The sequence below is a fragment of the Ruegeria sp. BA2 genome (assembly GCF_056539605.1).
This window is the reverse complement of the sequence record NZ_JBQFVE010000012.1, coordinates 57672-115342: the sequence shown is the minus strand read 5'-3', so window position 1 is coordinate 115342 and position 57671 is coordinate 57672. Positions and strand designations below refer to the sequence as shown.

The 57671-nt window shown below is 56.6% G+C and carries 42 protein-coding genes (2 of these 42 cut by a window edge); 18 read left to right on the top strand and 24 right to left on the bottom strand.

The features are described from left to right. From ACR0NN_RS20260 to ACR0NN_RS20235, 6 genes are all read right to left on the bottom strand, one after another. A protein-coding gene (locus tag ACR0NN_RS20260) for a GMC oxidoreductase (RefSeq protein WP_170725405.1) crosses the window boundary here: on the bottom strand, positions 1–721 show its beginning. It extends 863 nt beyond the left edge of the window; the window shows 721 of its 1584 coding nt (coding positions 1–721); the start codon lies at positions 719–721; its stop codon lies off the left edge, out of view. Beyond that, on the bottom strand, positions 718–1890 hold the full coding sequence (locus tag ACR0NN_RS20255) for a glycosyltransferase family protein (RefSeq protein ID WP_170725406.1): 1173 nt from the start codon (positions 1888–1890) through the stop codon (positions 718–720). Before ACR0NN_RS20255 ends, ACR0NN_RS20260 begins: the two co-directional genes overlap by 4 nt. Then, entirely contained in the window at positions 1887–2828 is a 942-nt protein-coding gene (locus tag ACR0NN_RS20250) for a sulfotransferase family protein (RefSeq protein WP_170725407.1), read from the bottom strand. The genes ACR0NN_RS20255 and ACR0NN_RS20250 overlap by 4 nt, the downstream gene beginning before the upstream one ends. Before the next feature lie 198 nt (positions 2829–3026). After that, positions 3027–4166: a glycosyltransferase family protein gene (locus tag ACR0NN_RS20245; protein ID WP_170725408.1), complete on the bottom strand. Its 1140-nt coding sequence runs from the start codon at positions 4164–4166 to the stop codon at positions 3027–3029. 6 nt (positions 4167–4172) lie between these two features. Further along, positions 4173–5210, bottom strand: coding sequence for a glycosyltransferase family 2 protein (locus ACR0NN_RS20240; protein WP_170725409.1), 1038 nt, complete (start codon positions 5208–5210; stop codon positions 4173–4175). Continuing rightward, the gene (locus tag ACR0NN_RS20235) at positions 5207–6421 is read right to left on the bottom strand and encodes a glycosyltransferase family 2 protein (protein ID WP_170725410.1); all 1215 of its coding nucleotides are present in this window, start codon (positions 6419–6421) and stop codon (positions 5207–5209) included. Before ACR0NN_RS20235 ends, ACR0NN_RS20240 begins: the two co-directional genes overlap by 4 nt. 140 nt (positions 6422–6561) lie before the next feature. Here ACR0NN_RS20235 and ACR0NN_RS20230 point away from each other — a divergent pair, with 140 nt between their 5' ends. Next, positions 6562–7809: a polysaccharide biosynthesis/export family protein gene (locus tag ACR0NN_RS20230; RefSeq protein WP_170725411.1), complete on the top strand. Its 1248-nt coding sequence runs from the start codon at positions 6562–6564 to the stop codon at positions 7807–7809. Between the two features lie 9 nt (positions 7810–7818). On the opposite strand, the gene ACR0NN_RS20225 is transcribed toward ACR0NN_RS20230, so the two are convergent. Together ACR0NN_RS20225 and ACR0NN_RS20220 are read right to left on the bottom strand one after the other, a co-directional pair. Next, positions 7819–9069, bottom strand: coding sequence for a glycosyltransferase family 4 protein (locus ACR0NN_RS20225; protein ID WP_170725412.1), 1251 nt, complete (start codon positions 9067–9069; stop codon positions 7819–7821). A 110-nt stretch (positions 9070–9179) separates the two neighbouring features. Then, complete coding sequence (locus tag ACR0NN_RS20220; RefSeq protein WP_170725413.1) at positions 9180–10124, bottom strand: glycosyltransferase family 2 protein; 945 nt, start codon at positions 10122–10124, stop codon at positions 9180–9182. Positions 10125–10291: 167 nt separating this feature from the next. Between ACR0NN_RS20220 and ACR0NN_RS20215 the strand changes: the two genes are divergently transcribed. From ACR0NN_RS20215 to ACR0NN_RS20175, 9 genes are all read left to right on the top strand, one after another. Beyond that, positions 10292–11317 carry a glycosyltransferase family 2 protein gene (locus ACR0NN_RS20215; RefSeq protein ID WP_170725414.1) on the top strand — a complete coding sequence of 342 codons (1026 nt, stop codon included), beginning with the start codon at positions 10292–10294 and terminating at the stop codon, positions 11315–11317. After that, positions 11314–12396: a Gfo/Idh/MocA family protein gene (locus ACR0NN_RS20210; protein ID WP_170725415.1), complete on the top strand. Its 1083-nt coding sequence runs from the start codon at positions 11314–11316 to the stop codon at positions 12394–12396. Before ACR0NN_RS20215 ends, ACR0NN_RS20210 begins: the two co-directional genes overlap by 4 nt. A 324-nt stretch (positions 12397–12720) precedes the next feature. Further along, positions 12721–16200 (top strand): G8 domain-containing protein, encoded by a 3480-nt coding sequence (locus ACR0NN_RS20205; RefSeq protein WP_170725416.1) that lies wholly within the window; start codon positions 12721–12723, stop codon positions 16198–16200. 377 nt (positions 16201–16577) lie between these two features. Continuing rightward, the gene (locus ACR0NN_RS20200) at positions 16578–18023 is read left to right on the top strand and encodes a UbiA family prenyltransferase (protein ID WP_170725417.1); all 1446 of its coding nucleotides are present in this window, start codon (positions 16578–16580) and stop codon (positions 18021–18023) included. Continuing rightward, positions 18020–18439 (top strand): GtrA family protein, encoded by a 420-nt coding sequence (locus tag ACR0NN_RS20195; protein WP_170725418.1) that lies wholly within the window; start codon positions 18020–18022, stop codon positions 18437–18439. Before ACR0NN_RS20200 ends, ACR0NN_RS20195 begins: the two co-directional genes overlap by 4 nt. Next, complete coding sequence (locus ACR0NN_RS20190; protein WP_170725419.1) at positions 18436–19782, top strand: FAD-binding oxidoreductase; 1347 nt, start codon at positions 18436–18438, stop codon at positions 19780–19782. The genes ACR0NN_RS20195 and ACR0NN_RS20190 overlap by 4 nt, the downstream gene beginning before the upstream one ends. Continuing rightward, positions 19779–20516 (top strand): SDR family oxidoreductase, encoded by a 738-nt coding sequence (locus ACR0NN_RS20185; protein ID WP_170725420.1) that lies wholly within the window; start codon positions 19779–19781, stop codon positions 20514–20516. The genes ACR0NN_RS20190 and ACR0NN_RS20185 overlap by 4 nt, the downstream gene beginning before the upstream one ends. Before the next feature lie 17 nt (positions 20517–20533). Beyond that, on the top strand, positions 20534–22174 hold the full coding sequence (locus ACR0NN_RS20180; RefSeq protein WP_170725421.1) for a hypothetical protein: 1641 nt from the start codon (positions 20534–20536) through the stop codon (positions 22172–22174). Positions 22175–22180: 6 nt separating this feature from the next. Further along, positions 22181–23635 (top strand): oligosaccharide flippase family protein, encoded by a 1455-nt coding sequence (locus ACR0NN_RS20175; RefSeq protein WP_170725422.1) that lies wholly within the window; start codon positions 22181–22183, stop codon positions 23633–23635. A gap of 26 nt (positions 23636–23661) precedes the next feature. Here ACR0NN_RS20175 and ACR0NN_RS20170 read toward each other — a convergent pair whose 3' ends face one another. The 3 genes from ACR0NN_RS20170 to ACR0NN_RS20160 all read right to left on the bottom strand — a co-directional run bounded on the left by ACR0NN_RS20170 (position 23662) and on the right by ACR0NN_RS20160 (position 27099). Continuing rightward, positions 23662–24552: a glycosyltransferase family 2 protein gene (locus ACR0NN_RS20170; protein WP_170725423.1), complete on the bottom strand. Its 891-nt coding sequence runs from the start codon at positions 24550–24552 to the stop codon at positions 23662–23664. A gap of 349 nt (positions 24553–24901) precedes the next feature. Next, the gene (locus tag ACR0NN_RS20165; RefSeq protein WP_170725424.1) at positions 24902–25645 is read right to left on the bottom strand and encodes a sugar transferase; all 744 of its coding nucleotides are present in this window, start codon (positions 25643–25645) and stop codon (positions 24902–24904) included. A gap of 434 nt (positions 25646–26079) precedes the next feature. After that, positions 26080–27099: a replication initiator protein A gene (locus tag ACR0NN_RS20160; RefSeq protein ID WP_170725425.1), complete on the bottom strand. Its 1020-nt coding sequence runs from the start codon at positions 27097–27099 to the stop codon at positions 26080–26082. Positions 27100–27517: 418 nt separating this feature from the next. On the opposite strand from ACR0NN_RS20160, the gene ACR0NN_RS20155 reads away from it, so the two are divergent. From ACR0NN_RS20155 to ACR0NN_RS20145, 3 genes are all read left to right on the top strand, one after another. Continuing rightward, positions 27518–28906, top strand: coding sequence for an AAA family ATPase (locus ACR0NN_RS20155; protein WP_170725426.1), 1389 nt, complete (start codon positions 27518–27520; stop codon positions 28904–28906). Between the two features lie 22 nt (positions 28907–28928). Next, the gene (locus ACR0NN_RS20150; protein WP_170725427.1) at positions 28929–29999 is read left to right on the top strand and encodes a ParB N-terminal domain-containing protein; all 1071 of its coding nucleotides are present in this window, start codon (positions 28929–28931) and stop codon (positions 29997–29999) included. 62 nt (positions 30000–30061) lie between these two features. Continuing rightward, positions 30062–31105, top strand: a complete 1044-nt coding sequence (locus ACR0NN_RS20145) for a glycosyltransferase (protein WP_170725428.1) — start codon at positions 30062–30064, stop codon at positions 31103–31105. Here the strand turns inward: ACR0NN_RS20145 and ACR0NN_RS20140 are convergent. Next, complete coding sequence (locus ACR0NN_RS20140; protein ID WP_480685389.1) at positions 31035–31823, bottom strand: ABC transporter permease; 789 nt, start codon at positions 31821–31823, stop codon at positions 31035–31037. The two genes, ACR0NN_RS20145 and ACR0NN_RS20140, sit on opposite strands and share 71 nt — an antisense overlap. A gap of 128 nt (positions 31824–31951) precedes the next feature. On the opposite strand from ACR0NN_RS20140, the gene ACR0NN_RS20135 reads away from it, so the two are divergent. The 4 genes from ACR0NN_RS20135 to ACR0NN_RS20120 are packed head-to-tail and all read left to right on the top strand — an operon-like array spanning position 31952 to position 36352. Further along, complete coding sequence (locus ACR0NN_RS20135; RefSeq protein ID WP_170725430.1) at positions 31952–33409, top strand: sugar transporter; 1458 nt, start codon at positions 31952–31954, stop codon at positions 33407–33409. 15 nt (positions 33410–33424) lie between these two features. After that, on the top strand, positions 33425–34078 hold the full coding sequence (locus ACR0NN_RS20130) for an ABC transporter ATP-binding protein (RefSeq protein ID WP_170725431.1): 654 nt from the start codon (positions 33425–33427) through the stop codon (positions 34076–34078). Positions 34079–34100: 22 nt separating this feature from the next. After that, a complete protein-coding gene (locus tag ACR0NN_RS20125; protein ID WP_480685387.1) occupies positions 34101–34865 on the top strand; it encodes a sulfotransferase in 765 nt (254 codons plus the stop codon). Between the two features lie 23 nt (positions 34866–34888). Beyond that, a complete protein-coding gene (locus tag ACR0NN_RS20120; RefSeq protein ID WP_480685386.1) occupies positions 34889–36352 on the top strand; it encodes a glycosyltransferase in 1464 nt (487 codons plus the stop codon). A gap of 28 nt (positions 36353–36380) precedes the next feature. Here ACR0NN_RS20120 and ACR0NN_RS20115 read toward each other — a convergent pair whose 3' ends face one another. From ACR0NN_RS20115 to ACR0NN_RS20090, 6 genes are all read right to left on the bottom strand, one after another. Continuing rightward, positions 36381–38093 (bottom strand): glycosyltransferase family 2 protein, encoded by a 1713-nt coding sequence (locus ACR0NN_RS20115; RefSeq protein ID WP_480685402.1) that lies wholly within the window; start codon positions 38091–38093, stop codon positions 36381–36383. A 2361-nt stretch (positions 38094–40454) separates the two neighbouring features. Beyond that, the gene (locus ACR0NN_RS20110; RefSeq protein ID WP_170725435.1) at positions 40455–42335 is read right to left on the bottom strand and encodes a glycosyltransferase family 2 protein; all 1881 of its coding nucleotides are present in this window, start codon (positions 42333–42335) and stop codon (positions 40455–40457) included. 29 nt (positions 42336–42364) lie between these two features. Beyond that, positions 42365–42706 (bottom strand): hypothetical protein, encoded by a 342-nt coding sequence (locus tag ACR0NN_RS20105; RefSeq protein WP_480685385.1) that lies wholly within the window; start codon positions 42704–42706, stop codon positions 42365–42367. A gap of 495 nt (positions 42707–43201) precedes the next feature. Beyond that, on the bottom strand, positions 43202–43879 hold the full coding sequence (locus tag ACR0NN_RS20100; RefSeq protein ID WP_170725437.1) for a sulfotransferase family protein: 678 nt from the start codon (positions 43877–43879) through the stop codon (positions 43202–43204). A 95-nt stretch (positions 43880–43974) separates the two neighbouring features. Further along, positions 43975–45120 carry a UDP-galactopyranose mutase gene (glf, locus tag ACR0NN_RS20095; protein WP_170725438.1) on the bottom strand — a complete coding sequence of 382 codons (1146 nt, stop codon included), beginning with the start codon at positions 45118–45120 and terminating at the stop codon, positions 43975–43977. A 147-nt stretch (positions 45121–45267) separates the two neighbouring features. After that, positions 45268–46578 carry a DUF2793 domain-containing protein gene (locus ACR0NN_RS20090; RefSeq protein ID WP_480685383.1) on the bottom strand — a complete coding sequence of 437 codons (1311 nt, stop codon included), beginning with the start codon at positions 46576–46578 and terminating at the stop codon, positions 45268–45270. A 193-nt stretch (positions 46579–46771) separates the two neighbouring features. Between ACR0NN_RS20090 and ACR0NN_RS20085 the strand changes: the two genes are divergently transcribed. Continuing rightward, positions 46772–48004 (top strand): sulfotransferase family protein, encoded by a 1233-nt coding sequence (locus ACR0NN_RS20085; RefSeq protein ID WP_170725439.1) that lies wholly within the window; start codon positions 46772–46774, stop codon positions 48002–48004. A gap of 82 nt (positions 48005–48086) precedes the next feature. Here the strand turns inward: ACR0NN_RS20085 and ACR0NN_RS20080 are convergent, their stop codons facing one another. From ACR0NN_RS20080 to ACR0NN_RS20055, 6 genes are all read right to left on the bottom strand, one after another. Continuing rightward, positions 48087–48293, bottom strand: a complete 207-nt coding sequence (locus ACR0NN_RS20080) for a hypothetical protein (RefSeq protein ID WP_170725440.1) — start codon at positions 48291–48293, stop codon at positions 48087–48089. Positions 48294–48354: 61 nt separating this feature from the next. After that, positions 48355–49365, bottom strand: coding sequence for a lysylphosphatidylglycerol synthase transmembrane domain-containing protein (locus tag ACR0NN_RS20075; RefSeq protein WP_480685381.1), 1011 nt, complete (start codon positions 49363–49365; stop codon positions 48355–48357). Positions 49366–49465: 100 nt separating this feature from the next. Next, entirely contained in the window at positions 49466–50218 is a 753-nt protein-coding gene (locus tag ACR0NN_RS20070; protein ID WP_480685379.1) for an acyltransferase, read from the bottom strand. Positions 50219–50248: 30 nt separating this feature from the next. Further along, positions 50249–50980 (bottom strand): TylF/MycF/NovP-related O-methyltransferase, encoded by a 732-nt coding sequence (locus tag ACR0NN_RS20065; protein WP_170725443.1) that lies wholly within the window; start codon positions 50978–50980, stop codon positions 50249–50251. 623 nt (positions 50981–51603) lie between these two features. Beyond that, positions 51604–54837: a hypothetical protein gene (locus ACR0NN_RS20060; protein WP_170725444.1), complete on the bottom strand. Its 3234-nt coding sequence runs from the start codon at positions 54835–54837 to the stop codon at positions 51604–51606. Between the two features lie 213 nt (positions 54838–55050). After that, positions 55051–57671: the 3' portion of a hypothetical protein gene (locus tag ACR0NN_RS20055; protein WP_170725445.1), read on the bottom strand. Its footprint extends 1561 nt past the window's final position; 2621 of the gene's 4182 nt are visible here — the last part of the coding sequence; its start codon lies off the right edge, out of view; its stop codon occupies positions 55051–55053.

Here is a 57671-nt window from a genome sequence, read left to right as displayed (position 1 = left end):
CTCCTCCGAAGGCCCCGGGCCGCGCTGCCTGATCCAGCAGCAGAAGGCGCGTCGTCTCAAGCCCGCCACAGGCCAAAACAACCTGTTGGCAGGGCAGGGTGGTGGTTTGCCCCTCGTGCAGTAGTTCAAGCTCCCGCACCCGGGCTTGCGGACCTCCGCTCCAACGCATTGACAAAAGCTGCGCCTGTTTGAGCAGGTCGACCGGTTCGCGCCCCTGCTGCAGCCGGTCCTGCAGCGCATCTGCCTGCCCTAACGCATTCAGCAACTCGACCCGTTCAACGCTTACGCCTTCCACCGAAGGCCACCCGGCTGGCGCGGGCTTTTCGAATTCCGTATCCGAGTCCAGAAATTCGGCAGCCGGCGCGACCCACTTTGCATAGTCGTCAAAAGAGATCGGCCAGGGATGTGCATGTCGCCCGGATTGCGTTGAAAAATCTTCGGGGTCGAACGGCACACAGCGTCCGCCCCAACCCAAAAGCGTACCGCCCACGGCCTCGCGGTTGGTGCGCTGGCGGGGATCGTGGGTGTCACGCGACACGATCTCATCCCGGTCAATTGTTTCGTCGATCTCGCCGGAATTGAAGCCGCCCTGTTCGATGACCAGAACTTTCAACCCGGCGCGACCCAAAGCAAATGCCAAAGCCAATCCAGCCGCCCCAGCCCCAATGACGCAGGTATCATAGTCTTTTGCCTGAGCTTCTGAGAGGCTGATCTGAGTCATTGCGGTTTCACCTGTTGCACCACACTGCGTTCCCGACGTGCAAGCCCGGCCAGCTTGCGTAGGGTGACCACAGGAGACGCTTGAACCGGGCCAACACGCATGATCGTCCCCTGATCTTGCTGCAGGGCATGCAGGCGGTCTGGAATCGCAGCGCTTGAATAACGATTGGCCGCGATGCTGCGCACTTCAGAGCAGCGCTTTCGTGTGCCAGCCGGATCATTGCGCAGCGCCGTCAGAATGTCCGGTACTTCGTCGGGTGAAGCATATTGTGCCAGGGGTCCAAAGGTTTCACGCAGCTTGAAATCCAGAATGCAGGGGCGTTCCATCAGCATCGCCTCCAGCACGGTACGCCCAAAAGCTTCGACCCATCTGTCGCTGTGGAAATAGGAAAAAACATCCAGGCTATCCAGAAAACGCTCGACCGGTTCGCCGTTAAACGGAACGATCTCCCATCTGCTCAGATCGACGCCCGCCTGTTCCAGCGCCTGAAACGGGCACCCCATGACGCGCGTTTTCCAGCCCGGACCGGGCGGTGCCAACGACGCGGTCACGTCCGCGGCCAGATCGGGCCATTTCAGCATATCCTCGCGGCTGTGTCGCCCGATGGTCGCAACTGGCTGGTCAAAAACCTGCCGGGCGGGTTCCCAATGGGTGACATCAAAGGCATTCACCCAATCCGCACTTGTCAGGCGCACAAAGGGCGCAAAACTGCGCAGATGCTTGCGGATCACGCCCGATACGGGTGCCCACATCGGGCTGATCCCAAAGGCCCCTTTGATCAACCGGGTCGTGGCGATCGGATCGTATTCCAGCGAACCATCCCCGCGGAACGGCGGGTGATGCGTCACCAGAACCGATGTCTTCGCACGGATATCCGCGCTTTCGGCCACTTTGTGAAAGAAGGTCAGCGGATGATGGAAAAAAACCGCATCGGCGGTCAACGCGCTGCCCTGAGGTATCATCTGAAACCCATCCAGATCGGCGAGCGCGGTCACGGCGGCGTTGAACTTGTCCCCAGTGCCTTTGAAAAAACCCGACGTGACCGGCAGTAATCCCACCGTGGCGCCGGCCCCATGAAACGCCTTTGCGTCGGCCAGCATCGCGGCGGCTGTTCCCCCCGAGAACCGAGGGTCGTAAACCAATGCGATATCCACCCGTCGGGTGCTCATCCCCGGAACCCGGACCAGATGGCCGACAGGTCGCGGTCCAGAAGATCAGACAGCCCTGCGTTCCGGTCCGACAGGTGATGCGCCAGATAAGCCGCCGTATCCGGTCGCATGGCGGGCGGTTTCTCCGCCTTCAGCAAGATCGGATTGATGCGTCGGAACCAATGATAATGCAGCTTGTTGCGTATCTTTTCCGACAACCCCGTCTCTTGCCCCATATGGTTGCGATACCGTCCTGCTACGATCAGGCCGCCGATCCGGTTCAGCCATTGCTGACCTTTGGGCATCGTCGGATAATAGGTCCGGTTAAACCAGGTCTGCAGCGTCTCCACATCCATCTCGGGCGCCCCGATATGGGCGGTGACACGGTTGAGGAATATCTGCTTGTCGGTCAGAAAATCCTCGAACACGGCGACATGCACGGCATCACGCCCGAACGCATCGAAATACCCGGCAATATGGGGGGCGTAGGTGGACCCCAGAATAATTGAGCTGTGTCGGCTCAAGGCCCGCTCAAAGCTGCAACTCAGCCGTCCGCTGCAGATCAGATGCCAATATTGCGAATACGCACGTTTGACCGGATCGCGCAGCAGAAAGATCAGCCGCACATCGGGCAACAGCTCTTTGATGCGCCGCGCGGCCACCGCCGAAAACAGATAGGTGGTGGAATCCTCACCGATCAGCAACTTGTCCTGAAATCTGGCGAACCGGGACGTGTACCAATCCAGATTGGCTGCATGCTCCTGGCGGGTATCAAACCACTTCAACTCGGGCCCATTTGCATTCAGGAAATCAGGATGGGTAATCGGATCATCCGCATCGAAATAGTGTATTTCTTCGTCGGGTATTCCAATCTGCGGGCTTTGCCCAAGGATGAAATGCAACGAGGTCGTGCCGCATTTGGGTGCGCCGCCGATAATGAAATCAGGTAATCTTGTCAAAGTCCTGAGCTCTTGGGTCATTAGAGGATCTCAATAAAAATTTACTGCGGTAAACGCGGCCAGAGAATAAACTGCTCCCGGTAGGGAATCCAGATTGCTGAGACCGCCCAACCGCAAGCGCCGCTGACATGTTGCAGGAGCCAGCCCGTTTTACCATCCCAAAGCCCGCCCTTAGGCTGCCATAGGGTGTGTGCATGCTCAAACAGGGGGCACTCCGGCCGCCTGAAGAAGTTCCGCCGTTGTTTCCGCCCCCTCAACAAACGTACTTTTGGGGAGTGAAAGAAGCTGCTTTCGCAACGACGCAATCGGTGAGCGATCCAACAGCAACCCGGCGATTTCAGCCTCAAGCATACGCTCCACCGGCTGCTCCAGAAGGATACCGCTGCCATGTTCCTGCAGCCAGCGTGCGGTTTCGGTTCCGGCAGGGGCCAGCGACGGTGTGGCAAAATACCCCCCCTCGTAGATCCGGTTGGGCAGCAGCCAGACGGAATTCGCCCCGGCCTCGTACCAGTCTCCGGCCCAGACAAGATCAACCGAACCATACAGCGCGGCCAGATCTTCCGGTGCGGAATATCTCCCGCCGAAGGCAACATTTTTATACGGTTTCAATTCCTCTTCGAAATTCGTGAACACACCGGGCGCGGGATAGCCGCGCAGGTTGAGTGTCACGTCGTCGGGAAACCGGCGCGCCAGACCCAGCAACAGATCCAATGAGCGTCGGCAACGCAGATTGCCAAACCATCCGATCCGCAGCGGCCCATCAGATGCGTTTTCGGCCACTTCCAGCGATGGGCGGGGGGGGAAGTCATCCCCTTCGATCATGAGATTTTCCAACAGGAACGCCCGGTAGGCCCCCGGGTAGTGCACCGCAAAATGCTCGGTTTCGAACCGCGGCGAGGAAATGACCACAAGGGCGCAATGCGTCAGCAGGTTTTTTTCAACGCGCCGCAATGCGCGCGCAACCGCACCTTGCCCTGTCAGCTTGTGATGCACATCCAGGCATTCATAGATCAGCGGTGTATTCAGGCCCAGTTTGCTGCGGGTGCGGACCGCCATCGCCAGCATATCCAGATTACGGGCATAGATGGCATCACAACTCTCTAGCAGGGCGCGTTCGCGCGCCGCGATGCCAGCGCCCCGGAAAATCGACATGATCCGTTGCCCATAGGCGTTGTCACGCGTCTCTCCGAGATCGACAACCGGCCAGTCTGTCGCCTGCTTTGCCCCCCGGTGCGGCATGAACCCGACCACCTCGTGCCCTGCGCTCTGAAAAGCTCGGGCCCGTCGACGGATGGCGGGTTCATTCGAGTTATGGCCAAAAAATGCGATCTTGGACATGTCGGTTCAGGATCTTTCGCTGGCTAGTGGAGGGGGTTCGGTCTTGTGCCTACCTCGTAGCACGCGCAGCAGAAAGCCCAGCCCCCAGGCCAGATGCATCGTGGCAAGCGCAAGAGCGGCCGTCAGCCCGCACAGGGATCTGTGGCGCAGGGCGATCTGCAGGCCTACGCCCAGAATGACAACACCGTAGAACAGCGGCCAGAGCAAAAGCAGACGGGTCACCGGCAAAGCCAGCACGCTGAGCACAACAAGACCCGTGTGAACGGCCGGTATAAGCTGCCTGAGACCTGGTCGGACCTTGTGTTTCAGACAGGTCTGGGCGCGCCCGGTGCCATAGTTCCAATATTGCTTCCACAGGCTTCTGGCCGAGCGCCTTGGGAAATAGCCAATGCGCAGATCGGCATTCAGCCAGATCTTTCCGCCTCCACGAGTCAGCCGCAGGTCATATTCGGCATCTTCATTGGCAACAAAACTTACATCGTACCCACTCAAAGCGCGAAAGCCGGACAGGCGAAAGGCGGCGTGATGCCCGTGATCGTAATAGCCTGACTTGCTGCCACCGCGATGCGGGGATCCCCCGGCCCCCAATTTGCTGTCCGCCACCCAGACAAGACCGCGCTGAAAACACCCGCCGCTATCGGCCATGGCATCCATCGGCACGACGACCGAGTCGACTTCTTTTGCAACAAGACACTGCGCAAGGTTGCTGACATATCCAGCAGGGTAGGCCGCATGTGCATCACATCGGATGGCAATGTCGAATTGGTCAAATTCCCCCTGAAGCAGAAGGTTCATGGCCGCTGCCTGCGTTTTTCCGGGATTATGGATCAGGCGCAGATTGCCGAAACGCTCGGTCAGTTTCGACACGATGGTGCAGGTGTCATCCGTGCTGCCACCATCAGCCACGATAACTGGGCAAAGGGATGCGACCGGATCGCCGACAATAATGTCGGACAGGACGTTTTCGATATGCGCAGCCTCGTTCAGAGTGGGGATCAGAACGACAACACGGGTTGGGTCGATATCACGCGAAGTACCGCTCACCACTTGTATGCCTCATCTGCAAGGTGATCGACTTCGGACACCTCTCCAATATGTGACGAGGGTTGGGGGCGGAATCCAGCTCGGGCGCAAAAGCGCGCGACACTGGCAAGCTGCCCGAACGCCCGCCCGGACAAAGCCTCTCGCGCACGCCAAACAGAGCCGCGCCCCAAAGCGTGGACGAGGGTCTTGCCTGTCGCCCCCCTGCGCGCCAGTGCCAGAAGCTGGTCGCGCATCGGTGAAAGATAGGCCTCGTGGTTACCATGCTTTCCGGCCATGGCCCGGATGACGATGCCGATCTCGGTCGCGGATAGCCCTTTCGACGGTTCCATGTCTGCCGCTGTCTGAAAATCTTCGAGTGCAGCCGCCCAATCGCAGCGCCTGGCATAGACGCAACCGCGTTGCAGATAACCCGCCCGCAGCGCCAGTTCCGGTGACCCCGCGCGAAACAGGGCGGCATAAAACGCGATCGGCAGCCGGTCGCGCAAAGCTGCAAAGATTGCCCTGTCACTCTGCAGCCAGACCGTATCCGATTGAGCCGCTGAATGCTGCTGAGCCGCCGGGCCACGTGCGCCGTCATGCTTGCGCTGGAAAAACAGGACATCATCAACCAGCGCGATCGGAAATCGTGTCCCCAAACGGACAAACATCTCATAGTCTATGGATCGGTTAAGATCTTCGCGAAATGGCCCTATTGTTTCGTAACACGATCGCCTGACCAGGCAGGCATTCTGGAAAAAGAAGATATCTTCCAGCAGATGGCGAATAACACTGCCCGAAGACAAATCGGGCCAGTATCCCGTCCCGAAAAAGGCTTTTTGCCCGCTGCGTTCATCCACGGAAAATCGGGTATGCGCCCCTGCCACCAGGCCCGCATCGCTGCTGTCCAGAACCTGTGCCAGTTTTTCGGCCGCATCCGGGCAGGCGACATCGTCGTCGTCGCATATCCATATATAATCCCCTCGAACCTCTTTCAGCGCGGCATTCAGCGCGGCGGATTTTCCCTGATTTTCCGCCCGGAAATACTGCAATGAGCCGGTTTTGTCCGCCTCAAGCGCCCTGCGTGCGATCTCGGGGGTGTCGTCGGTCGATCCATCGTCCCAGATAACAATCTGACTAAGCCGCCGGGTCTGGTTCAGCAGCGCATCAATAGCCTCACCTAGGTAGCCGCTTCGGTTGAAGGTCGGGATAATCGCCGAAATAGAACCTTGCAAAGAAAAGTTCCTTAAGTGAAAATTTGCTGTGCAGCCCCAAATGGGAACATTGGCCATTTTCTTATGTCTGGCACCATATGGTGGGGCAAGTCTTTGTTTGTCACTACAATATTGCCGCACGATGCGGAAGGAATGGAATTATGCTTCGACTGCTGGTCTTTTGCCTTGCATCTTTGATTGGCGCCTCGCTGGGATATGCCCAATCTCTTGACGCGTCGGACACATACCGCCTGTCACCCGGGGACCGGATCAGCCTGCGCGTCGTGACCTGGAACGAAGATGAGCGCGACTATGTCATCTGGCAGGCGGTCAGCGGTGAATTTCTGGTGCAGAATGAAGGGCGCATCATGGTGCCTCTTGCAGGTCGCATTCAGGCCGCAGGTCACACGCCTGAAGAACTGGCCAACAATGTTGCCGACGCGCTGAAGACACAGATCCGCAGCAACAGTCTGCCCTCGACCGCCGTCGAAGTGGTGGAATATGGCCCCTTTTTCATCATGGGTGATGTCGCTAGACCAGGCGCTTACCCAGCTCGACCCGGACTGACTGCCATACAGGCCTTCGCGCTGGCAGGCGGTCAGCGACGTTTGGGCGAGTTGAGTGTCGACACGCTTGGAATTCTGCGCGATTCCGGTTCTCTGGAACAAATTCGGTCTGAACTGCTCCGCGCCAAAATTGCCTCGGTCAGGCTTAAGGCCGAGATTGAAGAACAGACCGAATTGCAGTTCCCCGAGGATCTGTTCCAGCCCGACAGCCCGGCGGAACTGAACGCCATGCTGGATGAGGAAAGACGAATTTTTGCCGTGCGTAAAACCGCATTGGAACGGGAAAGGGCTTCGCTGACCGAACTGATCTCGTTGCTGACGACAGAAAGCAAATCCCTTGAACAAAAAATCGAAAGCCAGCAGGAACAGCTGGACTTGGCAGAAGAGCAACTGCGCAACACACAATCCCTGGTCGACAAAGGGCTGGCCAGAACACCCCAGCTGACACAGGCAAAGCGGGCTGTGTTCGACCTTGAGACACAATCGCTTGATCTGCAAAACAGCTTCTTCCGGGCCAGTCAGAGCATCAAGGAAGCCGAACGCGATATTCTGGCGCTGACCACAAACCGCACGACACAGGCGGCCGTGGAACTGCAGGCTATAAACGCGCGCATCGAGTTGCTGAACAGCCGTCAGGATACGGCGCGCAGATTGCTGCTTGAGCGGGGGTCGGTCGGGTTTGAGGATGAAACCCGCCAATATGACACGATCTTCAGCCTGCAGCGTGGTCGCGGCGACGCGCACAAGGTCATTCCGGGGCCCGATACAATTGTCGTACCCGGAGATGTGATCACCGTCGAACGGGTTTTGGTTGACCCCGATAGCGCAGCCCCTCCTGGCTAGGCCTGACGGTCAGTCCACGACTTTCAGGTAAGTCAGAAGTTCGTCGTTGTGCATCCGCGTCTGTAGCTTGGACATCACATATTGTCGGCATTCCGTTGTGCGCCCCTGATCTGAAATCATGTCTACCAGCGTAGAGACGAATTCATTGGTCGTGGACACCGCTGTCACGAGACCATCCAGCGTATCGCCATAGGCTTCAAGCGTTTGCTTGAACGTAAGAACCCGCATGCCAAGCTCCAGATAAGTACCGATCTTGATACTGATCCCGCTGGCAACCAGCATCGGTGCGATACCGATTACATTACCGTTGCCCAATTCGCGCAGGTCTTCAATGAAGCCAAGGCACCGGACATCCTCGGGCTTGTCCTTAACCCAATCCGAGATTTCACCAACGATCCACAGCTCGCACGCCACTTCGGATCGGACGCGCGGCCATATCTCGTTCAGGATCAGATCCAGCGCAGCCCGGTTGCCGCCATGACTGACGCCAATGAAAACAACACGCGGCGTATCACCGGCGACACCGGTATTTTCGGCAATGACCGGGCGCATCCAGATATGGTTGACCTGCGGAAGCCACTGCTGCAGTTGTTCCGCCTCGATCTGCGATGCGTGAATACAGGTATCGGCCTGCATCAGACGCTCACATTCCTGCTCAAGCGTGATCGGAATGTGATCCGGCGAGCGACCAGCCTTTTGAAAGGCCTCGGCACGGCTGGAAAACAGGTCATGCATCAGGACCGCGCGTTTCTTAGCTTCGCAACCGCCAAGTAAGGGGGCAAGCGACGAGTACTCAGCAACAACAATGTCGTTGGAGCATGTGTTTACCACATTCTGAACCGTACGTGCTTCTGATGGCTCCAGTGTTTTGCTCAGATCACTGGGGTAGGGTTGACGCGCCCCACCAAACCAGCGGGATGGCAGGGAACTGGCCTGATAGGCCGCGCGGCGCAGAGCCTTTATCCAGACGGCGAGGCGGGTTGGAAAATAGATCCCCCCAATCCGAACCGTTCCGGGCCATTCTACCGTGATCCCCCGATCGGCAAGAATACGATCAGGTCTGCAGAACGGAATACGCCCAAAGCTGGTGACTGGCGCCATCACAATTCGAATATCGTACCCCGCATCTGCCAGACAGGTGCACAGGCACATCAGATGCACCCCGCTGCCCGACTGCAGGTTGTTGATCCGGCGATGTACCAGGATCGTCGCCCGCCGATCAGCGCCCAGAGTTTTCGAAATGCCTTCTGAAGGAAGCAAGGTCCCGGTCACCTCAATGATGTATCATTTACGGACTCCGTCGGGACCCGACTGATCCAAACTTAGGTTTGTTTTGTTATTACATTCAATAAGAGTATTCATATTTTGGGTCAGCTTTTTGGCACCAGACCAAGTTTCTTGCCGACGCTTTCTACCAACTGGCGTCCCACTCTGGGCAAAGCGAAAGGGTGACGACCCGCCAGTCGTATCGCATCGCTCAGATGCACCGACTTCAGCGCCTGCATGATCCGTTCACACTCCATCATTTTCCGCAGCCCTATCTCTCTGCGACGGAATAAGGTCTTCGCTTCGGCGCTGAGCGTATTTTTACATCTCTCCACAAAGGCGCGGTCTGCCTTGATCAGAGCCTCGAAGTGGTCAGGGTCGATCCGGTAGGACACCGATCCCGGACGAACCGTATACAGGTAGTCGGCCTCGGGTCGGATATGAACCTTCGCCCCATGCGCCAGCGCTTCGAAGATCAGGTGACAGTCCTCCCCGTTGCGCAAGGTGAGGTCGTATCGCAGGCCTGTCCGTTCGAGAAAGGAACGACGAATAAGCGGTTTGAGGTATCCCAGGCTTCTGGAGTGGCGGGATAACAGATTGTCCGCAACATAATCTTCCAAAGCAATGGGCTGTGCCGGATTGATGTCCTTTGGCGGAACGAACGGTATGGCATCTAACGGACGGTCATCTCCATCGACCCTGAGAAAATTTCCCAGAACGATATCCGCCCCGACCTGTTCGGCCATCCCGATCATTCCGGCTAGCCTGTCAGGTCGCATCGTGTCATCCGAATCCAGCACACAGACCCAATCTCCAGCGGCCAAGTCCAATGCGGCATTCCGGGCGGCGGCAGGTCCGCCGTTTTTATCCAGACGATGCAGAATGACCTCTTCCCGATCCGGCAGGTGGGCGGCAACATCATCCTCGGACGCGTCATCGGCAACAACCACCCGAACCGATGCCCCGCGTTGCGCCAGCGCGCTGTCGACGGACCGTCCTATCGTCTCAGCAGCATTCCAAGCCGCGATTATTACCGTTGCATCGGTCATATGGCTCAACTACGCTTTGGGCGATTTCAACACGTTATATAGCGGGTCCGAATGATACACGGTTTGTGCCTTGCTGATGCAGGGTATGCAATAGTTTATGGTGTTTCGGTTTTTTCCAGCCCTTCCCGGTTCAGCAAGGCCCTAAAAAATGGATCAGTAGCCCAACCATGACGAACTCCGGGACTCACGCCCAAATCGCCGTGATCATCCCGGCTTGGAACGCGCAATCGACCCTGCGCAGGGCGGTCAGTTCGGTTCTGACTCAACAAGACGTGACGCTTGAGGTGTTGATCGTCGATGACGCATCATCGGATGACACGCTGGAATGCGCCTATGCTCTGGCCGCCGAAGACGATCGGGTGCGCGTTCTGGCCCAATCCAAAAACCAGGGACCAGCCGCAGCGCGCAATCTAGCGCTGGACAACATCTCGGTCCAATACGTGACCCCACTGGATTCGGATGATTTCATGGATCAGGGGCGTCTGGTGCAGCTGCTGCGCATAGCGGGGCAGGGGGATTGGGACTTTGTGGCAGATGATCTGTTCAAGGTACCCGAATCCGACATCGACGGGCCACGCACCCGGCTGTGGTCAGAGGATGCGATTGGCATTCAGCCTCTCGACTTTACCGCCTTCGTACGAGGTAACCTATCCAGCCAGCGGGGAGGGCGCCGCGAGTTGGGATTCCTCAAACCCCTGATCTCCACAGCGTTCCTAAACCGGGTGAAGCTTCGCTATGATGCCAATATGCGCTTGGGCGAAGATTACATGTTATATGCCACGGCCCTGACGCAGGGTGCACGCTTTTGCCTGACCGATCCGGCAGGATATGTCGCCGTGGCACGTCCCACCTCTCTCAGCGGACATCACTCGACACGAGACCTTGGGGCTATGGTCCGGGCGGACCAGAGCCTGATGAAAAGAGCCGGGCTTTCCTCGGAAGACCGGGTTGCGCTGAACGCACATTATCTTGAAACGCTGAAAACATGGCACTGGTTGCGGATGATTGACGCAGTCAAAGCGCGCAACTTCGCCGAAGTGCTGCGCTGTTTCCGCGCGCCACCCGCCGTGATCGGCGATTTGCTCGGTAAACTGGGCGAACAGGCCATTATTCGCGGATCTGCAAAACTGCCCTTTCGAACAGCCGGCGCGACCGACACCAAGGGCACGAACAAGAAAGGCGGGACCCCGTGACAGCGGCAAAAATTCGATGGGGCATTTTCGGATCCGGCGGTATCGCCCGGCGGTTTGCCGGCGATATGCAGTTCAGCAAGACCGGAAGGCTGGCCGCAGTCGCCTCGCGCAACCCGGAAAACGCACAAAGTTTTGCGCAGCACTTTCCCGGCACGCGGGTTTTTGACGACTATCAGGCCCTAGCTACATCCGATGCGGTCGACGCGATTTATATTGCAACCCCCAATGCCTTGCACAAACAACACAGCCTGATCGCGATCAGCGCAGGCAAGGCGGTCTTGTGCGAGAAACCCTTTGCCTGCAACCCGGCCGAGGCGCGCGACGTCGTCGAAGCCGCCGCCGCTGCCAACGTGTTCTGCATGGAGGCCATGTGGACCCGTTTTCTGCCGATTATGACTGACCTGCGCCACCGCATCGCCAATGGCGAACTGGGAGACGCGGTTCATCTTGAAGCCACCTTGGGCTTTGCCCGCACGGAAACCCCCGGCGATCCGATCACCGATCCGTCACTGGGCGGCGGGGCGCTGCATGATCTGGGCTGTTATGGGGTATCGGTTGCCGAATTCCTGCTGGGGCCGTTTCAGCTTGCGGGCGGCACGGTCACAAGATCCGGGACGGGCAGCTCTCGAACCGCGTCATTTGTATTATGTCACGCCGGGCAGACCGAAGCGGCAATTTCGACCATCAGCGTCAGCCATGCCACTCAGATGAGCAACACGCTTGTCCTGTCCGGGTCAAAATCTCAAATCTCGTTGGACGCCCCCTTTATTCAAGGCCGATATGGCACAGAAACCCCTGTCCATTTTGCACAGGCCGGAGCAGCACCCAATGCGTTCAAGTCACGTCTCTCAAACTCTTTGTACGGACAAAAGCTGAAACGCGTGGTTCGGAAGGTTGTGCCTCGCCACAAGAAGATCGCAATCCCTTTCCCCGGCAGCGGCATGCAATTCGAAATAGACGAAGTCGGCGCATGTCTTCATAATGGCAGAACTACCAGTGAGATCATGCCTCCAGACACCACAATATCCGTATTGGAGGTTCTGGAGAAACTGAATGGATCAGACACCTCAACCCGCTGAGTGCTGTCGTGCTAGAGCGGATTGCGCCACCCTGCAATCTGTAACACATTTTTGCCATTGTCTATTTTCTGAAACACAGTTTTGCCAATGTCCGGGCGACAATATGCCATTTTGGGACTTTATCCCCAAGCATAACGGGTCGTTGCAAGCAATGACCGGCGGGATCTCGGGAACGGTGAGTTCTGTGTTTGGACTCGGGGTCTGAATATGTCGGGCATCTGCTTTTCATCGGCCAGTCAAAGAACGCAGATAGGCGGAATATGGAACGGCCCCGATCAGTTTCTCGCAGAAATTTGCCGATCTTTGTATCGCTGTTTGCGCGCTATGGTTCTTGTCATTTTGGCGCGGTACGCCAGCATTGCAGACCCGGAGCGACACACTCACCCGCTTCGGCACCACAAAAACACCGAATTCAGAGCGGTTAGAGCCGTTCTTGCCTTGTGCATCGGCCTTTGGGCCGGGCTTTCGGTATGCGAGGCGACTGGGACAGTTATGAACGACATGAACCACACGATGGAGATGGATCACTCCGGACATGGAACGGATGGGGCCGTTCAAGATCTGAGCGGATCCGGCAGCACCACCCGCGCAGAAGCCATCCAGATGCAGCAGGAGGCCCTGTCGGGCGCACACCACTCCGCGCATACAGATGATTCTGTAATGCAAGGTGAACATCTCAACCTAATGAACCTGATGCCTGACGCCAGCGACCCGAATACGGCCGTGGCGGTCAATGGTGGCTCTTGGTTCGAAGGCGCGACCTGGGCCGGCGGAAACGTACCCGGAGCAGGCACGGACGTTTATATTCCCCATGGTATTTCAGTTGTTTATGATGGGGTCAGCACAGCTGAGTTAGGCACGGTGGGCGTAGACGGCGGGCTGCATTTCGCCGTTGATACAAACACCCGGCTTGAAGTTGACTCGCTGCTGACCGGCTCTTCCTCAACCCTGACGATCGGCGTTCAAGAAAACCCTGTACATACCGACGTATCCGCCGAGATCGTGATCAACGACAACCCGATCAATCTTTCCGAGGATCCATCCCAGCTGGGTAATGGCGTTGTCACGCATGGCGCGGTCGAAATTCATGGCGCAGCGAAAGCTCCCTATCTCAAACTGGCCGTAGAACCCGAAGCCGGTGACACGACGCTGGTTCTTGAAGGGGATGTGGGCAGCTGGCAAGTTGGCGACAGCCTTGTGGTCATGGGCACGCAATATATCGGCAACGATTCTGACGGCATCCTGCAAACACAGGACGAAGAGGTCACTATCACCGCGATTGATGCGGAAAGCGGTGTCGTTACCATCGATCGGGCGCTCCAGTACAACCATACCACTCCGGACTATGTGGGTCGTGACGGGATCGATAACGAACTGTCCGTTTATGTCGGCAACTCTTCGCGCAATGTAACGATTTCGTCTGAGAACCCTGATGGGGTGCGCGGCCACGTGATGTTCATGCACAACGCGGATGTGGAAGTGCGCTATGCCGAGTTCGACGAATTGGGCCGGACAGACAAGTCTATCCCAATCAACACCAACGAGCTTTGGGATGAAAACGATTGGTCAAATCGTGGTCCTGGTATTAAGAATGGCCCCGGCGAAGAGGTGATCGGCACCCCACGCAACCCTGGCGACGAGAACCCCGAAGGCCGCTATGCACTCCATCTTCACCGCACCGGTGCTGAGGAGGACGCAAAGCTCGCCATCCTTGAAGGCAACTCGGTCACCGGCAGCCCCGGTTGGGGTATTGTCCACCACGACAGCCACGCAGCAATCGACTACAACTTCGTATATGGAGTCGCAGGCGCCGGTATCGTCTCGGAAGACGGGAATGAAACGGGCCAGTGGATCGGCAATTTTGTTACCTCTACTGTAGGCACCGGACGAGACCCAAACCGTGACGACGACGCTAATGTTTTAACCTTGGAAAAATCAGGCGATTTCGGCATTGAAGGCGTCGCCTACGAAAGCCAGGCCAGACAAATTCTCCAGCAGGACAACATTGCCGCGAATTCTAAGACTGCGTGGATGTTCAATACGTCAGAAACCAGTACCCAAGGCCCGACTTTGGACGTTGTGCAATTCGACCCCTCAGGTGACCCGTTCGAGGTGAGGGAGCGGTACGATGAAGAGGAAACACCCATTATCGGCTTCTCCGGAAACCAGATTATTGCCACCGAGGAAGGTATTTTCACTGGTCACCGCAACATCGATAACGCGACCGATATCCAACAGACCTTTGAAGATTTGACCGCGTACAACGTCAAGACTGAGGCGGTCAACATCTTCAACTACACTAATGAATATGTGTTCAAAGATGTATTGTTTGTCAATGTCGGAAAAGGCTTCAAAGTCGGTGACAAGGTCGAAGGCATCAATCTTTCGAATGTTCACGTTGAAAACTCCTACTACATCCTCGAGTCGCGCGGTTACAATGCGGACGCTGCCTTTATCGACGTAACATGGCGTAACGTTGAGTTTGGTCTTTCGGGACGCGATCTAAATGGAAACTTGGTTAGTTTTGACGACCAGATCGTCAACAGCGCCAACTTGGTTCCAGTTGAGCAAATCACTTTCAATGCGGATTCGAACGCTAAGATGACGCTACGCTCGGGCGGTTCCGATTTGGATATCCGCGGCACTCTAACAGACAGCGTGGGTGACTTCAGATTCCACGCCAACACGTGGTATCGTCAGGACGTACACACGTTTGACGGACTGCAAACCAATGTCTCAAGTAAAGAAATTAATTATGCTCTGGAAAAATACGGGGCGATTGAAAACAGCAATGGCAGTTGGGACCTGGCGTTCTATTGGTGGGTCGGAGACCGTCTGACCGGCGAGAATCAGGCCGTGTTCATTCCACTGCGCCTAGAAGGGTTCCAAGATTCCTACCTTGAACAGTACAAGGTCGATGGGTTCACACCTCCATCAAACGAAATCAAGCCTTACTATGAAGAAGGAATTCAGACCTTTGATCAGAATTTTGGCGGAGGTACCGACCATTCCGGCCATGATACTGATGGGACCGGCGGTGGTGGCGGTGGTCATACCGGTCCTGACAGCGGCAGTACAGGCGGTGGTGATGACGGACAACCTGGTCATGGCACCGGCGGTACAGATAACGGAGACGGTGGGCAGTCCCATAACGGTTTCGTACGCGGCAGCGATGGCAATGATGTCCTGAGCGGTAGTTCCGGTGATGACATGGTTGCTGGAGCGGGTGGCTCTGACAATATTGATGGCGAAGCGGGAAATGACCAGCTTTGGGGTGGGGCAGGCAACGACGCGATCTCTGGTGATGCCGGCAATGACAAGATCGGCGGTGGAGATCACAAAGACGTCCTGAGCGGTGGCGATGGTGCCGACACCATTTATGGTGGCACCGGCAACGACCGGATCGCAGGTGGTGCGATGAATGATCACCTAGGCGGAGGCAAAGGCGCTGACACTATTTACGGTGGTTCCGGTGACGATCATATTTCCGGCAAAAACGGCAACGACGAGCTTTGGGGTGGCGCCGGCATGGATGTGCTGGATGGCGGCAAAGGTGACGACACGCTGCGCGGTGGAGCGGAATCAGATATTCTGGTGTTTTCAAGCGGGGCGGATCAGGTGATCGGCTTTGATGCAGGCGACCAGATCGATTTCTCGGGCACAGGCTCGATCAACGACTTCGAAGACGTGTTGGAGCATCTTTCCGGCGCTGACGACGTCGTTCTTGGCGATGGCGAAGGCAACACTATGACACTGGTCGGCATCAAGTTCGAAGATCTTGGTGCCAACGACTTCATTTTCTAGGTAACCATCACCCATAGGCCAACCAAGGATTTTTTGTATCCGGCCTGTGGGTTTGCCTTATGATCTATCTTGGCCAATGAGAAACAATTGGCACAATCACAGCAATTCAGTTCCGACCACTGGACGATCCGTGCGCACGAGAAACCGCGCTTCGCTTTTGCTTTGATCTCGGACTTTGTTGGCATCAGAATGCTTATATGATGAACCTTGTGGTGCACTGCCGCAGCATACCAGAAGAATATGCTTCCAACTGCGTGCTCATCATGATTTAGAATTCCCTTCGGGTTTATAGTTCTTTTATGTTTGTAACGATTTAGATTTGGAACGATATAGTGTCGACCTTTGCAGCGCAGCGTGAACCGGCGGAAACTGGGGGTTTGACTGACCCCGATCACTCAGATGTGCCTTTGATTGTCGATCTCGATGGCACCCTGACCAAGTCCGATACCATGCATGAGGCGCTTTTGCTCTTCATCGCGCGGCATCCGGCTAAGCTGCCACAAGTTGTGGCCTGGCTGTTCTCGGGGAAAGCCCGTTTCAAAGACAAACTAGCCTCGGAAGTCGTGGTAGACGCAGCATCTGTTCCTCTGCGCGACGAAGTTCTCGCACTTGTCAACGCAGCCAAGGCCGAAGGGCGCAAGGTGCTGTTGGTGTCGGCCTCAAACCAGCGACAAGTCGACCGGATTGCGGAGCAACTGGGCCTGTTTGACGAGGCCGTGGGCTCGGATGCGGCGCATAACCTGTCCGGCAAGGCCAAGGCGGATTGGCTGGTGGATCGATTTGGCGAGAAGGGTTTTGACTATATCGGAGATTCAAGCGCGGACCTGAGCGTATGGCCCAGGGCACGTAAGGCAATCACGGTCGGCTCAAACGCCTCCTTGCGCCAGAATGTCGACAGTATGGGGGTCGAAACTGCCCATCTGACAGGTGATGGCGCCGATAGCGGCAGCGCGCGCGCGCGGCATTACATAAAAGCCATGCGTCCGCATCAATGGCTCAAGAACTTGCTTGTTTTTGTACCCGCATTGGCCGCGCATGACGTAGCCGCGTTGCTGACATCCCTTTTTGCCTTTGTCGCTTTCAGCCTTGCAGCCTCCAGTATCTATCTGATCAATGACATGCTGGATCTTCATGTGGACCGACAGCATCCGCGTAAATGCAAGCGCCCCTTCGCAGCCGGAACCATTCCGGTGGCGCATGGCGTGGTTCATTCCGCGTTGTTGTTCCTGATTGCGATGACCATTGCGGCCTTTCTGACACCGGCATTTGCAGCCGTTCTGTTAGGCTATGTGGCTCTGACATTCGCATATTCTCTGATACTCAAGCGTAAGCTGATGATCGATATCTGGACGCTGGGTGCGCTATACACCATCCGGATCATCGCGGGCGCTGCCGCCGCCGGTATAGTGCTGTCAGAATGGTTGCTGGCATTCTCGATGTTCGTGTTCCTGTCTCTGGCTGCCGTCAAACGAATTTCAGAGCTGAAGGATCTTGAAGCACGAAATCTGACAAGCACAGATGGCCGGGGCTATCATGTCACAGACTTGCCGGTTGTGCTCGGCGCAATGCTGGCGTCTGGCTATTGCTCGGTCGTCATTCTGGCGCTTTATGTTTCGAATTCCAACGTCGCCAGTCTCTATTCCGAGCCTAAACTGCTGTGGCTGGTGTGCATGATGCTTCTATATTGGATCAACCGTGTGGCCATTATCTCATACCGGGGGGAAATGGATGATGATCCAATCGTCTTTGCCTTGCGAGACCGGGTCAGCCTTATGGTGTTTGCCTGTTGTGGCGCGATATTTGTGGCGAGTGCAGTGCTATGACACTCACCCAGCTTGTATTCCGTTACACTGCGTTTGCGGTTGTAGCTACGATCGTCAACCTTCTGACGCAGCGCCTGTCATTGGCGCTTTATGAGGGCAGCTTCGCGATCCCGTTGGCGATTTTTGCAGGTACGATCACCGGTCTGATCGTCAAGTTTCACCTTGATAAACGCTGGATTTTCTTTGATGTGTCCCAAGATGCACAAACCCGGAAATTCGGCCTCTATACTCTTATGGGTGTGGTGACGACCGTGATCTTCTGGGGCACCGAATACGGGTTCTGGCTGATCTGGCAAACCGACCTGATGCGCGAGGTGGGGGCGGTGCTTGGCCTGACCGTCGGGTATTGCACCAAGTATCACCTGGACAAGCGTTTCGTCTTTGTTGCGCATCCTGGGTTTGGACATAAGGCATGACCAAAGTTCAATCCCTGTCCGGCTGGGCCCGCTGGCCCCGGCGGGAGTGTAGGACCGCACCCCTGAACCCGAATTCCCTTGCAAATCTGACACCACTGAAGGATCGGGGGATGATTGCCCGCGGGCTGGGGCGTTCATATGGCGATATCGCGATGAACCCTGATCTGACGCTCATGGGGGCACAGAGAAACCGCATTCTGTCCTTTGACACCGAAAGCGGAACGCTGGTTGCCGAGGGGGGGCTGAGCATTGCCGATATCCTGCAGGTTTTTGTCCCGCGCGGATGGTTTCCGGCCGTTACCCCCGGCACCAAATTCGTGTCGCTTGCGGGCCTGATTGCGGTCGATGCCCATGGCAAGAACCACCACAAGGTCGGCAGTTTCGGAGATCACGTCGAATGGTTCGACCTTTATTGCGCGGATGGTCTGATACGCCGTTGTTCACGCACTGAAAACATCGATCTGTTCAATGCCACGATCGGCGGGAACGGTCTGACCGGGCATATCCTGACGGTCTGCATCAAACTGCTGTCGATCTCGTCGGGCTGGGTTGCCCAGAGAACGCTACTGGCGCAGGATCTGGATCAGGCCATCGAGATTTTCGAGGAGCATGACGACGTGACCTATTCCGTCGCATGGATCGATTGTCTGGCCAAAGGGCCCGCGCGCGGGCGATCTCTGGTGTTTCTGGGCGAACACGCAACACCCGACCAGTTGGATAGCACCAAAGCGGAACACCCTTTCGATATCCCCCTTCACCGCAAGCTGCGCATGCAGATGGATGCCCCATCCTGGGCGCTGAACTCGTACACGCTGCGTGCCTTCAACCGGATGTATTACAAGGTTAATTCCGGAAAACCCGAAACGCAGCTGATAGACTATGACAAGTATTTCTACCCGCTGGATGCCATACTGGAGTGGAACCGGATGTATGGCCGCGCTGGATTTGCCCAGTATCAATGCGCGCTGCCACTGGGAGAATCCCGCGAAGGCCTGCTTAAGCTGCTGGCGGCCATTTCCGAGGCTGGTCTGGGCTCATTCCTCGCCGTTCTCAAACGGTTCGGGCCGGGATCTCCGGAACGACCGCTGTCCTTCCCGATGGAAGGCTATACCCTGGCGCTTGATTTTCAGATGTCGCCGGACTCGCTGACGCTGATGACGGCCCTGGATGAAATCACCTGTCAGCACGGCGGTCGACTTTATATGGCCAAGGACAGCCGTATGACCCAATCCACGCTTGAATCGGGCTATGCTGACGGGGTGCCTGCGTTTCGTGCGCTGCGCACAGCAACAGGATCGCGCCCTTTGTTTCAATCCCTGCTATCCCAGAGGTTAAATCTGTGACACCTGCCAATGCTCCCGCCCTCATCCTCGGTGCCCGATCCGATATCGCACGCGGCATCGCCGTCGCACTGGCCAAACGCGGCCATCCTCTGATGCTGGCAGCGCGCAGAGCAGGGGAGCTGGACCGCGATGTCTCTGACCTGTCGATCCGGTACAATTGCGAGGTTACCGCACACGAGTTCGATGTGCTGGATCTGGACGGGCATAAGGCCTTTCTCGACAGCCTGCCTGTGGCCCCATCCATCATCGTCTGCGCCATCGGTGTTCTGGGGGATCAGGACAAGGATGCCGGGGATGCGACGGCCACCAGATTGATCATGGACAGCAATTATCTAGCACCCTGCCTGTTTTTGGAGCAGGCCGCCACACGCATGGCCGAAACCGGCGGCGCGATCATCGCAATCGGCTCGGTCGCCGGTGATCGCGGGCGAGCGAAGAACTATGTCTATGGCTCAGCAAAGGCCGGGTTCGCGGCCTATATCTCGGGGTTGCGCCAGAAATACGCCAATACCGATCTGCATGTGATGACGGTAAAGCCAGGCTTTGTCAGGACAGCAATGACCGAAGGCATGGATCTGCCTGGGCCGCTAACCACCGATGCGGAACCCTTTGCCGAGCGGATCGTAACCGCCATGGAGCGGGGCAGGCAGGTCTATGTGGACCTGCGCTGGCGCGCACTGATGACGGTGATCACGCATTTGCCTGAACGCATATTCATGAAGACAAAATTCTAAAAAGGCTGAATCGGACAATGGCACAAGGATACCGTTTTCAGGATTTCCTTCTGGCACTGGGTCTGACATTTGTCGGGGCAGCATTGGCTTGGCTGCTTGTGGGCGGGTTGCCTGCCATCGGGATCGACGATGCCGCCATCACACGCTCTTACGCCGAAAACGTCGCCAATGGTGCTGGCTATGTCTACAATGTCGGCGGGGAACGGGTCGAAGGGTCCACTGCGTTTCTGTGGATGAGCATCCTGGCCGTTACCTACAGCCTGACCCCGACACCTGAATTCCTTATCATCGCGCTCTGTGCCGAGTTTGCTCTGATGGCGGTCTATCTGACCCTGCGTTTGGTGCGCGCGCTGGCCGACTGGCTGGATATCGAACCCGCACCGGCCATCTGGACTCTTTCAGTCTGCCTGATCGCAAGTCCCGGCTATTTCATGTGGTCGGTCTGGACGATGATGGAGCTGGCGCTGTGGTCGATGCTGCTGCTGTGGATGGTGTTCCTTTTGGCCCGGCTGGTCGAAAATGACAGGGGGCCGGGCAATACAATCTGCCTTCTTCTCGCAGCCGCTCTGATGCCCCTAGTCCGCCCTGAGGGGATTGCCGCTGCAATCGGCCTGTTGGCCCTCAGCCTGATCCTGGCACCCCGGTTCTGGCGCGCCTTGGGTGGGGCCATTCTTACTGCCGGCGCCTCTTTCGTCGCGATTACATCCTTTCGCCTGTCTTATTTTGGTCAACCCTTTCCAAATACGTTTTACGCCAAAGTGTCCTCGGACAAAGTACAGGGTCTCAAGGACGGGTTGAAATACATGGTGGATTTTCTGCTGAACGGCCCGTTCATCGAAATCTTTGTCATCCTCTGGCTGGCTGGCACCATCTGGGCCGTCATAGGTGTTACACAATCCCGTCCTGGCGCCCGGGCATTGTTGATAACTGCAGCCAGCGTATTCGGGATGCTATCAGTCTATGCGGGCCTTGGCGGCGATCACTTTGTTCTGTGGCGTTTCTACCAGCCCGTAGTGCCGCTACTGCCGGTCTGTCTGGCACTGCTGGTCGCTGCAGCTGTCCCTGCAATCGCGTTCTATGCGCCTAAAGGCTCGACCACCCTCGCCGCAACAGTTGCTGCAATCGGCATCTTCTTAGTCGGATGGATTCACTATTACCAATCCCGGTTCGACATCCAGAAAGAATATACACTGGTCGAGCAAGGGGTGAGTTTCGGAACTTTCCTGAATGGGATCGAGCCCCTGCCTTCAATCGGGGTCGGCCCAGCCGGGGGCATAGCGCTGGCCTATGACGGTAAGATTCTCGACCTGCTGGGACTGAACTGGGTCGAGATGGCCCATGCCAATCCGGTCAAGGTCGGCATGCGCAACCATGCAAGCTTTGACAAGAATACATTCTGGAAACACGCCCCCGATGTTCTGGCCGAGTTCAACCGGCCCTGTGTGACGGATCAACCCTTAGTGCAGAGGGTATGGGGCGGTAAGGCATTTGACGGGCTATATCACGAGGACGCATTTCAGAGCGCCTATATCCCAATTATCTTCGTGCATGGAACCGAATGCTGGCCCGGTTTTGCGAAACTTGGCTGGCTGGCCCAGGCGACTCCCGCAGAGGCAATCAGATCCTTTGACTGGGCGGCCGTGAAGAAGTTGGATTAGGCCGCGATGTCCACGCAACACTCTTCCGCCGCGCACTCCGTCAAAGGTTTTTTTGTGAGCGTCAGCTCTCTGGTATCGGCACGCCTGTTTCTGGCTTTATCCCAGGTTCTGGTCCTGCCGATCGTCGCCCGGCACCTGACTGTTGACGAATTCGCGCTGATGGCAATGGCCATGTCAGTGGTGGTTTTCTGCAGCGTGCTGAGTGACGCGGGTCTCGGGCGCTCGTTGATCCGCACACCGACCTATGACCATGAAGAATGGGTCAGCGTGTTTTGGTTGCTGGTCGCAGTCGGAATTGGCCTCGCCCTTATCATCTTGGGAATCGGACCGATTTGGGCTGCGTTCTTTGATCAACCAGCCCTGGTGCCAATTCTCAGCGCGCTGGCTGTGGTGCCCCTATGTCAGGCAATTTCGGCAACCCCGAATGCCGAAATCGAGCGACGCGAAAACTATACCGGGATCGCCAAAGTGCAGACGATCACAACGGTTATCAGCCTTAGCCTTGCCGTCATCCTGGCCATTCTGGGTGCCGGAGTTTGGGCGCTTGTTGCTCAGCAGATTGCTTTGGCGGTCGTCAGACTGGCTGGAATCGTTTATCTGTCCGAGTTCCGCCCCAACCGGACATTCAAACCCCATCTAGTCCGGGAGCATCTACTCTTTGCTCGAAACGCGTTGACCGTTTCGGCAATTTCAGCGGCGCGAACCCAATCCGCTGTCATTGCCATTGGAAAATTGAATGGGGAAGCTTCTTTAGGCTTGTTCTCGATGAGTGCCCGGTTTTCTAGGTTACCTCAATTCGGTTTGGTTGGACCGATGTCGACTGTTGTCTACGTTCGAATGGCAAAAACTCAACATGATCCCGAGCGCCTGGTTGAGCTTTACTTTGCTGCAATGAAGCTGATGGCCACACTTCTGCTTCCGGTTCTGGCGATGACAGCTATAGCGGGAACCGCGATTTTTTCTGTGATGCTGTCAGCCGAATGGGCGCAGGTCGCGCCGATCTTCGCTCTATCCATTGCAGGCCTCACTTTCGAGGCGATTGCCGTCGTTCTGCTGGCTTGTATATTTCGTGCGATCAACCGCACTGACTTGCATGTCAGGCTGAGTATGGAATCTGCGCTGCTTTACATAGGCTTGGTTTTCGCTGCTGCTTTGTTCAACGTACTAGTGGTTGCAGCAGCCATTTCTATCTGGGGCTTTTTGATTGTCATACGAGGCTGGTTTTTGGCGAAACAAGTTGTACCAATCAAAATATTCGCCTGCGTGCGCACGCTTTTTATACCAACATTCATTTCAATTGTTATGGTTTGCTGCCACATCCTAGTACGGTACGTCATGTCTCCCGAGCATGTTGCGGAAATTGCACTCGCCGGCTGTATTCTAGCGGTGGGGCTTGGATTGGCAGTTCTGATACAGCGCCAAGATCTAATCAAAGCTACAAAAGCATTCCGAGAGACCTAAACAGATCAAAGAAGCGGTAATCAGCTTCAACCGTAAAATTCGTGGCTCGGCCTCGTGAAGCACCCTTTTAGGACACCAAAATGGAACCCGCCCCGCAGTGCCCAAAAGGTGCGCCGGTTCACGTTTGGCAAGGCCACCGCAGCACGCAGGCCGCAATAGGAGGTCTTTGCGAAGCTTCTGATAAACATTGAGGGGGTTTTACCGGTTTGGCCTTGCAACGCGCAAAACCCGTAGATTGTGCCTCGCGCCACGGTTTTAGCCCAAAGCCATTTGAAGGACAGGCGGGAAGGGTCCACCGATTCGTGCACAATCGCCGAAGTGCTGATCGACATGGGAACCCCGACTCGGTGAAGACGGAAAAAAAAGTCGATGTCTTCACCGCCAGTTCGCCCGAAGTCGAGACTAAACCGAACCTCGCGTAGGCATGTATCACGCCGGTCCAGCAAGACATTGCCTGAAAAGCCCGTTTCGACAGTTCCGTTCAGAGCCGATGGAATGCTTGAATGCACCTTGTTTTCAATCATCCACTCTGGCGCGCCAGTTGGATAAACAGCAAAGACCGGGCCAAACACAATGCGGGCCTTTTCGCGCCCTGCAGTCTCCAGAAGGCTCGCGATCCAGTCCGGCTCGGCAGTTTCGTCATCGTCTATGAACAGCAGATAGTCTGCATCCGAGCTTTCAAGGCAGGCATTTCGCGCGATTGAGATGTTGCGGGCCGGGGCGTGCACATAAGTCAGGTTTAATCCCAGCTTGTCGGCCAACCCCTCAATCTCGAGCTTCTTAACCGGTTGTTCATCATTGTCCGCAACGATGATCCGAACATCCAAATCCGCCGGGATATTCTGCTTGGCCAGGCTGTTTAACGTTCCGTGCAAGCTGTCGCGACGAAATGTGCAGATGCCAATATCAATTTTCATGTCCCGCCACCAACATGGCCATATTTTGCCAATACGCTTGCAAAGTAAAATTGGAGTTCCATTTATAGATGAAATCCCGCAACATTACTGCATTCGACTCCGCACGAGAACGGATGCGATTTCGCTCTAGATGACAGGCAGGATCCAGATAAGCAATGATCATATCCAGATTGTTCTGCTCCCTGGCCATCTCCTTTGGATTGTGTTTTGTTGGTTATCTGGTGTTTGGAGGGTCTTTCCTCATGTGGCTCCTGGCGGGCTGGCTTTTGTCGGCACCCTTGGTTCTGCTCATTCTTCTCGTTGAACACAGCGCCCGCTTCAAAGCCTGGCGGGCGGATCAAAGCCCGCGTTACGCCGCTCCGGACAGACGCCCGGTCACGAACAAAAGCACTGTTTTCAAGAAAATCTGAAGATCAAGCTGCAAGCTGGAATTGCGGACATACCACACATCAAGCGAGACGCGCTCTTCGTAGGATGTGTCCGAACGACCACCAATCTGCCATGCACCGGTGATGCCTGGTTTGACCGCCACATAGTAAGCTTCATCCTGCCCATAATGCGCCAATTCTTCACGCGTGACCGGACGAGGGCCAACAATGCTCATATGTCCGAAGAACACATTGAAGATTTGCGGCAGCTCATCCAAGCTGGATTGGCGCATCAGATTTCCGAGGCCCGGAAACACTCTTGGGTCATTCTTCAACTTCTTCGTTTCTTCCCACTCACGGCGCAGAACCGGATCCTCGGACAGGATTTTTTCAAGAACCTCTGCAGCGTTGGGAACCATTGTGCGGAATTTCAGGCAAGGGAATGCCTTGCCATCCAAGCCAACACGGTCGTGCCGAAAAATCGGTGATACGCGGTAAACGAAGATTATATACAGCGACAGCAAGGCCATGATCGGTGCAAACAGCACAATCATCATCAACGACAGAACAATATCGCAGGCCCGTTTGACAATTTTTCCTGAGAGCCGATATCCGCTGGTCACATGGGTCTTGCCAGAAGGGCAAACAAGCCGGCGGGCTTCACTTCTCTGAATGTCAAAAACACTGTCTTCCCCCGACACGGTGGTCACGGAATCCAAAGACATCACTTTTACCCCCACACACACAACACGCAAAAAATTTTACCAATTAGTCGTCTTACACACCTCACTAACAAAACCATGTGAGGAGGCAGTACAGTCAGAGTTTACCAATCCTTAACGTGACGGCAACCTCCAAAAATCTAGTAGGTCAGATTTTGCCCTGCTTTCACCCACCTTATGCCGCGAATTGCGAAGTTTATATGTGATCTAGATAACAATCGCCTAAAAATTCGGGCATTTAATAATGATTGGATTCGAATCGTGGTCGGATTGTGCCCTCCTCTTCATTTGGTATTGCCGGATGATGGATACCATCATCATTGGCGGAAAGAGCAGTACGGATCGGATGGCTCTCATGATTATTTAACATAAAAATGATTATCTCCAGCTCGGTTTGTAACCGCAAAGCTAAAATGTCACCCGTGAGAAATTCAGGCTCACCCCCCTGCCCGTTTGCGCACCCAGCCCAGAAACGCGGCATCGGGTTTCCTGAGCCGTGGCGTGCCAGAACGGACCCAGACGCCGCGCCATTCGGCTTCAAGCCCGTAAACATCCGCCCCCGGCATCAGCTCACGCGCGGCCTCAAGCGTTTCGGCGCGCAGGTTGGGCAATGGCACGTCCGGCTCGATCAGTCCGGCGCGCGGGGCAAAGCAGATCAGATCGCCCGGCTCCTCGCGCATCTCGTAATCGGGCAGATGGTCGGCATCGATCATATCGCGCAGCATCTTGCGAAAGACCCGGCGTGGTGAGGCCGAACCCGATTTCTTCAACAATGTGTCGACCGAGACTGTCCATCCTGGTTGCCGTCCGCAATGTTTACGCGCCAGTTCGTAGATCCGCCGTTCCAGAGGTTTGCGCAGCCGAAAATAATCACGGCTGAGTGTCAGAACCGACTTCGACATCACTGCACGATAGAGCCAGTCGGAAAGGGTGACCGCTACGCTGACCATGCGCCCGCCCCGTGTCTTGCGCACGATCTCCCACTTTTCGATCAAGCCAAAGCCGGTGGTGGTCTCTTCCTCACCGGTGACGATGTTGGTGGTGATGCGGGTTCCTGCCAGCCGCTCGAACGCTTCGCGCAAACGGCGATAGGCATCACCGCTGGTTTCACGATTGGTCGCCACAAGCAAATCATGCGCCTTCAGCTGCAAGGTACGGCTGACCTGACGGCCCGCATTGATCGCTGCCATCAGCTGACTGATACAGAAGATCAGGATGTCCTTGTCATGGATCGTCGCCAGACCTCTGACCGACGGCGTTACCGTGATCTGAGTGCCATTATGCTGATACTCGAGAATGCGCCGATCAGGACGCGTCGCCAGCGAAAAGAGCGGATGCTCCATACTGGCGATGTCATCCTTGGGGATTGCATCGAAAAAATCGCAGACGAAAAAATCGCCCTGTCTCTGCCGGTCAGGCAACAGCCCACCCGGTCCTTCTATCACTGTCCTGCCCATGGCCCTCTTTCGGTGCCTTGTTATCGGTCGGTATCCGACTCGTTTTCTTTCGTGGTTTTAGTGACACCCACCCTAGAGTTATCCACAAGCCCGCACAATGAATTTCAATCGGGGGTTCAGAGTCACCCTATCGGGGGTTTGGAGTCATTCCTTCGGGGTTTCAGAGTCACTTGGCTGCTTAAAAATAGGCGTAAGACACTATTTTATAAAGGAAAACACAAAGAGAGAGCGAAAGCGTAACTACAAATAACACAATTCTAACACTTAAAAAAAACCGCAATACATCAGAATCTGCGCTATATTCGCAGCAATATCCCCTTCATTTGCTGAGAAAAATCGCGTCTTGTGCGCGTTTTGCTTCCATGTGCTGTGTTTTTCGGTATCATGGGGAAAACATAACACATCGAGCGGTTTTATCATGGCGAAGGACAGCACCCCCCTGCCCCCTTATTTCAATATAGACCCCGATACCGCGCTGTCGGATCTGGACTTACCCACAGGCACACCGGGCTTTGCTGCCATTGCTCAAGCCTGCGAGCGTGGCCGCAGCGATCTGGCCAGTCGAGGCATGGATGAGAACGGGCACAAATCGCTGCGCCTGTTTTCAACCTGGGAAATTACCCGCTATCTGATCCCGGTGGCACAAGCCCATTTCCGCCGCGTACTGAAACAGAATCCGGACCTGCCTCAGGGCCAGTCTGAAACTGATGGTGGTGCTAAATGGTTCACCTTGGATGAGGTGCTGCGCCTGCGCGCCTTTTTTGGGGCCCAAGGGTCCAAGGCCAAGAATTACCTTCCGTACCGCCCCGTCGGCCAGCCGGCCAAGATGGTGGCTGTGGCAAATTTCAAGGGCGGTGTCGGCAAGACCAGCACAGCGGCGCATCTGGCGATGTCAGCGGCGCTGGACGGGTACAGGGTACTGGTGATCGATCTGGACAGCCAGGGATCCATGACCTCGATCTTTGGGGGCCGGGTCGAGGATGAATGGCAAACCGCCTTCCCTCTGCTGGCCCGCCATTACGGAGAATATCTGCGCATCGAAAATCAGCGCCGTCTGGACCGGGGTGATCCACCCCAGCCATTGGACGAGTCGCTGAGTGCTGCGCTGGAGATGACTGCAGGTGATCTGATCCAGACCACGCATTGGCCCAATATCGATCTGATCGGAGCGCAACTGAACCTGTATTGGGCGGAATTCCAGATTCCGGTCTGGCGCATGCAAGCGCGCGGCTGGAAGCTTTGGGATGCGCTGACAGACCGGCTGGAGGCTGACGGGGTGCTGGATGACTATGACCTTGTCTTCATCGACACCCCCCCTGCCCTGGGCTATCTGACAATCAACGGGCTGGCAGCGGCAGATATTCTGCTGGTGCCCATGGGGGCGTCATTTCTGGAGTTCGATTCGACCGGACGCTTCTTCGATATGCTGCATTCGACCTTTCAGTCCATCGAAGAGGGCGAGAATGTCGCCGCCCGCGCCCTGGGTCGCCCCGAGATGGCTTTTGAGTGGGATGCCGTACGCGCCGTGATCACGCGCTACGATGGGGCACAGCAAGGTGAACTGGCAGCCTTGATGCAGGCTTACCTAGGCAAAACCCTCTCCCCGCACCGGCAGGATTTCACCGCGCTGATCGGGCAAGCGGGCGAACAGGTCAGCGGTATCTACGAGGCCGATTATCGCAATTTCAACCGCGAGACCTACGCGCGGGGGCGTGAGACCTTTGATGCCACCTATGCCGCTTTCAAGCGTCTGTTGTTGGGTGTTTGGCGGCGCGAAGAGCTGGCAGCGCAGCAAGCCGCTGAATAGTCCCGCAAAGAGGAGAGCAGAGATGGCAAAACGTAAGCGATTAACCCCGGCTCAACCCACCTATCTGGATGGACCCGCCCTAAACCAGCGCGCGCCCGAGACCAAGGCGATGCCGTTCAGTTCGGCGCCGATTGCACAGGTGGCGGGTGAAGCCGCAGCCACCGCGGCTCTGACCGAGGTGGTGCAGGAATTGCACAGCGCCCGGGCTGAGGGGCGCATGATCGAATTGCTGCCATTGGACGCGATCGATGATCGTCACCTGGTCCGCGACCGCCTGGAGCAGAACGAAGACGAGATGACGGCTCTTGTGGACAGTCTGCGCGCCAGAGGCCAGCAGATGCCGATCGAGGTGGTTGCCCTGCCCGCCCCTGCTGGCGGGCGATCCTATGGTCTGATCTCCGGCTGGCGGCGCCTGACTGCGCTGCGGCGGTTGTTCCGGGAAACGGGGGATGCGAAATTCTCCACCGTTCGCGCCATGATAATCACGCCGGATACGGCCCAGGATGCCTATGTGGCGATGGTCGAGGAAAACGAGATCCGGGTGAACCTGTCGCATTACGAACGCGCCCGGATCGCTGTGCGGGCGATGAAAGAAGGTGTGTATCCCACGCAGAAAGCCGCACTTCAGGGTCTGTTTGGCAATGCAACCCGGTCGAAGCGATCCAAGATCGGCACCTTTATTCAACTGGTCGAGGCATTTGACGCGGTGCTGTATTTCCCCTCGGCAATCAGTGAGAAGCTGGGGCTGGCGCTAGCGCGTGAGATGGGGCGCGATGCGGGGTATGCTGAGGCTCTGAAGACCCGGTTGCAAAACACGCCCCGAGACAGTGCTGAGGCTGAGATGCAGATCCTGTCCGACAGTCTCGCCAAGCTGGCGCGGCCCCCTGCCCCGCCAGCTGATCCATCCATTCCACCTCGCCCTCGGTTGCGTCAGGCTTCGCCGGAAACAACGACAGGAGAGCGGATAGTAACCCGCGTAACCACTGGCATCGAAATGCGCTTCACCCCCGATCAGGGTCGTTTAGAACTTGTTGGAGACGGGGTTTCAGAGCGATTGGCCGAGGCGCTGCAGGACTGGCTGCGCTCGTTGTGATCCTTAACAGAGTGTTTCGCACGCGAAACATTTGAGCACGGACCCTCAGAGGAGGTTTATTTATGGCCGCCGCCCCGCATCAACGCCTTGTGGCAGTGGTTGTGACCCATAATCGCCTGAACAAGCTCCGGCTTACGCTACAGCGCCTGCTTGAGGCTGACGCGACGCATTTGCAGGCCATAGTAGTAGTGAACAACGCATCAACCGATGACACGGCAGGTTGGCTGACCTCGGTGCGAGATTCGCGGGTAGATGTGATCACCAGCACAAAAAACCTAGGAGGCGCTGGCGGGTTTGAGTTGGGTATGCGCTATGCCACCACGCGGTTCGATCCGGATTGGATGGTGGTAATGGATGACGACGCCCGCCCTATGCCCGGTGCTTTGGCCACCTTCCACGCCCAACCCTGCCCCGAGGATACGGCCTATGCCGCCGCGGTCTATTTTCCCGATGGCCGCATCTGCGAGATGAACCGGCCTTCGGTCAATCCATTTTGGAACGCTCGCCTGTTTCTGCGTTCCTTGCTCCGGGGGCGTGACGGCTATCACATACCGCGTGCAGCGTATCAGGCCGATGCCCCCTGCCCTATTGATCTGACCTCATTTGTAGGTCTGTTTCTGTCCCGTAGGATCATCGCCGAAACCGGCTATCCCGACCCCGGACTGTTTCTCTACGGCGATGACGTGATCTATACGCTGACCCTGCGTCGGCGAGGGCTGAAGATTCTGTTCGATCCCGCGCTGCGCTTTGAACATGATTTCAGCACGTTTCAGGATCAGGGGTCCCAGGTCATCCGACCCATGTGGAAGGTCTATTATTTCTGCCGCAACCGACTGCTGATGTACCGCAAGGCGGCGCCGGTCCTATTCTGGCCTCTTCTGCCTATGATGGCACTGAAATGGGGGGCAGCCTTCAGGCATTATGGGGCGCATAAAGCGCTTTATCTGCGCTTGCTGCGCCGGGCTCTGCGAGATGCAGTCCTAAGAAACACGGACCTCAGTCATGAAGATGTTCTGACTCTGGCCGGAGATACCATCACTGGTTCAGGATATCCCGGTGATAGCGACCCAGCAGAATCAGACCCATCAGCAGAGTCGACAGGCTGACAAGCAGAACGAAGACCTCGCTGATATATTGCGGGTGATAGGTGGGATATATTCCTTCTCGCATCAGGCCGGTGATATGGATCAGCGGATTGAACCACAACACGTTCTGGACGCTCTGCGGCATATCTTCGTAGATGTAGAAAATACCCGACACCAGAAACAGCGGACGTGTCGCGATTGACCAGATCAGGTCATAGGTCGGGAAGAGCCCCCCTATGGCGCAATTCAGAGTGCCGATGCCCAGCCCAAGCAAAGCGGCCAACCCCAGCGCCTCGGCAATAGGTCCGATTTCAAGAACGGCTCGGCTGTCGACAGTGGCCAGAATCCCGGTCAGCAGGATATATGTGACCAGCAGACCGGTCAGAAGATTGAGAATGAACCGGGCCAGAATGGCGTCTACCCATGTCACGACGGGATACATCAGCAAGGGCCGTGAAAAACTGATCGCCCTGGCCACCGTCAGAGACAGACTCTGATACAGGTTGAAGGCCAGATAGGCCGAGGCATAAAATAGCAGGAAACTGTTGCCCAACGACGGATTGCGCATCAGGAGCGAAAAACCAAAGCTGAGGATGATGATAACGCCTAAAGGCTCAACCACAGCCCAGACATAACCACCGGGGTTGCGTCCGTAACGGGTCGACATCTCTCGCAGGATCAAAGCCGTGATCGTGCGTGGCCCGATCCAGCGGCGGGTTGTACCGCCCCCCGGCTGCATTGCATGAGATCCTGTGTCCAAGGGGGCCGGCATATGCGCATCATCTCGTTTTGGTCTGTGCGTGCCGGTCCGATTATGTAAGAATCAATAATGGAATTCAAATGCCTTCGGGGCGGAACAGGGTGCGCATGACAGAAAAATCAGAGGCGGACAAACCGACGGTCAAGGTTGTGGACGGTGCCCCCAAGAAAGCTGACACTCCGAATACACGAAGAGCGCAAAAACAAGCGGCGGTCGCTGGGCAGCCGCAGCTGGCGGCCGTGCCCAACAAAGGGCAGGGCAAGCCTGCCGCCCAACAAGGTGGAAAACAAGGTGGTCCCGGACGCCAGAGCCGGCCCGCCGGACAGGGGCGCGGTCAGCAGAAAGGGCAGGGGCCAAAGCAAGGCCAGCAGCAGGGTCGGAATCCGGGCCGCAACCCGGGCCCGCCGCCCACACCAACCGTCACGGTGCAGCCATTGGCGCAGCCCGCCAGCATGAAGCGCCGCCATTGGGGGCTGTTGCTGAGCTTTGTGCTGATCGTGATGCTGCCTCTGGCGGGGCTGGCCTATTACCTGTGGACACAGGCCGAGGATCAATATTCCTCGACCGCTGCATTCACCGTGCGATCAGAGGAGGGCGGATCGGCCTCGGAACTCCTGGGTGGGCTGGCGCAGTTCGCTAATTCCGGCACGGGTGTCGACAGTGACATCCTGTACGAATTCATCCAAAGCCAGGAAATTGTTGAGGCTATTGAAGGCAAGTTGACCCTACGCGCACATTACGAAACCTACTGGCCGAAGGACTGGATGTTCTCGATCTGGCCGAACGCCACGCTCGAGGATCTGGTCTGGTTCTGGCAACGTATCGTGCGGATTTCCTATGATCAGTCGACGGGGCTGATTGAAATCAGGGTGCTGGCCTTTGATCCGGACTATGCACAAGACGTGGCGCAGCAGATCGTGAATGAAAGTCAGGACCGGATCAATGCGCTGAACATACAGGCGCGTGAAGACGCCATGCGCTATGCACGTGAGGATCTGGAAGAGGCCGTCGCGCAACTCAAGACCGCGCGCGAAGCCCTGACCAGTTTTCGCACCCGGACCCGTATCGTCGATCCCGAGGCTGACATTCAGGGCCGTATGGGAGTGATGAACAACTTGCAGCAGGCTCTGGCTGAAGCGTTGATCGAATTTGACCTTCTCAGTGAAACCGTATCCAGTACGGACCCTCGCCTGACCAACGCACAGCGCCGCATTGACGTGATCCGCGAGCGTATTGCAGCAGAACGTCAGAACTTTGCATCGGACAGCACTGAACTGGGTGCGGTGGGCGAGGATTACCCCTCGTTGATCGCCGAATATGAGAGCCTCAGTGTCGATCGCCAGTTCGCGGAAGAGACCTATCGTGTGGCGCTGACGGCGTTGGACGTGGCGCGGGACAATGCCGCCCGCCAAAGCCGGTATCTGGCCACCTATATCCGACCGACTATGGCGCAAAGCTCGGAATTCCCGCGACGCTATATTCTGATGGGGCTGGCTATGGTGTTCCTGCTGATGCTGTGGTCGATTCTTGCTCTGATTTATTACAGCATCCGGGATCGGGGCTGAGGGCAGGGGCCTGCAATGATCCGCTTTGAAAACCTGACTAAAAGCTTCCGTGTGCGAGGCGAGCGCCGGGTTGTCATAGACAACCTTACCGCCACTCTGCCCACCGGAAAGTCACTGGCGCTGCTGGGCCGCAACGGGGCGGGAAAGTCGACCCTGCTGCGGCTGCTGGCAGGCACGATGCGCCCTGATAGCGGCCGGATCATCAGCGATGGGCGCATTTCCTGGCCCGTGGGGTTTGGCGGGTCGTTTCACGGCGACCTGACCGGCGCACAGAATGTCAGCTTCATCGCGCGTATCTACGGCGTCGACACTGACAGCCTGATGTCATTTGTCGAGGATTTCGCCGAGCTGGGGAAATACTTCCACATGCCGGTGCGCAGCTATTCCAGCGGTATGCGGTCGCGGCTGACATTTGGCGCGTCAATGGGCATCCGGTTCGATACCTATCTGGTGGATGAGGTCACAGCTGTGGGCGACGCTGTGTTTCGCCGCAAAAGCCGCGCCGTCTTTGCCGAACGCATGCGCCATTCCAGTGCCATTCTGGTCAGTCACGAACTAGGCCAGCTGCGCCAGTTCTGTGATGCCGGGATTGTTCTGTCTGACGGTCGGATTTCCTATTTCGATGACTTGGAAGAGGCCATTGCGCTGCATCTGGAATTGTTGCAATGAAATAGAGTTATCTACAGTTTTAGTGCCGAAACACGGATCCAAATATAGTATGGACTCTTCTTCCGAGCTGCAGCGGTTTTTGATTGTTGGTCTCCCACGTAGTGGGACGACTTATCTGATGACCTTATTGAATGCGCATCAAGATGTTCTGTGCGCTGGGGAGCAATTTAACCCTTATGCGATTATAGGCGCAGAGGGTAAATCTGACGAATTTTCCGAAATAGTTCAGAGGGATGCTGATCCAAGGGCGCATTCGGATGCGTTTTTTGATGCGCATGCTGAGAGCGGGAATAAATGTGTAGGGTACAAGCTGATGATAGGGCACAATATTCGCATGCTGCGGTATCTGCCTGACCTTACGGATTATAAGCTGATCTATGTACACCGGGAAAACAAGCTGGCGCAGATGGCTTCGCTGATCAAGGCAAGCCGGTCGAAACGCTGGGCACAATCTCAGGTGGATGACCATGTCGAGGAAAAGATCGCCGCGGGACCTCTTCAGATCAGCCATAAGTGGCATGAGTTCGCCACGTTCGACTTCCTGTTCACGCAGTGGTTTCGCACATTGCCACAGGAAAAAATGAAGCTCGAGTATCGCCAGATGTTCGACGATGGATTTGAAGAACGCCTGTGTGACTTTCTCGGTATCGAGTATGATCCTGAGATGAAAAGCCCGCTGGTCAAGCAAGGTGCAAATTCTATCCTGGAGCGGTTTGAAAAGCCGGGACCGATTCAGGCCTATTTCAGGAAATTGGGGCGCGGGAAGTGGTTGAATAAAGAGATCTGATATTCCTTTGTATTTGGATTGATATGCGCATTCTTTTTTACAACTGGGTCGACTACCTGGACGATGAAAAGCGCGGGGGTGGCGTTTCGGTCTATTTGCGCAATCTGATGACCGAGTTGCAGGCGCAACCGGATGTTAGTCCGGTGTTTCTGTCCTCGGGGATTTCCTACGATCTGATCTCGCGCAGGCCTCGTTGGGAGCAGGTGCGTCACGGGCCAGATGAGAACCGCAAGAACCGGTATGAAATTGTCAATTCCGGTGTGTTGTCACCGTCGCATCATTCATTCGGAGCGCATGAGCAGGTTTCGCACGTTCCAACCCGCGATGCGTTTTTCGACTTTGTAGAAGAAACCGGTCCCTATGACGTGATCCATTTCCACAATTTGGAGGGTTTGCCGGCGGAGGTGCTTGAGATCAAGGCGCGCTATCCGGACACCAAGGTGATCCTGTCGCTGCATAACTACTATCCGGTCTGCCCTCAGGTGAACCTGTGGCATCAGGAAATGCGGGCTTGTACGGATTTTAAGGCCGGGTCCAAATGCGTGGATTGTCTGGTGCACAAGCATGACGAACGGCTGGTGCGTATCGCCAACGCGGTGGCGTATCGGTTGAAATGCGCGGGTGTAAGACCTGGCTCGCGCGGGTTTGACCTATTGTTCGGGAATATGTTGCGTATCGCACACCGGACAAGCCGGGCATTCGGGCGGCTGAGGGGCCGTTCCAGATCAGGATCTGCGCAGCCTGCCACCTCTGTTGCCGCAGGTTTCGCAGCGCGACGCCAGTCCTTTGTGGACCAGATCAATGCGGGATGCGATCTGGTGTTGTGCGTATCTGAACGCGTGCGCGAAATCGTACAAGGCTATGGGATCGCCCCCGGGAAATTGCGTACCAGCTATATTGGCACGCAGCAGGCGGTTCTGTTCTCGGAAACCGAGCCGGCAAAGGCTCTGCCAAAGGCAAAAACGGCTCTGACACTGGGCTTTCTGGGCTATATGCGCCGGGACAAGGGGTTCTTTTTCCTGTTGGATGCGCTTGAGGCGCTGCCATCAGAACTGGCCGTGAAGGTTCGGTTGGTGGTTGCCGCGCGCTCGGGCGAAGCGGAGGCGATGCGCCGTTTGGAATTGCTGAAGGTGCGGTTAGGCGGGGTGGCACATCTGGATGGCTACAGCCATGATGGGCTGGACGACCTGCTGCGCGATGTGGATGTGGGTGTGATCCCCGTGTTGTGGGAGGATAACCTGCCGCAGGTCGCGATTGAGATGCATGCCCGCCATATCCCGTTATTGACCAGTGACATGGGCGGAGCGCAGGAGTTGGCCGGTGATGCGGATATGGTATTTGCCGCCGGTGACATCGACAGCTTTATCGACCGCATCCGGGCGTTACTGGCAGGTAAGGTTGATATGCAACGCTATTGGCAGAATGCACAAGCACCGCAGACGATGACAAGGCATTTGGATGAACTAAACAGGCTCTATAAAAGCTAAACCGTGATTGAAGCGGGCAGACCCGCCATCACCCCAACCGCGCTTTAACAAAGTCGCTGTCGGTCCATGGTATCGACAGGTCTGCATCATAGATGCGATCGCGCCCTTCCGAGATCAGTGCCAGATATTTGCTGTATTCCTCAGCATTATTGAAATGCTGGCGACGGGCCACCTCGGTCTGCGCCTTGCGACGGAAATCGGCATTGTATTTGAAATGTCCAAACAACAGCTCCCGCTCGGCAAGCGTTGTTCCTGCCACATAGTGCAGCCCCGCCGACAAGCGCATGAAGGGCGAGTATTTCAACAGCGCAATTTTTTGCGCCACAAACAGTTCCCGGCGAGATCCGGGGATCAGGCGGTGGCGCAGCGCCGACGTCCATGTCGGTGCGTTGGAGTAGGGGCCTCGCCCGAACGAGTCGAGTTGAAAGGGATCGCGGTCGGTGAACCCGGCCTCGGCAAAGGGATCGCCGCTGGCAAAGCCAGCCTCTTCCAGCGGCCCTTGTGGGTACATGTCGAGCATGAAGATGCGCACGCCGTCGGCAGTATCAAATTCCGGGCGGCGCAACAGATCGGGCAGGGTTTCCCGCTGTGGCACCTGCCAGGTCAGCAGTTCATCCGCATCGGCAACCAATGACCAACGCCCTAGACGAAAATGCCCCATCAGAGCCTGCTGCCAGGCCACACCGTATTGCGATCTGCTGTAATCCGTGTCGACCGAGAACAGCGCCACATCGGGCTGGTCCGCCAGATATTCCAATGTGCCGTCATCCGAGCAGTTGTCGGCGATCAGAAAACTCTCGACCCTCAGCTTGCGGTAATGGTCCAGGAAATGTGGCAGCATGAACATTTCGTTGCGCATGGCTGCGACCACAGCCACTGGCGCTTCGCGTGCGGCTGTCAGACGGCTGCTATCCGTTACCATCTCAAGCGCATTGGTCTGTTCGCCCAGTTTGGCGCGCTGATAGCTGGGCCAGATCTTTTTGGGAAACAGACCCGGTGCATCCAGTCGGCTGTTTGCATCGGCTTGTGTGGCTGAATCGTCCAGATGCACCAGCTTGACCGGTGCGGTCTGGCTGGCGTCGAACCCGTTCAGCCAGCGCGACACCGCGATACCCCCGGGCTGAGCCCGGCGGCGGACCGAAATGTGGTAATCCTCGTTCGCGGGTGAGATGCCGCCCAGGGCCAGCAGGTCGCCCACCAGCTTGTCTTCCATGAAAGACACCTGAATCAGAGCCTGACCTGTTGCGCTTGCGGCAGTGTCCAGCAGTGTACTCATGGCGTTCCGGCTAAGCGCATAGCCCGACCCGCCATCGCAATAGGTTGAAGGCTCGGGCGATTTGTCGAATTCAAGCCGCCCTCGTTCCGAGGTGGATTTGGCGCAGTGCCAGGCCCGGTCCATCTGACCAGGCACCCGGGTCAAAGTGCGACCGTAGTAGTCGAATTTCCGGTAGCTGAGCGAATGGAAATACTCTTCGGGGTTGAGAAAGCAATCATCGTCGATCTTCAGCATATGGGCGAAGGGCGTGTTGTCATGCACCCAGCGGATCGTGGCCAGCGTTTTTTGCGGCAATCCTTCATAATCGTCGGGGGCATCCAGATGCAGGACATCGCCATCTAAGGTGCCGTCCCCATCGCCGGTGACAATCAGGTAAGGTACCCCCAGTGCGGCGAGACGGCTCAGCCACCCATCGCGCAGGGCCTGGACGCGGCGGCCGAGATTGGCGCGGCAGGAAGTGACCATGACAACCGTGTCGAAAAGCGGATTGACCGGGCCGCGCAGGGGGTTTGGGACCCGCACTGCAGGCGGGGTTTTGGTTTCGAGTGCCTTCAGGTTGGTCGCTGCACCAGTCTTGCCTGCGACAGCGCGGCTGCGAAGGGCCTGCAGAGGCTGCGCCAGAGCGGGCGTCCTGAGTGGGTCAGCCGGGTCAAATTCGGCGCTTTTTACCCTTTTTAGAGCCTGATTCAGCCATTCGGTCAGGATTGTTTTGGTCGCCGCTGCCCCCCCGATATCGATCAGCCCATTCAGCAGTCCCAGAGCGACACCCAGGCCAATCCACTTGTCGACCGCATCGGTCAACCTATCCAGGTCAGCGAGCAGGGCGCGACAGTCGTCTTGTGGATCGATCCCGTTTCGGGTCGCCGTGAGCAGGTCGGCAGCGCGGTGGCTGACAGAGCATTGCAGTGCGTAGTGGGGCGCACGGTCAACCATATCAGGCAGGCTGGCACGTCTTGAGCGAACGAGCTCCTCAAGAGCGGGTTCCGTCGGAGCGCTGTCTGGGGCCGCCATATGGCGCATCGCGGCTTCAGCCGAGTCGAGCCCCGCAAGCAGAAGTGCCGATACGGTCGGAGCTTCTGGGCCGGGCAGACCGGCCGGGCCAAACATGTCCCGCCGGATACGTCCGCAATCGGGGCAGCCAAACCGTTCGAACAACGCCAATACATCTGCCTTTGCCGCAGGTGTTGTGTCTGGGTCGTACAGGACTGCGAAGGCGTCCTGAGCGATGGCCATACGTGGTGAAAGCGCGACATTGCGCTCAGCAATCCGGCCCCAGAACTGAGGAGACATTCCAAAGGCCTTCAGTAAGGTCGCTTCAATCCATTGATATTGGCGCGGATGCAGGCGTGGGCCATCCGCGATCAGTGCAACAGCAGTTTCTGTCAGCTGTGTGCAATAAGTTCGCTGCCAGTAATCTTCGTTGCGCCGTTCGAAGAATTTCAAGAAGGCGGTGATAATCTCGTCCCTCGCCGCATTGTTGACCCTTGGGTCGTTCAATGCAGAGCGGACTGTCCAGGCCAGAGGAGGCGTCATGATCCATCGCCCTGGCCGTTCCACCAATTGCCTCAAGATCACGCAAAGCCGCGAGATGCGAAGATCCCTTAGAAGATAGGGCAGCAAACCGGAATTGAACCAGCTGTTATCCTGGGTTGGTGCGATCGACTTAACACCGTTGGCCTGGGCATGCGCATAAAGCAGATCAAAGGCATCACGCTGACAAAAAAGCTCAGACAGCGCGATATAGAACGAGGGCTGCATTTCACCCAGCGTTGGAGTCAGCTCGTCCAGGATCGCAAGCAAGGATTCTGGCGTTTCATCCTTGTGTAGAGCCTGTGCAACGCGCGCCAGCGCATTTTGAAGGATGGTTCGTTCGGGCTGTGTTGTTTCGGGTGCATCCGGTGCTTCCGGCACGTCGAGGAACTGCTCAAGACCCAACCCGCTGGCCAGTTTCATCAGCTGGCTGCGCAGCGGCGGGTCAAGCTTGGCCGTGATGCCGGAAAACCGGGCGTGCTCGATGATCTGGGTCGCCAGAACCGGGTCGCCGGCAAGGTCGCCACTTGTCAGTGCCGTATGCATCTGCTCGACAAGATCGGATCGGTGTAGATTGTGCTGGGCCAGCACCGCGTCCTTTTGCATGATCTGCAGTGATAACGCATCATTCTCGGTGCGCCCCTGCCAGATCCGACCGGGCAGGACCGATCGCAGAATTGTGGCTGAATCTTTGGTGGACACGATGAGTTTGGGGGCGGGATGGACGCCATCGATCTCCAGACGCAGGTCTTCGGGTTGATAGTGCCCGTCTAGACGCCCGCGCAGGTCCAACCGCGGTGAAAGGGTGAGGCCGGTGCCATCTACGCCTTTGTAATCCATGTGGATGGTACTGGCCTGAATACCGCCCTGATAGTCGATGAAGGCAATGTCTCCCAGATTGGGGAAGCGTTGCCGCCCTATCATGGAACCAAAGCTGAAAACCTTTTTTCCATTGATCCATACGCTGACCCGCGGAGGAGCAAAACGAATCTCGATGTCGTTATCTTTGGCATTCAGGGCAATTGGGCGTTGCTGTTCACGCGCCCAGTCCTCGGGGGTCTTCCCGCGACGGTTGCAGACCGCAAGCGCCGCGTCAGCGCGCAAGGACAGGTGAAACAAGATATTACTGCGCTCTGCGTCAAAGAAAGAAATATTTGCAAAGGAGTGCCGGGCAAAGTCGGCGCGATAAGACAGGCTAGAAAAACGCGTTGTGGAAAAAACCAACATTCGGGAGGTGACCTGAAGCAAGGGGGTTGTGGGCTGTTAGCCCGGCTGACGGGATGGATGCAACCAGTATTAGAGCGTTCCGCTGCGTTGACCCACCAACCTAGGTATAGGGGGATTGAAATAAGGGTCCAGCGGACCGATCAATTGATGCCAACCTCGGGTTCGCGCAGCCCGGATTGCTTCGAACCGAAAGCGGCTGCGGGCGGTGGAGGACAGGTCTGAAAAATTCCAGACCTCCCACAAAGCTCTTGCATAGAGCCTTCTTGGCCAATCAGCAGGCAGGTTGGCGCGTATGTCAGCGGACCAGGATGCGGCGGCTGCCTCAATCGCCCGGGCCAGGGCTTCGGGTGTGTCCGCCGCGGTCCAGAGTTGTCGGCACTCTGGGGCTTCGGCGCTTTCCGCTCCGGGCCACGCGAAATAGAGCGCTTGGCGCGCGGTTAGCGCGGCACCAATGCCGATTTGCCAGTCGGCCCGGGGGCCCGTGCCAAAAGACAGATTTTGTTCGGTCAGAAAGTCGCGGCGAAAGATTTTTGCCGTTGGGTGACAATGCAGCGCAAGCGCCCGATCTGCGTCGAAGTGCAGAAGACTGGTTTCAACTGGCTCCGTCTCCAGCAATGTCATGTCATGAAAGCCCTGGTGCACGGGGCTTGTCTGGGTCAGACCGATGCGGAACTGTGATACCCCGAAATCCGCGTTTTCCCGCAGCATAGTGTCTGTCCAGTGGGCAAGCGCAGTTGGCATCAACCTGTCACCGGCATCGGCGAACACCACCATGGCACCCCGAGCCTGTTTAAGCCCCGTGTTGCGCGCTGGTCCCGGTCCGGGGTATTCGCTGGTCAACGCCCGAGCGTCCATAAGCCCCAGGTGTTCCGTGCACACCGCCGCCTGGCGGGTTGTGGCAGGATCATCGGCGATGATCAGAGTTTCGAAACCTCTCTGGGTTTGCCTGGCCAGCGCGTTCAGTGTCACGTGTAGTGCTTCTTCCTGTCCGTCCCACGGGACAACCACGCTGAGCGGGCAGGTACCATCCAGTTCCAGCCGCCAGCTGGGGGGCAGCTCAGGGCCGGGCAGGGGGGGCAGGTCTTTTGCGTGCAGCCAATCCCGCACAGCGGAAATGAATTGAGCCCTGCGCGTGGGATTACGCAGCGCGGTGCTGCGTTCATGAAACAGCCGGTGGGCCAATCTGGACAGCGCAGGCTGACACCCGGGCTTTTCAGGGCCTGCCATGATCTCTGACAGTGTGTCGAGCACTGTCAGTTGTTCGAACACCCGGTCGGAATCGGTGGCGGTAATCTGTTCCGGCCGCCCCCGCGTCTGCAGATAGAGTGGTTGCGGCAGGTGCAAAATTGCTTTTGTTCGCGCAGCAGCTCGCAGAAAAAACGCGTGATCCTCGAACCAGGTTCCCACGTCAAAGCGCAATCCTTCGATGAGGTCGCGACGATACAGCTTGTTCCAGGCAGAGGGAAAATGCCTGATCGCCTCCTCCCAACTGTCCAGGGGCCAAAGTTGTGGTTCGCCGCCGTCTTCCAATACCGGTTTGTCATGAATGGCCGAGTGGGCGTCGCTGTGGCCATCGGAATGTATGTTACGCAACCCGCACGCGACCCATTCGGCATCGCTGTTTGTCAGTGCGGCATGCATCTGCCCCAGGAATTCAGGGTCATATCGGTCGTCACCGTCGAGAAACGCGATGAACCTGCCACGCGCAACATCCAGCCCTGTATTACGCGCCCCAGACAGCCCAAGATTGTTTTGCCGGATCACGCGGAAGCGCGGGTCGTCGCCGATTGCTTCACGCAACCGGGCCGGGCTTCCATCGGTTGAGCCATCATCGACGACTATCACTTCGAAATCGGTAAAGCGCTGATCGCGCAGACTGGTCAGGCAGGCTGCGATGTGATCCTGAACATTGTGGACCGGTACGATGATGGAGATTTCTGGCAATGACATGAGCGTTCTTTGGTGTGGTTAACCAAGAGTCAGACGCTGCACAACAGGTCAGGGATTTCAGCCAGTCGTGCTTTTACCAGATCAATTCCCTTGAACAGGTTGTAACTATCGCGCGTGTTCTGTCTGCCGCTTGATCGGATCATCGTTTGGATTTCAGTTATCTGAGCGGTGTTCAATCTTTGCCCAAGCCCCATGAAGACCCGCGTTAGGCTCTTTTTTGTTACTGCCTCGTCCGCTGCATACAGTTCTTCGAAGGAGATCGTGATCGGGGTAATGCGGGCTGCTTGGAGTGCAGTCCAGGTGCGGTTTAGGCGGGTATGTGCCTGCATAGCGCGGCGGATTATTCCATCAACGTCCAGAGGAACTTCCATGGCTGCGGTCACGCATCCTTTGTTTGCCGTTTCCACGTGTTCGGGCCCCCAAATTTCTGTTCTGGTTGCATATTCCAGCGACAGGATGCGTTCCAGGAGGTTGCGCCTGTACAAAAATATGTGCCGATACCCATGCGCAATTGTGCAGTTGACCAGAAACGCGTTCAGCCGTTTCGGAACCGGTTCGACACAATGTTTGAAATTGGGCCGTGCTGCGCAAATTTTATCGAGGCCCCGCTGCAGTGCTATTTCGTTCTTCGTGCGTCTCCAGTCTTTTGCGAGATCACCATGAATACGTCGGGGATTAAAAGGTTCATCCCGCAGCTGAGGCCGGTCTGATATGGTGTTGAGGCAATAGCTAAGGTTTGTTCCGCCGGTGCGTTGCAGCGTCCAAATCACAAAAGGAATCTGTATTCTCGGCAGTGTCATTCCCAGTTTTGCTCCGACTTGCTTTTGCGGCCTCGGAGTCAGGAGACGGTTTTTTAGGATTTGTTGTCAATTCACGTGATTGAGCGGTTTGGAGAAGATCGCCTCGACCGTATCACTGTTATAGTCGTGCCCGACAAAAGTAAAAAGCCGTTCGATCTGCGAATGGTCTGCGACGTAATCGTCATAATGCATCAGGATGGTACGGTCGGACGATGTGTTGTAATCGCTAAACCTTTGATTGCATTTAATTACTCTCTCTTCGACCATTTGCGTGTTCAGATCGGCGAACCAGCCCGACTTGGCCACATCGCTTGCATTTCTGGTGTTGAAAACAATCCGGGCATTGGGAAAACTCTCTAGCAGAAAATCCATATAGGCCTTGAACTGTGCCGGCCCCATGACGTTCGGCATGTGACGGATTTCTTTGAACCCCAGCCGTTTTGTGTCGTCCTCCGGGCGCAGCACATGTGTCACAAAGGCGTCAAGTAGCGCGTGACGGAACATGAATGGCTGCATCGCTTCGGCGCCGAACCAAGGCTCGTCTGGGTTCTGCGTTTTTCTTTTACGTCCTAACATCTTGGTTTCGTTGATGGTTTGAAACGCTTGGTAGAGATGGAACAGCGCGTTGTAATTCTCACCCCGAATGAGCGTGCCCTCAAGGGAGTTCAGCAAGCTTTGCAACAGGGTTGAGCCGGACCGGCCGTAAGTCACAACAAAAATATACTCGTACTCTTTAAACGCCATGCGACCTCGGTGAGAAGAAGACTGAACAGCTTTATTGGTAAATTACCGCACACAAAAGAATTTTTCCAGCATGCGCTGGTTTGATCAGGTCGCGGTTAAAGTGGCGAGATGGCAAAGGCTGGCATCGGGGCGCCTTTGGCGACATGGTTCAGGAACATTTGTGCGGTGTCCAAGGCCTCTCGGATTGTCACGTCCATGTCCAGATAGCGATAGGTACCCAGTCGCCCTACAAAGGTGACGCCTGGGGTCTGCTCGGCCAGCGCCACGTAATCGGCCAGTAACGCTTTTTCCTCGACCAGACGGATCGGGTAATAGGGGATGTCGTCGGGGCCGCAGGCGCGCGAAAACTCTCGATAGCAGACGGTGCCGTCGTGGTTTTCCCAGGGGCTGAAATGCTTGTGCTCGGTGATCCGGGTCCAGGAGGTGTCGCGGTCGCCGTAATTCATCACCGCACAGCCCTGATAGTCGCCCTGATCGCTGAACCGTTCGAAATCTAGCGTGCGGTAGCCCAACCGCCCCAGCCGGTAGTCGAAATAGCCATCCAGCGGACCGGACCAGAAGGCGTGGTCGAATTCGGCCCCATCCCCTGGCGCGAACAGCGTGTCCAGATGCACGGTTATCTTTGGATGATCCAGAATACGTTCGATCATCGGGGTGTAGCCGTCTTCGGGCATCCCCTGGAAACGGTGGAAAAAGTAGTTGTCGTCGTAATTGAACCGCAAAGGCAGGCGCTTGAGGATCGAGGCGGGTAATTCAGTCGGCGAACACCCCCACTGCTTTTCCGTATAGCCCCGGAAGAATGCCTCATAGAGGTCGGGTCCTACAAAGCGCAGGGCCTGATCCTCGAAGGTCTGTGGGTCGATGATCGAAGTGTCGGCCTGTTCTTCAATGAAGGCGCGGGCCTCGTCCGGGCGCAGGGTGCGGCCGTAGAACTGGTTGATCGTATGCAGGTTGATCGGCAGCGAATAGACCGCCTCCTGCGAGGTGGTCATGACCCGGTGTTTGTAAGGCCGGAACCGGGAGAAGGAATTGACGTAATTCCAGACCTCTTCGTCGTCGGTATGGAAGATATGCGGCCCATAGACATGGACCATCACCCCGGTGTCTTCATCGCGTTCGGTGTGGCAGTTGCCGCCCACATGTGGGCGGCCGTCCAGAATGGTGATCTGGTGTCCCTGCTCGGCCAGGCGGCGCCCGATCACTGCCCCGGACAGCCCGGCTCCGACGAGAAGAATTTTCATAAAATATGACCGTTTGCTGCTTAAAAGACGGGACTTGATCAAGTCTTTGCAGACCGCCCCTGAGATTACAACATTGGAGTTGTAGGGCCATCGCCGCTCTGCGGCTCCGTTGCTCATCTGCGAGAGCAACGGAGCCTTAAAGTCAGGTCAGAACCAGCGCCCCGTCGCAGTGGCATGTACCACTGCCGGAGCCGCAGCGCCTGAGCTGTCCCAGACATTGAGCGCCACACTGGTTGCGCTCAGGTCCCCATGTTCGGTGACGAGGCGTGGTGCGATGGCATTCCGGGGTGTGGCCTGCAGGATGGGTGTCTGGCCCGCTGCGAAGGTGACCGGAAAGGTCCAGATGTGGCTGGCCGCCTCGGGGTCAAAGAGTTTCGTGCAGATCTGGGTGCCATCGGCAAAGCGAACGTAATCGCCATCCGGCGATGATCCGCGCTCGATGATGGCACCGGTGGGGGTGCCGGCGGATTGCGACACCGGGCCCAAAATCGTGGTTTGGTCGTAGATCTGCCGCCAGTTGCTCCAGTTGCTTCCAAGATATGTGCGGGTCCAGATGCCGTGGTCGAAATTGTTGCGCCATGCAGTTTGCCTGAGTCGCGTGGTGTTGTTCCGTTCGATCCGGATGCTGCCATAACTGTTCTGCAACTCAGAGGGCAGGTCGTCTGCCCCGGCCGTGGTCGAGATAAAGCGATACAGCCCTGCAGGGGTGTCAGTGGCTTCGATATCCGGGATCAGTGTTCCGGTGCCGGTTGTGCCCAGACCAAAGGCACCAACCGTCATCAGCCGCCCTCCGGTCGCATCCACTGAATCCGTTTGAATGGCGCTGCCCGCGGCGTGACCCGTCTCGCTATTCAGTCGCAAGGCCTCGGTCCAGGTGGCCCCGTCGTCCGACAGCTTGATCGAAAAGGCGTTCTGCCCGGTCAGACCCAGTTCTGCATGGCCGGTCCAATTGGACTGAAACAGCAGACTGGCGGTGTCCTCTTCAGCTGCCTTGTTGATCTTCAGTTGGTGGCCCTGCCCGCTATGGCTGAGCAGGGTGGCAGGGGATTGTACTGCAAGCCGGTTGGTGTTGTCCGAGACGGTACCGATGCCGACGCCATCGAGATTTTCAAGATCAGGGCGCGGTGCAATCCAGTCGGAACCGTCCCATACCATCAGATGTTGTGCGGCTTCATCCCAGGCGCGCCATCCGGTTTGCGGGGCGATGAACTGCCAGCCTGCATCCAGCCACGCCGCCAGCATGCCGTCCTGTCCGGCCCAATCACCCGTTGCCCCCGCTCCAACCGCATAGGTGTCACCCTGATCGGGCGCGGCAGGTGGGATTGTCGCTCCGGTCTGCTGCAGGCGCAGTTGCACCACGATATCAAGGCGGCGCAGCGCCTCGTTATGGGTGACATGTTTTTGCGCCTGCGAAGGCTGCAGGAACGGTAGGTCTAGATTGGGCGAATTCTGCGTCATGATGAGGCTCCCGTGATCCGAACAGATTTGCGGAGCCTTGCGCGAATGCGATGAAGCCGGGTCTAACCAAGCGCCCGGTCCTGTCACCATTCATTTACCGCTGCTGGAAATAGTGGGGGCCGAGTCGCGGCTGTTCAACCGCTGTTCGGGGGGCTATGAAGCAGAAAGTCGGAACGAGCGGAATTGATTTGAAATGCTGATAGGGTTTGAAAAACGGTTCCTGTTTGTGGCCAGCACAAAGACAGCTTCGACTTCACTGGAACAGGTCTTGAGACCGCATACGGATATCGTCCGGGCCGGAACTGCGCAGCGCAAGCATATTGCATTGCGCGACATCGTCCCGACTTACGATTTCCTGTTCTCGCAACCGGGTTATCAGCCAGAGAGTTTTTTCAAATTCGGCGTGATGCGCGACCCGTTAGACTGGATCCGCTCGTGGTATCGGTATCGGTTGGGCAACAAAGTCGAAAGCCCGCTGCCCGAGGGCATGAGTTTTGCAGAATTCTGGGCGAGGCAAGACTGGAACATCCTGCAAGGAGACGGGCGCAAGAACCTGCAACGCGACATGTTCGTGGATTATGACGGTCAGGTATTGGCGGATGTGATCATCCCCTATGACCGTCTGGACGGCATGTTCCACGAAATATGCACGGCATTTGGCATCCCCCGGAATCTTCCCCGCGCGAATGTCAGCCGCATTCAGGAGATCGAACACCTGCCCGCCGGGCTGGAGGAAGAGATAAGAGATTTCTACGCAGAAGATTACGCGCTTTATGCCGAGCTGGATGCGATCAATGCCGAAGGCATGTCCCGGCTGCGCTCGGGGCAGGGGGCGTTCCGACCCGTCAGAGAGCGTGCCGAGGCTGTGCCTTTGGCCAAGGCACCGGAACGGCATGTGTTTGTGTTCAGCTACTGCTCCGAGGCTGGGGCTGCGGTACAGAGCGTGCTGAACGATCTACCCGGCTACTGCATCCGGGGTGAAAACAACGACACGGTCTTGCATTTGATGCGCGCGCAAAGGGCCATTGCGACCGATCCCCGTTATGGCGCAGAGCAGGTACGCCCTTGGGATTACGGGCGTGCCCTGGCTCAGGTTTTCGCGGAAAAAGTCCTATCCCCACCGGAAGGAGCACGGGTTGCGGGATGCCGATCCACGCTGATCCCAGACAAGACAGCCATTCTGGATCGCTATGTGACCTTCCTGTCCGAGCATTTCGACAATGCTCAAATCCTGTTCGTGACGCGCAGACATGTCGATGTTGCCGGAGAAGGCAGTAATGATCCTGAGCGTTTTGAAAACATCGACAGGTTTTACCGAACTTACCACGATGAGCACCCTGATCGGTGCCACATGATCGACTATGACCGCTGGGTATCTGACCCGCAGTGCCGGTCCGACCTCTTTGCCTTTCTCGACAAGGACTGAGGGGCGACAACATCCGGCTCGCAGCACAAAGCCCGGACGCATGGCCCGGGCTTTTTAGTGTTCAGAGCCGTTTTTGGATGGTTTAGAGCAGAAGATCTTCTGCTAAGATGAAGTTGCCTTCGACCAGTGATCCTTCTGCCAAGTTCAGCAATGTCAGGGTGTTGACCGAGCCATCGCTGCCGCCGACACCACGACAGGCTGTCCGAACATCGTCGCCATCTGCCAGCTTCAGTTCAATCTCACGCAGCAGCTTCAGAATGTCTTCGTCCGAGTATCGCTTCCGAGCCATCCCTTGTTCCCCCTTCTCGGCCAAAGTGGTGGCCCAATTTTAGGGGGCAAAGACAGTATCACTAGCTTTCTTTTGCGGAGGAGTTGGAAGATACTTCTGAGCGAGCTAGAATAGCAACCAACATCGCGGGCAGGCTCACTAGAACCTGCAGCACGAAGAACAATAGCCCGACCGATACGCTGACCGCAGCTGGAACCCCTGCTTGAGAAAAAATGACTACAAGCAACCATTCGCGCAGGCCAAATCCCCCAATCGTGACCGGTATCATGAGCGCGATGAGAAGAACCGGAATTGCGAATAGTGCCAGCCCAAGCGGTACTGGAACGTCAAAGGCGCGATACATACAAACAAAGATTCCCGTTCTTACGACAGCCAGCAGCACAGAGATCAAAATCGCGGGGCTAAGCCCCTGCCGTAACATGCCTGGTGCACGAAGCTCGGCGATCAGCATGTCCAGCTTGAACTTGAAGCGTCCTAGAGGCCCGCGCATCACCAGCCCCAGCAGCCGATCTAACTGCATTACCACCAGCGCTGCAATCCCCCCAATGGCGATCAGAGCCAACGCCAACACACTAGCAAAGGTCCATTGCCCTACGATCAGAGATCCAATTACGGCAACCAAGATTGTTCCCAATACGGACGTGTAACGGTCCAGCAGCAATGATGAGACGATGAAACTCGCCGCCGCTTGTTCCTGACCTACGGAACGGGAATGCAGCAGTGCGCCGCGTGCTATGTCTGCTCCGACCGAGGTAGGCAAGATCGCTCCGAAACCGAAACCGGCAGCCACCATTACAAAAACCGGCCGAAACCGGCGCGCCCGCTCCGGGGCATTGGCAGAAACGCGCATGATCTTCATCCAACGCCAAGCGATCACCAAATAGGCTAACAGGATGAAACCGGCAGCCGCCACTAGCCAGATCGGCCGAGCATTTATAGCCGTCGCGGCAACTTGTCCCCAATCTATCATGCTCCCCAATGCTGCAAGGAGAGCGAAGGTCAGAAGGAACTTCAACGAGCGGGGACGGCGCAGAAACTCAAACCAATGTTTTGCTAAAGTCGTCAAGGACACTCCCCGTTGTTTGTGGTTCCGCAAATGCCGCCGCCCACGTTCTTTGTTCCGGCAGTTCCTCAATCATTCGCATCGCTGCGATTGGCTCGGATTTCTGGCATCATGATCTTTGGCCGATCTGTTTCGCCGGAATCCCTGCCATGATTGTATATGGCGCTACGTTCCCGGTTACGACCGACCCCGCTCCGACAATGGCTCCATCACCGATTGACACTCCGTCAAGTACTGTGACACCAGCCCCGATCCAGACGTCATGGCCAATTGAAATAGGACCCTTGCTGATCATGCCCTGCGCCATCATGGGCGTGCCTCCACGCGCAGTCAGATATCGCCCGCCGCCGATGTAACATTGCCCCCCCATAAGAACATAGTCACCCAAGTTGATCCCGTTGACGCTGCCGATAAAACACTGCGCTCCGATAGAGCAGTCGCGCCCCATGTTTATCGATCCACCTTTGGTCAGTATTATGCTGTCACGTGCCACCGTGGTTCCACTGCCGATCCTAAAGTATTGTGTATCGAGAATACCACGGGCATCCAGCATGCAGTTGTCATCAATCGCAACGCGTTCACCGAGCTCTATGCGGCTAGCACAGCGAAGTGCTATATTACGCCCAAAATTCGCCCCTGAGCCAACGGCTTTGAACAAACCCGGATAGAGGATTTTGCGTAATGCATAGCCAAAAGCACCAAGGGTTCCTGTTGCCAGAAAGTTTACTGTCTCGTAGTGCAGTAATGCAACAACGCCTGGTTTTCCGATAAAAAACTCGGAATATTTTGCAAACGCCGAACCGTTGGCGGAAATGTCGGCACTAACTCTCTTCTTTTCTATCGGGGATGGTTCAGGCCTCATGTTGTGTGTCTCCGATGCAATGTTTCTGTCTCAGGCTGTTCGGAGAATGAAGCCGCGCCCATTATGTAGAAATTCGCAGAAATCTTCGGACCGGAATTGTGGGTTTGCCTCCAGCCAGTCTGCGAAGGCTTTGGGTTGACCAAGCTCATCGGTTTTGCCGTAACTGTACCAGTCATCGAACAGAAGCACTGACCCCGCCCTCATATACGGCGCCAACCAATCCAGTGCAACTTTGGTCGAAGAATAGTAATCACAATCGAGTAATGCGACCGCTACGGGTTTGAATGCGTGCTTCTGTCGGAGTTTTTCGGTTAAGGAATCCTCATAGAAACCTTCGATGAGGACTGCGCGATCCATGTTCATTCCGTTTTTCGCAAGATTCTGTTCCACCACGACGCGCGAGCAGGAAAACTGACCTTCGAAAAAACGTGTATCCGATGCATCTATGCCTTCGGGTTCGGGAAGCCCTTCAAAACTATCAAACCCATACTGACCTGTTTCGGTCAATTCCAATTCGTCAAGAATCTGGTTGGCCGCTAGAAATGTTCCTCCGCGGAAAACACCGAACTCGTAGTAGTCACCAGAAAACCGGCTTGCGTCAGGGTCCTGCAAATGTGTTTCGAAAGCTCTTCGTATAGCATCGGGCGCGCCGGGGCTGAGGGTCCTAAAGCCCGGATTGAGGCGATGATATACTCGGGACCCGAGACGATATAGCGGCGGCGATGCCCGCAGCATGGTTTCGATTGCGGATTTCAATCTCATAAAACACTTCCTGCTATTGGTCCGATTACATTCGACGATATGTATAAGAAGGCGCAAACCACCAAATCAAAGATCAAAGATATCCCACTATGCTATTCTACAAAAACAGCACTGCAGATAATTTGCGTAACAGTCTACGGACGGACACTCAAATGGTTCCGTAGATGGTTTTGTATGGTTAAGGCCGTCCTTCGGAGTCTTCGACGCAATAAAAAATTTATGAAAATAAAGGATTAAACGTAGTAGTAAGTTTGAGGATGTGCCGAATTTGTTTCAGCATGTCCCAGACCCCATCTACTTGTATGCCTTCCTTGTTGTTGCCAATATCCAACAATAACGGTCATTGTCCCTCTCTGCTTATCGGTCCAACTATATAGTTTGCGGGATAGCGCCCGTGGCATCTGGAATGATGCTAACGAAGCCGAATTCGTTGTAGTAGTGCGAACGAAGTTTACTGACTTTTGACCAAACGTCTTGAGTAGTTCCGCCGGAGACCTAGCCCCTGCGGGTTATCAGTGCCGGTCCGACCTCTTTGCCTTTCTCGACAAGGACTGAGGGGCGACAATATCCGGCTCGCAGCACAAAGCCCGGGCGTTTTAGTGTTCAGAGCCGTTTTGGGTGAATTAGAGCAGAAGATCTTCTGCGAAGATGAAGTCGCCTTCGATCAGTGATCCTTCGGCCACGTTCAGCAATGTCAGGGTGTTGCCCAGACCGTCGCTGATCACCGCATTCGCGCCACCGGACAGGTGGGTGGCCTGCAGGTCGGCGAAATCGGTGATGGCGGCAACGCCGCTCAGGTCGATGCGGTCTCCGGCTCCGAAATCGGCCACCTGATCGATCCCGTCCGAGAAGACAAACGTGTCGCCATCGCCGCCCCCGCGCAGGGTGTCGTTGCCGGTGCCGCCATCCAGCCTGTCCGCACCGGACCCGGCCGACAGGCTGTCATTGCCAGCTCCGCCAAGCAGCGTGTCATCGCCGGCCCCGCCGAACAGGGTGTCGTCGCCACCGCCGCCCAGCAGACTGTCATTGTCGTTGCCGCCGCCCAGAACATCCTTGCCCTTGCCACCGAAGAGCGTGTCATTGCCGTCTTCGCCGAATATCCGGTCATTGCCTGCGGCACCGCCGAGCGCATCATCGCCCAACCGGCCAAACACGGTGTCGTCACCGGCACCGGCAAAGAACTGATCATTGCCTTCGCCGCCATCCATGAAGTCGTTGCCCTGACCGCCATATGCGATGTCATTGCCCAATTGGCCATAGATCTGGTCTTCGCCGTCGCTGCCGCCCAGGGTGTCGTTGCCATCACCGCCTTCCAGCGTATCGGCACCTTCACCGGCAAACAGCTCGTCACGACCATCGTCACCGACCAGGGAGTCTGCCTGATCGCCGCCCAGCAGCGTGTCTCCACCAAGGCCGCCCAGCAGCGTGTCGCTGCCTGCGTCGCCACGCAGAACATCCTTGCCGCTCCCACCGATGATGGAATCATCGCCACTAAGGCCAATCAGGCTGTCATTGCCGTCGCCGCCATCCAGCGTGTCATTGCCGTTTTCGCCGCCCTGAACCGTATCCTTACCACCCTGACCTTCGATCCGATTGTCTTGGCCATCCTTGCCGGTCAGCGTGTCGCCATGGTCGTACGAGCCGCGGATTTCTTCGAAATTGCTGATCTGGTGGTTGAAGGCCTCACCGCGCCAGGTGCCGGTGGCAGTGCCGGTGTTCAGGTTCACATTCACCGCCTCAACCCCGGTGTGGTTATAGCGCAGTGTGTCAAACCCACCACCGCCATCAGCGGTGTCATTCCCCGCCATCAGGATGATTTGATCGTCTCCGTCACTGCCGATCACGCCATCGTCCAGCATCGTGGTGCGCACTTCTCCGAGGTTCTCGACCCCGTTGATTGTATCCTGACCGCCGTAGCCGTCTTCGCTGACAATGCCCGTGGACAGATCAATGTTCATACCTGTGGTCGCGTTCCACCATGATGATCCATAACGGATAAACCCGTCCCCGTTCAGAATGTTGAAAATGTCGTTTCCGGCCATACCCATGACCAGCAAAAAGCCGTCGGTCACTGGGTTAATGTTGAAAACGTCGTTGTGGGCGGAGCCATAAACAATAGCCCCGCCGAGTTCGGACAACATGGCTCGGTTTATGTCGATGATGGTTGTCTTGCCGTCCGGCCCTTTGTCGATGCTACCGGTATTCGCGGCGCCATCGATTGCAACGGTTACACCTGTCGAGAGCCCGTAATTGTCTATTTCGACAAGGGCATCCGGTGAAGTAACATCCCTGAAATCAACAGTATCATCACCGACCCCGGGCTGAACATAGTCTATCCCTGAGGCGTTACCGGGGTTGAGGTAGTCGTCGCCATTTCCACCAAACAGCATGTCCGATCCGGCGCCGCCCAGAAGGCTGTCATTGCCTTCTTCACCCTGCAGTGTGTCGTTCCCCGCGCTTCCTTCCAGCGTATCGTTCCCGAACCAGCCATACAGCGAGTCGTCCCCGGTTCCGCCGATGACCGAGTCATCGCCAACATCACCATCAATGGTGTCGTCGCCGGCCTGTCCATTCAGAAAGTCATTGCCGCCAAATCCATTGATCGAGTCATTGCCGCCGCCGCCCCGGATTTCATCGTCAAGAAGGCCGCCGATGAGGGTATTGTCGAGGTCGTCCCCGGTGATGTTCAAAGCTGCCGCAAGAATCTTGCCTTGTATCGAGTCTCCGTCCGAATCCGCCAGCGCGTCGGTCCAGGACACAACGATGCTGCCATTGTTTAATGCAGCAATACTTGAATCATCGGCATCCGTCTCGCCACTGGACAGCAGAACCGCATCTGTCAGAGCTGTGCCTTCGCCATCAAAAACTCGGCCGCGAATATCTGTTCCGCCTTCTGCATTGGTTTCGGTCCAGCTGACCGCGACCCATCCGTTATTCAGGGCCGCGATGTCCACCGCGCTTTCAACTGCGGCCAGATTGGTATCCACGCGAATTGCCGTTGGGTTCTCCAGGCTATCTTGATCGTTTAAAATGTAGAGGGTTACGCCGTCTGTGCCGTCGACTTCACTGGCATATGCGATTGCAAAACCGCCATCGGACAGCGCAGCCAGTTTGATATCCGTGTCTGCATCAGATGGTCCGACAGGATCGAGTTCGAGCAGCGGACTAATGACAGGCCCCGTGGCACTGCGGATCTGAACATAGACGGGGTTTGTGGAGCTGGTCCCTTCTTCCGTCGTTGCGATCAGCACGTTCCCATTGGAAAGCGTGACGATATCCAGACTGTCAAAATCGTCGAAGGCGTCACCAATGCTGTAAAGCCCCACGTGGTCCCCATCTGCATCTTTCACATTGAGGTGGAGATTTTCAAAAACTGATGATTGGTACAGCGTGTGCTGATACCCGTTGTTGGCTACCGTAAGCGCAAAATTCCCGATTTCGGTTGAGTTTTGCACGAGCGATTGTGTCCGGGTGATCGACCCGTCCGCGGGGCTAATTGAAGCGGTATATAAGTCCGATCCGCTACCGAATGTGTCATCGTCGCTGTTCCAGCGCAGCAGAATACTGCCATCCGCGTTTTCTGCGATAACTGGATCACCCAACATCTGCACGTCTGCGGCCGATCCCGTATAGGGCAGCACGTAGGTTCCCGTTGCGGTTTCGACCGGAACGCCATCAGCGGAATAGATCGATACGGCCAGAGTATCTGTGGTGTCAAAGTGGTTCCCATAAACAACCGCAAACCCACCGCCCGATAATGCAAGCACCGATGATCCGAATTGTGCCCCGCTCTCAAATCCGTTCAGCTGAAATTCATCTGTAAGTTCTGTTGCCGAAAGTTGTGTTTCAATCGTCAACGTATTCTACCTTTGGCACTCTGAAATCCCCAGTATGCACTTGAATGGGATTGCAACATTTCGTCAACTCTAAAACTTTGAATTTTAGATAACTTTTATTGCCTCAAATGGATGACAGTGTGGCTCTGTTCCATCTGAGTGGTTGTAGTTGAACGAAAAGGCCCAAGCGTTTGGCTCAGGCCTTTTCGCATTCTTTAACTGACACGTGTTCAATCAGAAGATGAAGTCGCCTTCGACCAGTGATCCTTCGGCCACGTTCAGCAATGTCAGGGTGTTGCCCAGACCGTCGCTGATCACTGCATTCGCACCACCGGACAGGTGGGTGGCCTGCAGGTCGGCGAAATCGGTGATCTCGGATACCACCCCACTCAGGTCGATGCGGTCCCCGGCACCGAAGTCGACCACCTGATCGACGCCGTTCGAAAAGACAAACGTGTCGTCATCGCTGCCGCCGCGCAGGGTGTCGTTTCCGGTGCCGCCATCCAGCGTGTCCGTGCCGGTTCCCGCTGACAGGCTGTCATTGCCGCCGCCACCGCGCAGAACGTCGTTGTCTGCCCCGCCGAACAGGGTGTCGTTGTCCGCTCCGCCCGCTAAGCTGTCATTGCCGCTGCCGCCGCCCAGAACGTCTTCTCCCTTGCCGCCGAAGATCGTGTCATTGCCGTCTTCGCCGAAGATTTGATCGTCGCCAGCAGCCCCGCCGAGCACGTCGTCACCCAATCGGCCATAGACCGTGTCGTTGCCTTTGCCGGCAAAGAACTGGTCATTGCCCTCGCCGCCATCCATGATGTCATTGCCTTGACCGCCATATCCGATGTCATTACCCAACTGGCCAAAGATACGGTCGTTACCGCCACTGCCGCCCAAGGTGTCATTGCCATCACCGCCTTCCAGCGTATCGGCACCTTCACCAGCAAACAGCTCGTCCCGCCCGTCGTCACCGACCAGGGAGTCTGCCTGATCGCCGCCCAGCAGTGTGTCGCCGCCAAGACCGCCTATCAAGGTGTCGCGGCCCTCATCGCCACGCAGAACATCCTTGCCGCCGTCTCCAGTGAGGAAGTCATCGCCACTGAGACCGGTCAGGCTGTCGTTTCCGTCACCACCGTGCAGCGAGTCATTGCCGTTTTCGCCGCCCTGGATGGTATCTTTGCCGCCCTGACCGTCGATCTCGTTGGCCTGGCCATCCTTGCCGGTCAGCGTATCGCCGAAGTCGCGCGAGCCGCGGATTTCCTCGAAATTGCTGAGCTGATGGTTGAACGCCTCACCACGCCAGGTGCCTGTTGCAGTGCCGGTGTTCAGGTTCACGTTCACCGCCTCGACTCCGGTCCGATCATAGCGGATCAGGTCAATCCCGTCGCCGCCATCAGCGGTGTCGTTCCCCGCCATCAGGATGATCTGATCATCCCCGGCACTGCCGATCACGCTGTCATCCAGCATCGTGGTGCGCAGGCTTGTCAGGTTCTCAACGCCGTTGATCGTATCCTCACCGCCATAGCCGTCGTTGGCTGCAATCCCGGTGGACAGGTTGACGTCGACACCGTTGAACACATCAGACCGCCGGTAATCTAGCCGCACATGCGATGCGCCGGCATTGATGTTGAACGTGTCGTTGCCGCCTTCGCCGATAACGGCGATGAATGAGTTCGCGTTGGGGCCTGACGTGATGTTGATGATGTCGTCGTAATGGGTGCCACTGACATCCAGACCCCAGTCATTGATCGCGTTGGAGATATTGATGATCTGGGTGGTGCCATTGACACCCTTGTCAACCGAGGCGCTGTTGGTGGCCCCGTTCACCGTGATGGTCGCACCTGCGTCCAGATCCCAGTGTTCCAGCCCGACACCGGCGCTGGAGCCCAGGTTCGACAGGTTAATCGTGTCGTTCCCTGCGCCTGCGATGATGGCGTCATAGCCTTCGCTATTGCTGCCGGGGTTCAACGAGTCATCGCCATCGCCCCCTTCAAGCCGGTCGCTTCCGCCGCCACCCAGCAGGGTGTCGTTGCCTTCCTGGCCATAGAGAGTGTCTTCACCTCCACCGCCACGGATGCTGTCATCACCACCACGGCCTTCGATATACTCACCTACGGCGTTGCTGCCGATGATCGTGTCGTCGCCATCACGTGAGCCGCGCACTTCTTCGAAGTTGCTGATTGTATGGTTGAAGGCCTCACCACGCCAGGTGCCGGTGGCAGTGCCGGTGTTCAGGTTCACATTCACCGCCTCGACCTGATTCCGGTCATAGCGCAGCAAGTCGAAGCCGTCGCCACCATCGGCGGTGTCATTACCTGCCATCAGGATGACACGATCACGTCCGTCGCCGCCGAGGACACTGTCGTCAAGCATTGTCGTGCGGATTTCGTTTACATTGTCGACCCCGTTGATCGTATCCTGACCACCGAATCCGTCTTCGCTGACGGCTCCAGTTGAAAGATCAACATTGACGCCCGTCACCCCGCCGAAAGATCGGTAATCCAGTCGCAAAAAACCGTCACCGGCGCTGAGATTGAATGTGTCGTTGCCGGCGTCCCCCCTGAGAGAAAGAAACGGGTCTTGGTCACTGCCGGAAATGATGTTGAAAATATCATCATGCGCGGTGCCACCAATATCGATGCCATAACCGTTGAGCGCATTGTAGATATCGACGATCTGAGTAGTCCCATTGGCACCTTTGTCGATGGAGGCGCTGTTGGTGTCAGCGTCTACCGTGACGGTTATGCCAGCATCTAGATCGTAATGCTGTAACCCTGCACTGCCGTTGAGCGCTAGATCCGAGAAATCCACCGTATCATTGCCGGTTCCAGCGATAATTTCATCATAACCGTCGTTATTGCTGCCCG

What these genes read in the sequence shown, in the direction of transcription:
- ACR0NN_RS20220 (WP_170725413.1), bottom strand. Translation starts at nt 10,124, where the DNA reads ATGACCGATGCAACGGTAATAATCGCGGCTTGGAATGCTGCTGAGACG.
- ACR0NN_RS20150 (WP_170725427.1), top strand. Translation starts at nt 28,929, where the DNA reads ATGGCAAAACGTAAGCGATTAACCCCGGCTCAACCCACCTATCTGGAT.
- ACR0NN_RS20100 (WP_170725437.1), bottom strand. Translation starts at nt 43,879, where the DNA reads ATGGCGTTTAAAGAGTACGAGTATATTTTTGTTGTGACTTACGGCCGG.
- ACR0NN_RS20245 (WP_170725408.1), bottom strand. Translation starts at nt 4,166, where the DNA reads ATGTCCAAGATCGCATTTTTTGGCCATAACTCGAATGAACCCGCCATC.
- ACR0NN_RS20140 (WP_480685389.1), bottom strand. Translation starts at nt 31,823, where the DNA reads ATGCAGCCGGGGGGCGGTACAACCCGCCGCTGGATCGGGCCACGCACG.
- ACR0NN_RS20175 (WP_170725422.1), top strand. Translation starts at nt 22,181, where the DNA reads ATGTCCACGCAACACTCTTCCGCCGCGCACTCCGTCAAAGGTTTTTTT.
- ACR0NN_RS20180 (WP_170725421.1), top strand. Translation starts at nt 20,534, where the DNA reads ATGGCACAAGGATACCGTTTTCAGGATTTCCTTCTGGCACTGGGTCTG.
- ACR0NN_RS20115 (WP_480685402.1), bottom strand. Translation starts at nt 38,093, where the DNA reads ATGGTCACTTCCTGCCGCGCCAATCTCGGCCGCCGCGTCCAGGCCCTG.
- ACR0NN_RS20215 (WP_170725414.1), top strand. Translation starts at nt 10,292, where the DNA reads ATGACGAACTCCGGGACTCACGCCCAAATCGCCGTGATCATCCCGGCT.
- ACR0NN_RS20230 (WP_170725411.1), top strand. Translation starts at nt 6,562, where the DNA reads ATGCTTCGACTGCTGGTCTTTTGCCTTGCATCTTTGATTGGCGCCTCG.
- ACR0NN_RS20085 (WP_170725439.1), top strand. Translation starts at nt 46,772, where the DNA reads ATGCTGATAGGGTTTGAAAAACGGTTCCTGTTTGTGGCCAGCACAAAG.
- ACR0NN_RS20205 (WP_170725416.1), top strand. Translation starts at nt 12,721, where the DNA reads ATGGTTCTTGTCATTTTGGCGCGGTACGCCAGCATTGCAGACCCGGAG.
- ACR0NN_RS20155 (WP_170725426.1), top strand. Translation starts at nt 27,518, where the DNA reads ATGGCGAAGGACAGCACCCCCCTGCCCCCTTATTTCAATATAGACCCC.
- ACR0NN_RS20090 (WP_480685383.1), bottom strand. Translation starts at nt 46,578, where the DNA reads ATGACGCAGAATTCGCCCAATCTAGACCTACCGTTCCTGCAGCCTTCG.
- ACR0NN_RS20130 (WP_170725431.1), top strand. Translation starts at nt 33,425, where the DNA reads ATGATCCGCTTTGAAAACCTGACTAAAAGCTTCCGTGTGCGAGGCGAG.
- ACR0NN_RS20160 (WP_170725425.1), bottom strand. Translation starts at nt 27,099, where the DNA reads ATGGGCAGGACAGTGATAGAAGGACCGGGTGGGCTGTTGCCTGACCGG.
- ACR0NN_RS20070 (WP_480685379.1), bottom strand. Translation starts at nt 50,218, where the DNA reads ATGAGGCCTGAACCATCCCCGATAGAAAAGAAGAGAGTTAGTGCCGAC.
- ACR0NN_RS20105 (WP_480685385.1), bottom strand. Translation starts at nt 42,706, where the DNA reads ATGGAAGTTCCTCTGGACGTTGATGGAATAATCCGCCGCGCTATGCAG.
- ACR0NN_RS20110 (WP_170725435.1), bottom strand. Translation starts at nt 42,335, where the DNA reads ATGTCATTGCCAGAAATCTCCATCATCGTACCGGTCCACAATGTTCAG.
- ACR0NN_RS20170 (WP_170725423.1), bottom strand. Translation starts at nt 24,552, where the DNA reads ATGAAAATTGATATTGGCATCTGCACATTTCGTCGCGACAGCTTGCAC.
- ACR0NN_RS20145 (WP_170725428.1), top strand. Translation starts at nt 30,062, where the DNA reads ATGGCCGCCGCCCCGCATCAACGCCTTGTGGCAGTGGTTGTGACCCAT.
- ACR0NN_RS20190 (WP_170725419.1), top strand. Translation starts at nt 18,436, where the DNA reads ATGACCAAAGTTCAATCCCTGTCCGGCTGGGCCCGCTGGCCCCGGCGG.
- glf (WP_170725438.1), bottom strand. Translation starts at nt 45,120, where the DNA reads ATGAAAATTCTTCTCGTCGGAGCCGGGCTGTCCGGGGCAGTGATCGGG.
- ACR0NN_RS20080 (WP_170725440.1), bottom strand. Translation starts at nt 48,293, where the DNA reads ATGGCTCGGAAGCGATACTCGGACGAAGACATTCTGAAGCTGCTGCGT.
- ACR0NN_RS20165 (WP_170725424.1), bottom strand. Translation starts at nt 25,645, where the DNA reads ATGTCTTTGGATTCCGTGACCACCGTGTCGGGGGAAGACAGTGTTTTT.
- ACR0NN_RS20255 (WP_170725406.1), bottom strand. Translation starts at nt 1,890, where the DNA reads ATGAGCACCCGACGGGTGGATATCGCATTGGTTTACGACCCTCGGTTC.
- ACR0NN_RS20195 (WP_170725418.1), top strand. Translation starts at nt 18,020, where the DNA reads ATGACACTCACCCAGCTTGTATTCCGTTACACTGCGTTTGCGGTTGTA.
- ACR0NN_RS20120 (WP_480685386.1), top strand. Translation starts at nt 34,889, where the DNA reads ATGCGCATTCTTTTTTACAACTGGGTCGACTACCTGGACGATGAAAAG.
- ACR0NN_RS20135 (WP_170725430.1), top strand. Translation starts at nt 31,952, where the DNA reads ATGACAGAAAAATCAGAGGCGGACAAACCGACGGTCAAGGTTGTGGAC.
- ACR0NN_RS20065 (WP_170725443.1), bottom strand. Translation starts at nt 50,980, where the DNA reads ATGAGATTGAAATCCGCAATCGAAACCATGCTGCGGGCATCGCCGCCG.